The 51,700-nt window shown below is 69.3% G+C and carries 48 protein-coding genes, 1 pseudogene and 1 riboswitch (1 of these 50 cut by a window edge); of the genes and pseudogenes, 23 read left to right on the top strand and 26 right to left on the bottom strand.

The annotated features are described in order from the left end of the window. Positions 1 to 86: 86 nt before the first annotated feature. Both ACG04R_RS25070 and ACG04R_RS25065 read right to left on the bottom strand, forming a co-directional pair. On the bottom strand, positions 87 to 695 hold the full coding sequence (locus ACG04R_RS25070; protein WP_394416608.1) for a hypothetical protein: 609 nt from the start codon (positions 693 to 695) through the stop codon (positions 87 to 89). After that, positions 692 to 1,225, bottom strand: coding sequence for a TnsA endonuclease N-terminal domain-containing protein (locus tag ACG04R_RS25065; protein ID WP_394416606.1), 534 nt, complete (start codon positions 1,223 to 1,225; stop codon positions 692 to 694). The genes ACG04R_RS25070 and ACG04R_RS25065 overlap by 4 nt, the downstream gene beginning before the upstream one ends. 175 nt (positions 1,226 to 1,400) lie before the next feature. On the opposite strand from ACG04R_RS25065, the pseudogene ACG04R_RS25060 reads away from it, so the two are divergent. Continuing rightward, a pseudogene (locus tag ACG04R_RS25060) lies at positions 1,401 to 2,147 on the top strand (ATP-binding protein); the annotation flags it as partial. Positions 2,148 to 2,175: 28 nt separating this feature from the next. Here the strand turns inward: ACG04R_RS25060 and ACG04R_RS25055 are convergent. Both ACG04R_RS25055 and metH read right to left on the bottom strand, forming a co-directional pair. Further along, entirely contained in the window at positions 2,176 to 2,724 is a 549-nt protein-coding gene (locus tag ACG04R_RS25055; protein ID WP_394416604.1) for a glycine zipper 2TM domain-containing protein, read from the bottom strand. A 110-nt stretch (positions 2,725 to 2,834) separates the two neighbouring features. Next, positions 2,835 to 5,531: a methionine synthase gene (gene metH, locus ACG04R_RS25050; protein ID WP_394416602.1), complete on the bottom strand. Its 2,697-nt coding sequence runs from the start codon at positions 5,529 to 5,531 to the stop codon at positions 2,835 to 2,837. 20 nt (positions 5,532 to 5,551) lie between these two features. After that, a riboswitch (S-adenosyl-L-homocysteine riboswitch) is annotated at positions 5,552 to 5,623 on the bottom strand. 85 nt (positions 5,624 to 5,708) lie between these two features. Here metH and ACG04R_RS25045 point away from each other — a divergent pair. The 6 genes from ACG04R_RS25045 (at position 5,709) to ACG04R_RS25020 (ending at position 11,833) form a co-directional block, all read left to right on the top strand. Beyond that, the gene (locus ACG04R_RS25045; protein ID WP_394416600.1) at positions 5,709 to 6,911 is read left to right on the top strand and encodes an HD-GYP domain-containing protein; all 1,203 of its coding nucleotides are present in this window, start codon (positions 5,709 to 5,711) and stop codon (positions 6,909 to 6,911) included. A gap of 141 nt (positions 6,912 to 7,052) precedes the next feature. Beyond that, a complete protein-coding gene (locus ACG04R_RS25040) occupies positions 7,053 to 7,400 on the top strand; it encodes a GntR family transcriptional regulator (protein WP_394416598.1) in 348 nt (115 codons plus the stop codon). Continuing rightward, positions 7,397 to 8,278: an ABC transporter ATP-binding protein gene (locus ACG04R_RS25035; RefSeq protein ID WP_394416596.1), complete on the top strand. Its 882-nt coding sequence runs from the start codon at positions 7,397 to 7,399 to the stop codon at positions 8,276 to 8,278. The genes ACG04R_RS25040 and ACG04R_RS25035 overlap by 4 nt, the downstream gene beginning before the upstream one ends. Then, on the top strand, positions 8,275 to 8,943 hold the full coding sequence (locus tag ACG04R_RS25030) for a hypothetical protein (protein WP_394416594.1): 669 nt from the start codon (positions 8,275 to 8,277) through the stop codon (positions 8,941 to 8,943). Before ACG04R_RS25035 ends, ACG04R_RS25030 begins: the two co-directional genes overlap by 4 nt. Before the next feature lie 11 nt (positions 8,944 to 8,954). Continuing rightward, complete coding sequence (locus tag ACG04R_RS25025; protein WP_394416592.1) at positions 8,955 to 11,045, top strand: ATP-binding cassette domain-containing protein; 2,091 nt, start codon at positions 8,955 to 8,957, stop codon at positions 11,043 to 11,045. Further along, entirely contained in the window at positions 11,042 to 11,833 is a 792-nt protein-coding gene (locus ACG04R_RS25020) for an ABC transporter permease (protein ID WP_394416590.1), read from the top strand. Before ACG04R_RS25025 ends, ACG04R_RS25020 begins: the two co-directional genes overlap by 4 nt. A 29-nt stretch (positions 11,834 to 11,862) precedes the next feature. Here the strand turns inward: ACG04R_RS25020 and ACG04R_RS25015 are convergent, their stop codons facing one another. From ACG04R_RS25015 to ACG04R_RS25000, 4 genes are all read right to left on the bottom strand, one after another. Continuing rightward, a complete protein-coding gene (locus tag ACG04R_RS25015; RefSeq protein WP_394416610.1) occupies positions 11,863 to 12,291 on the bottom strand; it encodes a DUF2625 family protein in 429 nt (142 codons plus the stop codon). Next, on the bottom strand, positions 12,263 to 12,529 hold the full coding sequence (locus ACG04R_RS25010) for a DUF2625 family protein (protein ID WP_394416588.1): 267 nt from the start codon (positions 12,527 to 12,529) through the stop codon (positions 12,263 to 12,265). The genes ACG04R_RS25015 and ACG04R_RS25010 overlap by 29 nt, the downstream gene beginning before the upstream one ends. Positions 12,530 to 12,695: 166 nt before the next feature. Further along, on the bottom strand, positions 12,696 to 13,517 hold the full coding sequence (locus tag ACG04R_RS25005) for a hypothetical protein (protein WP_394416586.1): 822 nt from the start codon (positions 13,515 to 13,517) through the stop codon (positions 12,696 to 12,698). 111 nt (positions 13,518 to 13,628) lie between these two features. Further along, positions 13,629 to 14,918: a S8 family serine peptidase gene (locus ACG04R_RS25000; RefSeq protein WP_394416584.1), complete on the bottom strand. Its 1,290-nt coding sequence runs from the start codon at positions 14,916 to 14,918 to the stop codon at positions 13,629 to 13,631. A gap of 80 nt (positions 14,919 to 14,998) precedes the next feature. Between ACG04R_RS25000 and ACG04R_RS24995 the strand changes: the two genes are divergently transcribed. The 3 genes from ACG04R_RS24995 to ACG04R_RS24985 are packed head-to-tail and all read left to right on the top strand — an operon-like array spanning position 14,999 to position 17,103. Next, positions 14,999 to 15,496 carry a sigma-70 family RNA polymerase sigma factor gene (locus tag ACG04R_RS24995; RefSeq protein ID WP_394416582.1) on the top strand — a complete coding sequence of 166 codons (498 nt, stop codon included), beginning with the start codon at positions 14,999 to 15,001 and terminating at the stop codon, positions 15,494 to 15,496. Then, positions 15,493 to 16,095: a NepR family anti-sigma factor gene (locus ACG04R_RS24990; RefSeq protein WP_394416580.1), complete on the top strand. Its 603-nt coding sequence runs from the start codon at positions 15,493 to 15,495 to the stop codon at positions 16,093 to 16,095. Before ACG04R_RS24995 ends, ACG04R_RS24990 begins: the two co-directional genes overlap by 4 nt. Before the next feature lie 48 nt (positions 16,096 to 16,143). Beyond that, a complete protein-coding gene (locus ACG04R_RS24985) occupies positions 16,144 to 17,103 on the top strand; it encodes a PDC sensor domain-containing protein (RefSeq protein ID WP_394416578.1) in 960 nt (319 codons plus the stop codon). Positions 17,104 to 17,123: 20 nt separating this feature from the next. Here the strand turns inward: ACG04R_RS24985 and ACG04R_RS24980 are convergent, their stop codons facing one another. Beyond that, positions 17,124 to 17,417 carry an antibiotic biosynthesis monooxygenase family protein gene (locus ACG04R_RS24980; protein WP_394416576.1) on the bottom strand — a complete coding sequence of 98 codons (294 nt, stop codon included), beginning with the start codon at positions 17,415 to 17,417 and terminating at the stop codon, positions 17,124 to 17,126. A gap of 90 nt (positions 17,418 to 17,507) precedes the next feature. Next, positions 17,508 to 18,140, bottom strand: coding sequence for a TetR family transcriptional regulator C-terminal domain-containing protein (locus tag ACG04R_RS24975; RefSeq protein ID WP_394416574.1), 633 nt, complete (start codon positions 18,138 to 18,140; stop codon positions 17,508 to 17,510). Positions 18,141 to 18,247: 107 nt separating this feature from the next. On the opposite strand from ACG04R_RS24975, the gene ACG04R_RS24970 reads away from it, so the two are divergent. The 7 genes from ACG04R_RS24970 (at position 18,248) to ACG04R_RS24940 (ending at position 27,189) form a co-directional block, all read left to right on the top strand. Next, complete coding sequence (locus ACG04R_RS24970) at positions 18,248 to 19,621, top strand: NAD(P)-dependent oxidoreductase (RefSeq protein WP_394416572.1); 1,374 nt, start codon at positions 18,248 to 18,250, stop codon at positions 19,619 to 19,621. After that, on the top strand, positions 19,614 to 20,921 hold the full coding sequence (preA, locus tag ACG04R_RS24965; RefSeq protein ID WP_394416570.1) for an NAD-dependent dihydropyrimidine dehydrogenase subunit PreA: 1,308 nt from the start codon (positions 19,614 to 19,616) through the stop codon (positions 20,919 to 20,921). Before ACG04R_RS24970 ends, preA begins: the two co-directional genes overlap by 8 nt. Before the next feature lie 10 nt (positions 20,922 to 20,931). Next, a complete protein-coding gene (locus ACG04R_RS24960; RefSeq protein WP_394416568.1) occupies positions 20,932 to 22,431 on the top strand; it encodes a CoA-acylating methylmalonate-semialdehyde dehydrogenase in 1,500 nt (499 codons plus the stop codon). A gap of 174 nt (positions 22,432 to 22,605) precedes the next feature. Further along, positions 22,606 to 24,075 (top strand): NCS1 family nucleobase:cation symporter-1, encoded by a 1,470-nt coding sequence (locus ACG04R_RS24955; protein ID WP_394416566.1) that lies wholly within the window; start codon positions 22,606 to 22,608, stop codon positions 24,073 to 24,075. After that, on the top strand, positions 24,072 to 25,517 hold the full coding sequence (gene hydA / locus ACG04R_RS24950) for a dihydropyrimidinase (protein ID WP_394416564.1): 1,446 nt from the start codon (positions 24,072 to 24,074) through the stop codon (positions 25,515 to 25,517). Before ACG04R_RS24955 ends, hydA begins: the two co-directional genes overlap by 4 nt. A gap of 11 nt (positions 25,518 to 25,528) precedes the next feature. Further along, on the top strand, positions 25,529 to 26,785 hold the full coding sequence (locus tag ACG04R_RS24945) for a Zn-dependent hydrolase (protein ID WP_394416562.1): 1,257 nt from the start codon (positions 25,529 to 25,531) through the stop codon (positions 26,783 to 26,785). A gap of 65 nt (positions 26,786 to 26,850) precedes the next feature. Further along, positions 26,851 to 27,189: a hypothetical protein gene (locus tag ACG04R_RS24940; protein WP_394416560.1), complete on the top strand. Its 339-nt coding sequence runs from the start codon at positions 26,851 to 26,853 to the stop codon at positions 27,187 to 27,189. Positions 27,190 to 27,316: 127 nt separating this feature from the next. Here ACG04R_RS24940 and ilvD read toward each other — a convergent pair whose 3' ends face one another. Together ilvD and ACG04R_RS24930 are read right to left on the bottom strand one after the other, a co-directional pair. Continuing rightward, a complete protein-coding gene (gene ilvD / locus ACG04R_RS24935) occupies positions 27,317 to 29,176 on the bottom strand; it encodes a dihydroxy-acid dehydratase (protein WP_394416558.1) in 1,860 nt (619 codons plus the stop codon). Between the two features lie 111 nt (positions 29,177 to 29,287). After that, on the bottom strand, positions 29,288 to 29,692 hold the full coding sequence (locus ACG04R_RS24930; RefSeq protein ID WP_394416556.1) for a hypothetical protein: 405 nt from the start codon (positions 29,690 to 29,692) through the stop codon (positions 29,288 to 29,290). 87 nt (positions 29,693 to 29,779) lie between these two features. On the opposite strand from ACG04R_RS24930, the gene ACG04R_RS24925 reads away from it, so the two are divergent. Both ACG04R_RS24925 and ACG04R_RS24920 read left to right on the top strand, forming a co-directional pair. Beyond that, the gene (locus ACG04R_RS24925; RefSeq protein WP_394416554.1) at positions 29,780 to 30,151 is read left to right on the top strand and encodes a MerR family transcriptional regulator; all 372 of its coding nucleotides are present in this window, start codon (positions 29,780 to 29,782) and stop codon (positions 30,149 to 30,151) included. Continuing rightward, positions 30,148 to 30,651: a hypothetical protein gene (locus tag ACG04R_RS24920; RefSeq protein WP_394416552.1), complete on the top strand. Its 504-nt coding sequence runs from the start codon at positions 30,148 to 30,150 to the stop codon at positions 30,649 to 30,651. Before ACG04R_RS24925 ends, ACG04R_RS24920 begins: the two co-directional genes overlap by 4 nt. A 3-nt stretch (positions 30,652 to 30,654) precedes the next feature. On the opposite strand, the gene ACG04R_RS24915 is transcribed toward ACG04R_RS24920, so the two are convergent. The 9 genes from ACG04R_RS24915 to ACG04R_RS24875 all read right to left on the bottom strand — a co-directional run bounded on the left by ACG04R_RS24915 (position 30,655) and on the right by ACG04R_RS24875 (position 38,667). Then, positions 30,655 to 31,362: a type IV pili methyl-accepting chemotaxis transducer N-terminal domain-containing protein gene (locus ACG04R_RS24915; protein WP_394416550.1), complete on the bottom strand. Its 708-nt coding sequence runs from the start codon at positions 31,360 to 31,362 to the stop codon at positions 30,655 to 30,657. 72 nt (positions 31,363 to 31,434) lie between these two features. Continuing rightward, the gene (locus ACG04R_RS24910) at positions 31,435 to 32,328 is read right to left on the bottom strand and encodes a tetratricopeptide repeat protein (protein WP_394416548.1); all 894 of its coding nucleotides are present in this window, start codon (positions 32,326 to 32,328) and stop codon (positions 31,435 to 31,437) included. Beyond that, the gene (locus ACG04R_RS24905; protein ID WP_394416546.1) at positions 32,325 to 33,482 is read right to left on the bottom strand and encodes a methionine aminotransferase; all 1,158 of its coding nucleotides are present in this window, start codon (positions 33,480 to 33,482) and stop codon (positions 32,325 to 32,327) included. The genes ACG04R_RS24910 and ACG04R_RS24905 overlap by 4 nt, the downstream gene beginning before the upstream one ends. A 16-nt stretch (positions 33,483 to 33,498) precedes the next feature. Then, positions 33,499 to 34,101 carry a hypothetical protein gene (locus ACG04R_RS24900; RefSeq protein ID WP_394416544.1) on the bottom strand — a complete coding sequence of 201 codons (603 nt, stop codon included), beginning with the start codon at positions 34,099 to 34,101 and terminating at the stop codon, positions 33,499 to 33,501. A gap of 132 nt (positions 34,102 to 34,233) precedes the next feature. After that, a complete protein-coding gene (locus ACG04R_RS24895; protein WP_394416542.1) occupies positions 34,234 to 34,710 on the bottom strand; it encodes a hypothetical protein in 477 nt (158 codons plus the stop codon). Next, positions 34,707 to 35,120 (bottom strand): VOC family protein, encoded by a 414-nt coding sequence (locus ACG04R_RS24890; RefSeq protein WP_394416540.1) that lies wholly within the window; start codon positions 35,118 to 35,120, stop codon positions 34,707 to 34,709. Before ACG04R_RS24890 ends, ACG04R_RS24895 begins: the two co-directional genes overlap by 4 nt. Before the next feature lie 5 nt (positions 35,121 to 35,125). After that, complete coding sequence (locus ACG04R_RS24885; RefSeq protein ID WP_394416538.1) at positions 35,126 to 35,920, bottom strand: MliC family protein; 795 nt, start codon at positions 35,918 to 35,920, stop codon at positions 35,126 to 35,128. A 27-nt stretch (positions 35,921 to 35,947) separates the two neighbouring features. After that, positions 35,948 to 36,421 (bottom strand): cyanophycin metabolism-associated DUF1854 family protein, encoded by a 474-nt coding sequence (locus ACG04R_RS24880; RefSeq protein ID WP_394416536.1) that lies wholly within the window; start codon positions 36,419 to 36,421, stop codon positions 35,948 to 35,950. Beyond that, a complete protein-coding gene (locus ACG04R_RS24875) occupies positions 36,418 to 38,667 on the bottom strand; it encodes a cyanophycin metabolism-associated ABC transporter (RefSeq protein ID WP_394416534.1) in 2,250 nt (749 codons plus the stop codon). The genes ACG04R_RS24880 and ACG04R_RS24875 overlap by 4 nt, the downstream gene beginning before the upstream one ends. An 89-nt stretch (positions 38,668 to 38,756) precedes the next feature. Between ACG04R_RS24875 and ACG04R_RS24870 the strand changes: the two genes are divergently transcribed. The 3 genes from ACG04R_RS24870 (at position 38,757) to ACG04R_RS24860 (ending at position 44,816) form a co-directional block, all read left to right on the top strand. Further along, entirely contained in the window at positions 38,757 to 40,943 is a 2,187-nt protein-coding gene (locus ACG04R_RS24870; protein ID WP_394416532.1) for a cyanophycin synthetase, read from the top strand. Between the two features lie 54 nt (positions 40,944 to 40,997). Next, positions 40,998 to 43,559 (top strand): cyanophycin synthetase, encoded by a 2,562-nt coding sequence (gene cphA, locus ACG04R_RS24865; RefSeq protein ID WP_394416530.1) that lies wholly within the window; start codon positions 40,998 to 41,000, stop codon positions 43,557 to 43,559. Positions 43,560 to 43,700: 141 nt separating this feature from the next. Next, complete coding sequence (locus ACG04R_RS24860) at positions 43,701 to 44,816, top strand: glycoside hydrolase family 43 protein (RefSeq protein WP_394416528.1); 1,116 nt, start codon at positions 43,701 to 43,703, stop codon at positions 44,814 to 44,816. Between the two features lie 5 nt (positions 44,817 to 44,821). On the opposite strand, the gene ACG04R_RS24855 is transcribed toward ACG04R_RS24860, so the two are convergent. Then, the gene (locus ACG04R_RS24855; protein WP_394416526.1) at positions 44,822 to 45,571 is read right to left on the bottom strand and encodes a substrate-binding periplasmic protein; all 750 of its coding nucleotides are present in this window, start codon (positions 45,569 to 45,571) and stop codon (positions 44,822 to 44,824) included. Between the two features lie 135 nt (positions 45,572 to 45,706). On the opposite strand from ACG04R_RS24855, the gene ACG04R_RS24850 reads away from it, so the two are divergent. Then, complete coding sequence (locus ACG04R_RS24850) at positions 45,707 to 46,159, top strand: group I truncated hemoglobin (RefSeq protein WP_394416524.1); 453 nt, start codon at positions 45,707 to 45,709, stop codon at positions 46,157 to 46,159. A 16-nt stretch (positions 46,160 to 46,175) separates the two neighbouring features. On the opposite strand, the gene ACG04R_RS24845 is transcribed toward ACG04R_RS24850, so the two are convergent. From ACG04R_RS24845 to ACG04R_RS24830, 4 genes are all read right to left on the bottom strand, one after another. Next, entirely contained in the window at positions 46,176 to 47,063 is an 888-nt protein-coding gene (locus tag ACG04R_RS24845; RefSeq protein ID WP_394416523.1) for a hypothetical protein, read from the bottom strand. 56 nt (positions 47,064 to 47,119) lie between these two features. Then, positions 47,120 to 48,022 (bottom strand): S1/P1 nuclease, encoded by a 903-nt coding sequence (locus ACG04R_RS24840; protein ID WP_394416521.1) that lies wholly within the window; start codon positions 48,020 to 48,022, stop codon positions 47,120 to 47,122. Between the two features lie 98 nt (positions 48,023 to 48,120). Then, a complete protein-coding gene (locus tag ACG04R_RS24835) occupies positions 48,121 to 49,638 on the bottom strand; it encodes a lamin tail domain-containing protein (RefSeq protein ID WP_394416519.1) in 1,518 nt (505 codons plus the stop codon). Positions 49,639 to 49,731: 93 nt separating this feature from the next. Continuing rightward, positions 49,732 to 51,700, bottom strand: the 3' portion of a protein-coding gene (locus tag ACG04R_RS24830) for a TonB-dependent receptor (protein ID WP_394416517.1). 587 nt of this gene lie beyond the right edge of the window; only the last 1,969 of its 2,556 coding nucleotides appear in the window; its start codon lies off the right edge, out of view — the gene reads right to left on this strand; its stop codon occupies positions 49,732 to 49,734.

Raw genomic sequence — 51,700 nt, 5'->3', positions numbered from 1 at the left:
GCGACGAGGCGGGCTGACCGAGCTCAGCGCTACAGTTGTCCACAGCCGGCGTCAGCCGATGCCGGCCCCAAGCCCTGGGTCAAAGTTCAATCGGCAGGGTGGGTCAAATTTAGATCGGCGCCAACAAGCTTGGCGAGCCGGCACATGGACTGGACTTCCTCGATCGTGTCGGCAGGCGTGTAACGCTGCTTGCTCAGATAGAACCGTTCGACCACGGCATCGATGATCTTCTCAAGTTCGCCCGAGAGCATCCTGGTGCCAGGTTTGCGGCCCCGCCTCGCCGGAACGAGCGCTGACACGTTGCCCACCCTGAGATAGTCGTTCAGCCAACGGTACAGAGTCGCCACGTGGACGCCGGCCGCCGCGGCTGCTTTCTCGGCCTCCTCGCGAGTACGGCAGGGCGATGCCAGCAAGCCCTTGATGTGTTCGAGCCGACGTTGGGCTTCCTTCCATTCCTCGTCGGAATAGAGGCTCAGATCCCTTGGCCGGTCACGCGGATCAATCTCCGCCGGCTCCGCGGACAACCGCAGTTGTTCAATGGGCAGTCGACAGGATTCAGCAGATTCAAGGTCGACCGCCAGCACCATGTCCATCGAGATCAGGTGGGTGACCTTGTAGCGGCGCGATTCCTGGCCGACCGTCACCACGGTGCCAGGCTCGACCTTGAAGAACTGCGGAGCGATGACCGACCTCATCCGCGCGCGTCCCAGATCGAGCTGTTCATGGTCAGAGGAATGCAAAGGTCGACCATGATTTCTCCCACCGCCACAAGGCGCCAGAGCTCGCACAACGCCGCCATCTGCTTTTCCTTGTCGAACCAGGTTGCGGCCAAAAGGGTCTTTGGCGTCGTCGGCCCGGTGATGGACAGGCTCTGTCGCAATGCCGCCCGGTGCAGTTCCTGCGGCTGCAGGTGCTGGTAGCGGCGAAGAAACCGGATGTTCTCGATCTCTGGGCCACGAATCTGATGCTCGGTCATCAGCTTGAATCGCCAGCCGTTGGCCCGGCAATGCGCTGTCGCCGCCTTGAAGCGCGGCCGATAGAGCAACCAGTTCTCCTGCAGGTCTTCACGGTACTTGACCTCGTAGACCACAGACCACTCCTTGCCGTCTTCAAGGAAATCAGCCTGAACGTCAGGGGTGTAGCGGTGCTCCTTGCCTTGAAGGTCGTAGTACAGCCGGAATGGTTGCTCCAACACCCGCTGCACGCGCCGGTCGAAGGCCAGCATCAAAAGCAGATCCCGCTCGAGCGTGGACTCATGTGCCGCCGATCTGCCGGACGGCATCACGACCCTCCCGGTGATCCCCCGCCTCGTCGGTCTAAGGCGCCGAACGGGTCCAGATGAATCCAGTATTGACATTAGCTGTAATAGCGAAACTAGTCGCGTTATATCGAGTTTTTGAGTCGCATTTTTGTGTGGTGAAGCATCGCCGCCCTATGAGAAAAGGTCAACACCAATGGTCGCGCATTCAAATGGAATTGACAGCGGCTCACCGCCACGGCCAGGCGAGATCTCGCTGGCCCAGCACGGGGTCCTGTTCCTGGACGAACTCCCCGAGTACCCAAGAGCTGCCCTTGAGGCCTTGCGCGAACCGCTGGAGACCGGACGCATCCTCATCTCCAGAGCCGCGCGTCAGGCCGAGTTCCCCGCGCGCTTCCAGCTGATCGCGGCGATGAACCCCTGCCCCTGCGGCCACCTGGGCAATCCGCTCAAGGCCTGCCGCTGTTCGCCCGACCAGATCGCCCGCTACCAGGGCCGGCTCAGCGGGCCCTTCCTGGACCGGCTGGACCTGCTCATCGAAGTGCCCGTCATCCCGCCGCGCGAGCTGCAGGACCTGGCCCCGGGCGAGCCCAGCGCCGTCGTCGCCGAGCGCGTCGCCTTGGCGCGTGAGCGGGCCATACGGCGCCAAGGCGTCGCGAACGCCCAGTTGCAGGCGCAGGACCTGACCGGCCACGCCACGCTGGAGCCCGCCGCCAAGGCGCTGCTGGAACGCTCGGCAGAGAAGCTGGGCTGGTCGGCCCGCAGCTTCCACCGCGTGCTGCGCGTGGCCCGGACGGTGGCGGACTTGGCCGCGGCAGACATCATCGCTGCGGCCCACGTGGCCGAGGCCATCCAGCTACGGCGAGGGCTGCCAGGCAGCACGGCCTGACCCCGGCAACCTGTGTGCCGCGAGGCCGTCAGGTGCGCGTGAAGCCGTTCTCGCTCAGGCGCACTTCGTCGCCGACGCGCAGGCCCGGGTCGCTGCTGCGCTCGAAGCGGCGCGTGCGGCCGTCGCGCTCTTCCACCTTGACGACCCAGACGGTATAGCTCTTCTGGTTCTTCTCGATCTCGTTGCCGGCATAGCCGCCGCCGACGGCACCGGCCACGGTGGCCAGCTTCTTGCCGGTGCCACCGCCGACCATGTTGCCCAGCAGGCCGCCGACGACGGCGCCACCCACCGCGCCCACGCCGCTGGCCTTGCCGTGGCGGGTCTCGGTGTGCACGTCGGTCACGCGACCGCAGCTCTCGCACAGCGCCGGCTGGGCTTCCACGGCGGCGGGCTCGGGCCGGGCCTCGTGCCGCGTGTCGGCGCTGGCCAGACGTTGCGGCTCGGCCTTCGCGGCTTCAGCGGGCGGCGTGGTGTCGGCGCTCTGCGAGCGGCCCACAGCGTAGGCACCGCCGAGCAGAGCCATCACGACGGCAACGCCGGCAACGATCTGGGTGGACTTGACGGACGGGGTGGACATGGCGCTCTCCAGAGGCTTATTGGAATGACTCAAGGATGCCGCCCCGGCCGGGCCGCCCTTGTAGGACAAAACCGCGGCACCGGGTCGGCGAAGTAAGCAGATGTTCGGCGTCAGCCCAGCAGCGGGGCCAGTGCGCGACGCGCCTCGGCGTCGCTGAGGCCGCAACGCACGGCCCAGTCGGCGAGCTGGTCGTCGCCGATGCGGCCGACGTTGAAATAGGCCGCGTCGGGGTGGGCCAGGTAGAAGCCGCTGACGCTGGCGGCCGGCGTCATGGCCATGCTGTCGGTCAGGCCCATGCCAATCTCTTCCGGCGCCAGCACCTTGAAAAGGTCGCGCTTGGCAAGGTGGTCCGGGCAGGCCGGGTAGCCGGGCGCGGGGCGGATGCCACTGTACTTCTCGGCGATCAGCTCGTCGTTGCTCAGCGCCTCGTCGGCTGCGTAGCCCCAGAACTCACGGCGCACGCGCTCGTGCAGCCACTCGGCGGCGGCCTCGGCGAGGCGGTCGGCCAGTGCCTTCAGCATGATGGCGGAGTAGTCGTCGTGCTCGACGAGGAACTGCGCCTCCTTCTTGTCCACGCCCAGGCCGGCCGTCACGGCGAACAGGCCGATGTGGTCGCCACTCTCGGCGACGAAGTCGGACAGGCAGCGGTTGGGCCGCTTCACGCCGTCGACGACCGGCCGCTCGCTCTGCATGCGCAGGCCGTGCCACGTCATCGGCGGCTCGCTGCGGATGGCGATGTCGTCATCGTTGACGCGCGCGGCCGGGTAGAGGCCGAACACCGCATGCGCCTGCAGCCAGCGGCCGTCGATGATCTTCTTCAGCATCGCCTGCGCGTCGGCGAAGACCTTGCGCGCTTCCACGCCGACGACGGAGTCATCAAGGATCGCCGGGTAGGGACCGGCCAGGTCCCAGGTCTGGAAGTAAGGGCCCCAGTCGATGTACTTCGCCAGCTCGGCGAGGTCGAGGTTCTTCAGCACGCGGCGGCCGGTGAACTTCGGCGCGGGCGGCACGCGGCTCAGGTCCAGCCGCGCCGCGTTGGCGCGTGCGGCAGCCAGCGTGACCAGCGGCGTCTGCTTCTTGTTGGCGTGCAGCTGGCGCGTCTTCTCGATGTCGGCCCGCAGCTCGGCGATGTAGGCGGCGGCACGTTCATCCGACAGCAGCTCGGAGCACACGCCCACGGCGCGCGACGCGTCGGGCACGTAGACGACCGGGCCTTCGTAGTGCGGCGAGATCTTGACGGCCGTGTGCACGCGGCTGGTCGTCGCGCCGCCGATCAGCAGCGGCATGTGGCGCGAGGAGAAATACTCGTCGCGCTGCATCTCGGCGGCGACGTGCTGCATCTCCTCGAGGCTGGGCGTGATGAGGCCCGACAGGCCGATGATGTCCGCGCCCTCGTCCTTGGCCTTCTGCAGGATGTCCCGCGCCGGCACCATGACGCCCATGTTGACGACTTCGTAGTTGTTGCACTGCAGGACCACCGTGACGATGTTCTTGCCGATGTCGTGCACGTCGCCCTTGACGGTGGCCATGACGATCTTGCCCTTGGCCTTGACGTCGCCGCCGGCCGCTTCGAGCTGGCGCTTTTCTTCCTCGATGTAGGGCACCAGGTGGGCCACGGCACTCTTCATGACGCGGGCGCTCTTGACCACCTGCGGCAGGAACATCTTGCCCTGGCCGAACAGGTCACCGACGACGTTCATGCCAGCCATCAGCGGCCCCTCGATGACGTGCAGCGGTCGGCCGCCCGTCGCCTGGATGGCCTGCCAGGCCTCCTCGGTGTCCTCGACGATGAAGTCGGTGATGCCATGCACCAGCGCATGCGAGAGCCGCTGGTTCACGTCGCCCGCGCGCCAGGCCAGGCGCGCCGAGTCGTCCTTGCCGGCGCTCTTGGCGCGGTCGGCGATCTCGATGAGGCGTTCGCCGGCGTCGGCGCGGCGGTTCAGCACCACGTCTTCCACACGCTCGCGCAGCTCGGCGTCGAGGTCGTCGTAGACGCCCACCATGCCGGCGTTGACGATGCCCATGTCCATGCCTGCCTGGATGGCGTGGTACAGGAACACCGTGTGGATGGCCTCGCGCACCGGCTCGTTGCCGCGGAAGCTGAAGCTCACGTTGGACACGCCGCCCGACACCTTGGCACCGGGCAGGTTCTGCTTGATCCAGCGCGTGGCCTCGATGAAGTCCACCGCGTAGTTGTCGTGCTCCTCGATGCCCGTCGCGATCGCGAAGATGTTGGGGTCGAAGATGATGTCCTCGGGCGGGAAATCCACCTCGTCGACGAGGATACGGTAGGCCCGCGCGCAGATCTCGGTCTTGCGCGCGAAGGTGTCGGCCTGGCCCTTCTCGTCGAACGCCATGACGACGGCCGCGGCGCCGTAGCGCTTGACGAGCTTGGCCTGGCGCTTGAACTCGGCCTCGCCTTCCTTCAGCGAGATGGAGTTGACGATGCCCTTGCCCTGGATGCACTTCAGGCCGGCCTCGATGACAGCCCACTTGGACGAGTCCACCATGATCGGCACGCGCGCGATCTCAGGCTCGCCGGCGATCAGGTTCAGGAAGCGCACCATGGCCGCCTGGCTGTCCAGCATGGCCTCGTCCATGTTGATGTCGATGACCTGGGCGCCGTTCTCGACCTGCTGGCGGGCCACGGCCAGCGCGTCCTCGAACTGGCCCGCGAGGATCATGCGGGCGAAGGCCTTGGAGCCGGTGACGTTGGTGCGCTCGCCGACGTTGACGAACAGGCTGCCGGCGTCGATGGCGACCGGTTCGAGACCGGAGAGTTTGAGAGGGGGCGGCGAAAGAGTCATCGATGACGGTCCACGGGGGAGATCGATGAGCGCCGTTGGAGAAAAATCCGAGCCTGGCAGGTGCAGACCCTGTCGCAGCGCTCCTCGGATGAAGGCGGGAATTCTACGCAGCCACCCCTTCGCCGTCCCTCAAGTTCGCCTTGCTGCTGCCGAAGCCGACACAGAATCCGCGCTCTGATGGCTACCGACCTCATCCAGCTCCCCGCGCAATCGCTGCGCCTGGGCATGACCCTGCCCTGCGACGTCTACGACGCGGCTGGCAAGCTCCTCTTCGCCCGCGGCCAGGTGCTGCACGACTCTTCCGGCGCGCGCAGCCTGCTGGCCGGCGGCGCCTGGGTGAGGTGCGAAGACACGCTGGAGTACCAGCGCGCCCGGGCCCACCGGCTCGACACGCTGGTGCTGCAGGACAAACCGCTGGCCGACATCGCCAAGGCCGACACCAGCTTCCGGCTGGACACGCCGCCTCCCACCAAGGTCGAACAAGGCCCGCGCGAGGCCTGGTCGGACCTGCTGCTGCACACGCACACCCTGCTGCGCGACAGCGAGCCGGCGGACTTCCCCGCCCGCGTGGCCCAGATCCGCGACACCGCGCTGAAGCGGCTGCACGCCCACCCCGATGCGACGCTGATGCTGCTGGTCTTCGAGAGCAGCCATGCCTTCGAGGACTACAGCGCCCGCCACGCGCTGCTGACGCTGCTGCTGTGCGACCTCGTCGCCCAGCAAATGCAGCTCGCCGCCCCGCTGCGCGAAGCGCTGCAGGGCGCCGCGCTGACGATGAACTTCGGCGCCGGTGCCGCGCACGACCGCCTCGCCAGCCAGGTCGACCCCGCCACGCCGGCACAGCGGCAGGCGATGGCCGCGCACGGCGACCGCGCCGCGCAGCGCCTGGCCGCGGCGGGCGTGACCGACGAGGTCTGGCTGGCCGCCGTGCGCCTGCACCACGACGCCGGCCCCGGCCCGCTGGCGACCCGCGGCGACGGCGAGAAGCTGGCGCGGCTGCTGCGCCGCATCGACATCTTCGGCGCCCGCCTGTCGCCGCGCCGCAGCCGCGCCGCGATGAGTGGCGCCGCGGCGGCCCGCGCCGTCTTCCTCGACGAACTGGGGCAGCCCGACGAAGCCGGCGCCGCCCTCATCAAGACCGTGGGCCTGTACCCGCCCGGCAGCATCGTGCGGCTGGCGAACGGCGAGATCGGCATCGTCTTCAAGCGCGGCTTCAGCGCCAACGAGCCGCTGGTCGCCGCGCTGATCGGCAAGAGCGGCAGCCCGCTGAGCAACCCCGTGCCGCGCGACACACGACTGGCCGCGCAGGCCATCGCGGCCAGCCTCGCGCCGGCCGAGATGAAGCTGCGCGTGAACCTGGATGCGCTGCTGAAGCTCTGACCGGCCGGCGCGGCCAAGCCAAGGGCGGCCCGCGGGCCGCCCTTGTTCATTCGGCACTTGCGCTGGCCTGACTGTGCATATATTCTGTGTATACACATTATGCACAGCAGTCTTTTCATCTCCCAGACGGACGCGCGGCCGATGTATCTGCAGATCGTCGAGCAGATCCGTCAGCGCGTCGCCGCCGGGGACTGGCCGGCGGGGCAGGAGCTGCCGTCCATCCGCGCGCTGGCGGCCGACCTGCGCGTCAGCGTCATCACGGTGAAGCGCGCCTACCAGGATCTCGAATCGGAGGGTGTCATCGTGACCCGCCACGGCAAAGGCTCCTTCATCGCCGACGCGCAGGACGCCGCCCAGGCCGTGCACCGCGCGGAACTGGACACCCACCTCGCCGCGGCCGGCCGCATCGCCCGCACGCTGGGCATGCAGGAAGCCGATCTGGTCGAACGCCTGCGCAACGCGCTGAACAACCAGGAGGCCACCGAATGAAGGCCATCGAAATGACCGGCGTGCGCAAGGCGTTCCGCTTCTTCACGCTGGAAGACGTGTCGCTGGCGCTGGAGCCCGGCCAGATCATGGGCCTCGTCGGCCCCAACGGTGCCGGCAAGAGCACGACGATCCGGCTGCTGATGGGCCTGCTGAGCCCCGACGCCGGCAGCATCCGCCTGCTGGGCCACGACATGCCGCGCGACCAGGCCGCGGCCAAGGCCGACGTCGGCTTCGTCAGCGACGACATGAAGCTGCTGCCGCAGGCCACGCTGGCCTGGCACATGGACTTCGTCGCGTCCGTCTACCCCGGCTGGGACGCGGCCTACGCCGCCACGCTGCTGAAGCGCTTCGGCCTGCATGCGGGGCAGGCGGCCAAAAGCCTGTCCAGTGGCGAGCAGGCCAAGGCGCTGCTGCTGCTGGCGCTGGCCCGCCGGCCGCGCCTGCTGGTGCTGGACGAACCCACGGCCGGCATGGACCCGGTCGCCCGCCAGGAGCTGATGACCGAGTTCATGGACGTGCTGCGCGACGACGAGCGCGCCATCCTGTTCTCGTCGCACAACACGCTGGACGTGGAGCGCATCTCCGACCGCCTCAGCTTCATCGACCGCGGTCGCGTCGTCGCGTCCGACGACAAGGAGGACTTCCTCGAACGCTGGCGCACGCTACGGCTGAGGCTGCCCGACGGCGTCCCGGCGTGGACGCTGCCCGAGATCGTCCAGCGCGACATCGACGGCCCCAACGTCACGCTGACCGTCGACGGCTTCAACGACGACTTCCTCGCCCGCCTCGGCGCGCCGGTGCAGGAAGTGCATCGCATGAGCCTGGAGGAAGTCTTCGTCGCCACCGTCATGCACAGCCGGGAGGTTCACGCGTCATGAACCGGCTCACGCGCAAGCTCATCGCCAAGGAGCTCTACCTCTACCGCTGGCTGCTCGTCGGTGGCACCGCGGCCGGCTTCGTGGGGCTGCTGATCGCGGCCACCGGCGAGGTGGGCTTCAACGTCGGCTTCATCGTCTGGCTGACGGCCGTCATCGCGCTGGGCGTCATGGTGGCGCTGTTCGGCGTGCAGCAGGAGCGCAAGGAGAAGTCGCTGCTCTTCATCCTCAGCCTGCCGCTGTCGCCGGGCGGCTACGTGCGCGCCAAGCTGCTGGGGCTGCTCGCGTGCTTCCTGCTGCCCTGGGCCTTGCTGAGCGCCGGCGCGCTGGGTTTCATCGCCGCACTGCCCGGCGTGCCCGACGGCCTGCTGCCGTACGCGGTGCTGCTGTGCTGCTTCCTGCTGCTGAACTTCTCGGTGGTGCTGTGCGGCGCGCTGCACATCCACTCCGACGCCGGCGTGGGCGGGCTGATCATCCTCACGAACATGTCGATCTCGCTCTTCATGATGGGCGTCGGCCGCGTGCCGGAGATCGGCCGCCACATGAGCCAGGCCGAGCCGGTCTGGAACGCGACTTTCTGGCTGCTGCTGGCAGCCGAACTGGCCACCACGCTGGTGGCGCTCACCCTGCCCCTGCTCTTCGCCGCGCGACGACGCGACGCTCTCTAGAAGGGAATTTCATGACCACCCAACCCAACGGCGAGAGGCTGCACGCCCTCGACGCAGTGCGGAGCTTTGCCCTTTTGCTGGGCGTCGCCTTCCACGCCGCGATGTCCTTCATTCCCGGCATGCCGCCGGGCCTGTGGGCGATGACCGACAACTCGCCCAGCGCCTTCCTCGGCGACGCGAGCTTCGTTGCGCACAGCTTGCGCATGACGCTGTTCTTCTTCATCGCCGGCTTCTTTGCGTGGCTGCTGCACCAGCGGCTGGGCACGCGGGGCTTCTGGGCCAACCGCGCCCGGCGCATCGCCGTGCCGCTGGTGGTGGGCTGGCTGCTGCTGTTCCCGGCCATCGCCTTCGTGTGGATGCTGGGCATGCAGAAGGTCTTCCACGGCGCACCGCCGGCCATGCCCGAGACGCCCAAGGCTACCGGCGCCTTCCCGCTGACGCATCTATGGTTCCTCTACCAGCTGCTGTGGCTGTATGCCGGCGCGCTGCTCGCACGCGGCGTCATCGTGCGGCTGGACCGGCGCGAAGCCTTGCGCGGCCTCGTCGACCGCGTCGTCGCCGCGGCCATCCGCTGGCCGGCCGGCGCGCTGATGCTGGGCTGGCCGCTGGCCGCCTGCCTGCTGGCCACGCCCACGTGGTTCCCGTGGGCCGGCATTCCCACGCCCGACCAGTCGCTGATCCCGCAGCTGCCCGCCACCGTCGGCTTCGGCACGGCCTTCGCGTTCGGTTGGCTGGCGCACCGCGCGCCCGGTGCACTGCCGGCGCTGCGCGCCCGCTGGCTGCCGCACCTGCTGCTGTCCATCGCATCGTCGGCCGTCTGCCTGGTCGTGCTGAAGACACAACCGCCGTTCGGCATGCCCGACAGCCCCAGGCTGGTCTTCGCGCTGGCCTTCGTCGCCTCCGCGTGGAGCTGGACCTTCGCCATCACCGGCGCCGCGCTGCGCTTCCTGTCCGGTCACAGCGCCGTGCGCCGCTACATCGCGGATGCGTCGTACTGGATCTACCTCGTCCACCTGCCCGTCGTCATGGCCCTGCAGGTGTGGGTGGGCGACTCGCCGCTGCACTGGAGCGTCAAGTACCCGTTCGTCGTGGCCGCGAGCCTCGCCCTGCTGTTCCTCAGCTATCACGTCCTCGTACGCTCCACCGTCATCGGCAAGGTGTTGAACGGCAAGGTTTATCCGCGCCGCGCGGTCGCGGCGCCCGTCGCCGAACCCGATGGCGACGTGGTCGCATCGCTGCGCGGTGTGTCCAGGCGCTACGGCGCGCTCGAAGCGCTGAGCTGCGTGGACCTGGACCTCAGGCGCGGCGAACTGCTCGCGCTGCTGGGCCCCAACGGCGCCGGCAAGTCGACCGCCATCTCGCTGTGGCTCGGTCTGCACGAGGCCGACGCCGGCATCGTGCAGTTGCTGGGCGGCGCGCCGCAGGACATCGCGCGGCGCCAGGGGCTGGGCGTCATGATGCAGAACGTCGAGCTGCCGAAAGACCTGAAGGTGCACGAGCTGGTCGCACTGTCGGCCAGCTACTACGCGCAGCCGATGACGGTGAAGCAGGCGCTGGAGCGCGCCGGCATCGTCGAGCTGGCGAACCGCGCCTACGGCAAGCTTTCCGGCGGCCAGAAGCGCCAGGTGCAGTTCGCGCTGGCCATCTGCGGCCGGCCGCGGGTGCTGTTCCTCGACGAGCCCACCGTGGGTCTCGACATCCAGGCCCGCGAGGCCATGTGGGCCAACATCCGCGCGCTGCTGCGCGAGGGCTGCTCGGTGCTGCTGACCACGCACTACCTGGAGGAAGCCGAGGCGCTGGCCACGCGGGTGGCGGTGCTGGCCAAGGGCCGGCTCATCGCGCAGGGCAGCGTGGCCGACATGCGTGCGCTGGTATCGCGCCGCCATATCCGCTGCGAGACGACGCTGCCCGGCGTCGAGGTGCGCCGCTGGCCGGGGGTCGTCGACGTCAGCTGCGATCACGACAAGCTCGCCATCGTCGCGACGGACGCCGAAGCCGTCGTGCGCCGCCTGCTCGCGGCCGACCCGCGGCTGTCGCGGCTGGAGGTGAAGCAGGCCGGGCTCAACGACGCATTCCATGAACTCACGCGGGAGGCTGCATGAACACGACATTGACCCAATCCGCCCCATCACTCGCGCCGGCACGTCGCGCCCCATCGCCCTACGTCGTCGAGATCCGGCTGGAGCTGCTGCGCCTGCTGCGCTCACCCGCCTTCGCGCTGCCGATGTTCGTGCTGCCGGTCGCGCTCTACCTGCTGTTCGCGTTCGCGGTGGCCGGCGAGCAGACGGCGAAGGACCCCGACGCCGCGCGCTTCATGTTCGCCGGCTTCTCGCTGATGGCCGTGACGATGGCCGCCGTGTTCGCGACCTGCCCGTCCATCGCGATGGAGCGCGAGCTGGGCCTGCTGACGCTCAAGCGCGCCCAGCCTGCGCCGCCCGGCGCGTGGCTCGCGGCCAAGATCGTTGCGGGCGTCGTGTGCGGCGCGCTGGCCTATCTGCCGCTGCTCGTCGTCACCGCCGCCAGCGGGCAGACGCTGCTGACGCCCGGGCAGCTCGCCGCGATGAGCGCCGTGCTGGTGGCCGGCGCCATCCCGTTCTGCGCGATGGGCGTCATGGTGGGGTCGCTGGCCAGCGGCTCGGCGGCACCGGCCTACGCACACCTGCTCTACCTGCCAGGGCTGTACCTGTCGGGCGTGTTCTTCCCGCTGCCCCAGTCCATGTGGTTCCAGACCGTGGTCTGGCCGCAGTTCCACCTCAACCAGCTCGTCTTCGCGGCGGGTGGTGTGGCCAAGTTCCGCTACGTCCCGCCGGAAATGGCACTGGCCGCGCTGCTGGGCTTCACGGTGCTGTGCAGCGGCGTGGCGATGTGGCGCCTGAGCCGCAAGGGTTGATCAGTGTGCGGGCGGCCAGGGCGGCGGATTCAGCGAGCGAGTTGCTGCCGCATGTCCATCGTCAGGCGGTACAACTCCTCGGCAGGCACCGCCCTGCGCGAGCGCTCCTCGATTGACGGCCCTTCGGCCCAGAGGAATGGATCCACGGACAGCGCACGGTCCCCCGCAATCTTGGCCACCTCGTCCTGCCAGCCCGGCCACCGCAAGTGCTGATAGAACTCGCTCAGGCCCCGGGACAAGGCCCACGCCAGGAACTCCGAGTAGCCAAGCGCAAGGTTCTCCCAATCCAACGTGTCAGGAGCCAGGTAGAACACCATGCCCAGCTCGTTACCCAGCGCGCCGCCGTTGATGGCGAACAGGCCACCCAGCACGTCATCGGCAATCAGCAGGAACGTTGGGCGGCGTGTCGCGTCGAGCGGTGCCTTGCCGTCATTCCAAGCCGGCAGTGATCTGGGCAGGCGGCGGCTGCCGCAACCCAGAACGCGCAGCCAGCCATGCTCGACAAGCAGCCCCCCCGGTGTGATGCACCACCGCGCCCATGGGCGAGCGGAGCGTCGCCTGCAGTTGCAAGAGGGCGGCGTCCGCCTCGTCCTCGTCAGCAGCAAGCACTTCCACATGCGGCGCCTCGGCAATCCACGCTTGGACCAGCGGCCACGCCGGATCGTTGGTGTTCGTCAATTCGGTCAGAGGGCGCATGGCAAGGTGAGGTTGTGCCAACACTTTGCCACGAGCCGGGGGCGCGGCAATTGTTGCGCGCACCGAGAACGTCGCGGCCGCGTTTGCACCCATATCGGGCTGAAGCATCTGCCTGAATGGCAAAGGGCGCCCCGCAGGCCGCCCTCTTCTTCATGCCGACTGACGATCAGCGCTTGCCCGACGCGTCGGCCGAGGCACTCACCGACACCGAGCGGTCGGCGCGCGATGCGTTGGTGGCGGCGCTGCCCGAAGCCTGGGCGTTGCGGCCGGTGGCCTGCGTGCTGGTGCTGCCCGCGGCGGCGTTCTTGCTGGCGTTGCCGGTGGCCGCGGTGGACAGGGCCGGCGACGTGGAGGCCGTCGTCGTGGCGGGCGTGCTCGCCGTGCTGGGCGTGGCGGCCGTCGTGGTGGTCGCGGCCGGTGTGGTCGTGGCGGTCGGGGTGGTTGCCGCGCCGCTGCCGTTCGCCGCGCCCGCCAGGTTGCCGCTGATGCCGTTGGCCGTGCCGCTGACAGCACCGCCCAGCGACCCGTTCGCGCCGCCCGACGTGTTGGCGGCGGTGGACGACAGTTGGTCTTTCAGGCCCAGGCCGGCCGTCTTCACGCCGCCGACCTTATCGGGCACCGTCGTCTTGGCGCTGTCCGCGCCACCCTTCACGGCGGTCTTGGCATCGGCGGCCTTGTCGGTGACGGTCTGCTTAATGTCGCCCACCTTGTCGGTCACGCCCTGTTTGACATCGCCGACCTGGGTCTTGGTCTGGTCGACCGTGTTCTTGATCAGCGAGCCGTCGGGCGAGGCGGTGGCATTGCCCGCGGCGTTGCCGCCGATGTTGAGCGAGCGTGGCGACAGCGCGCCGGTCAGGCCGCCGGTGAGGCCGCCACCGGCACCGCCGCCGAGCAGGCCGGCGTGGGCATTGGAGGCCAGCAGGCCGGCGGACAGCGCGGCGATGCTCAGCGTGGCGCGGATGACGTGGGTGCGACGGGTTGCAAACATGATGGATCTCCGAGGGTGGTTGTCCTGGAAGGGCCAGCCATTCCGGCCCTTTCACTGAGTACAACGACCGCCGCCCGAAGATCCTTCCCGGCGCGAGTGAAACGAGTTGTGTCAGCGCGACTGCCGCGCCTGCAACTGCTCGGGCACGACACGCAAATCCTCGGCAATCAGCCCGCGGCCGTAGACCGGATCGCGGCCCGGTGCGCCGAGGTCCACGGCCCCCGCTGCAAGCTTCTCGACGGCGGCCGCCGCTGCGGCGACATCGGGCTCGCGCAGCTCGGCAGCCAGCAGGCCCGCCACCAGCGGCGCCGCGAACGAGGTGCCGCGCGCGACGCCGTAGCCGCCGCCGCTGCGCGCCACGGCCATGTCCGCGCCAGGCGCCGCCCACATCACCTGCGGTCCCTGCGCCGCCTCGGGCAGCACGCGGCGATTGAGGTTCACGCCCGTCACGCCGACGACGCCGGCATACGACGCCGGGAACAGCGGCGGCGCGGCCGGGCCGTCGTTGCCGACCGCGGCGACGACCAGGTGGCCGCGCTTCACGAGCGCCGCCACCCCCTGCTCCAGCAGGCGGTTCTGCGGCCCGACGAGGCTGACGTTGACGACGGCCACGCGCTCGCGCGCCATCCAGGCCAGCGCACGCACGACCTCCTCGGCCGAGCCGCCATCGGGCTTGTCGCAGTACACGTCGGCGGCAAACAGCTCGGCCTTGACCGCCGCGCCTTCAAAGCCGCGGTCGCGCCCCACCAGCAGCGACGCGACTGCCGTGCCATGCTCGCTGGGCACCACCGTGCCACCGCAGCCGAAGCTGCCGCCGCCCGCGTGGCGCAGCGCCGCATGCTTGCGGTCCACGCCGCCGTCGATGAGGCCCACGCGGATGGGGCCGGTCTGCTTGACCGCCACACCGGGTGCCCCAGGCGCAACGTCGCCGCTGCGCGAGTAGAGATGGTTGAAGTCGGCCTGCAGATCCGGCTGCGCCGCGCGCAGCTGCGCCAGCGTGCCCGCCGTGTCCAGGCCTGCCGGCACACGCAGCACGACCTCGCGCAGCTCCAGCTCGGGCCAGCTCTCGTCGCGCAGCTTCACGAGGCCCAGCGCCGCCGCCGCGGCCAGCGCCGCGTCGCTGGGCGACACCAGCACCAGCTCCGCACGGCGGATGGGCTCGCCGGCGGGGTCGGCCTCGATGAGGTCCGGGTGGCGGCGCAGCAGGTCGCGCGTGGCCGTCACGCGCTGGTCCACGAGCTTGACGGTGGACGACAGCAGCTCCGGCAACGGCTGCACGACGCGGTCCACCACGCCGCCCAGACGCGACACGCCCGGCAGTTGCAGCGGTGGCAGGCGCAGCTGGGCCTGGGCCGGCAGGCTGATGGCGGCGGCGATGGACAGGGCGAGGACAGGCTTCATGGCGTTCGCGGACGGTTTGATGAGGATAACGAGCGAGGCCCGGAAGAAAATCCATGCCTCGTCCGTTGTCCCTCGTGTAGATGCCCGATTCGCTTTCTGAGCTTCGCCAGGAGATCGCCGCCCTGCTGCCACGGCTGCGCCGTTTCGGCCGCACGCTGGCGCGCTCCCCCGAAGACGCCGACGATCTCGTGCAGGTCGCCATCGAGAAGGCGTTGACGCGCACCGACCAGTGGGCGCCTGGAACGCGCCTGGACAGCTGGATGTTTCGCATCATGCAGAACGCGTGGATCGACGAGTTGAGGGCGCGCGAGCGGCGCGGCCAGACCTTCCTGCCCGAGGAGGAAGGCGAGAACGTGGGCGACGGCACGGCGACGGGTTCGCAGCTCGACGCCATCCTCGTGCGCAAGGCCGTGGCCAAGCTGAGCGAGGAGCATCGCGTCGTGGTGGGCCTGGTGCTCGTGGAAGGCCTGAGCTACCAGGAAGCCGCCGAGACGCTGGGCGTGCCGGTCGGCACCGTCACCAGCCGCGTGGCGCGTGCACGCGAGGCGCTGCAGGAGTTGCTGGGGGAGTGGCCATGAATTTGAACGACGAACAATTGAAGACCGAGCGGCAACGACTGTCCGCCGCGTTCGACGGGGTGCTGAACGAGCCGGTGCCGGACCGCCTCAAGGCGCTGCTGGCCGAACCGGCGCCCACACCGCAGGTGGTGGACCTGGGCGCCGTGCGCGCGCAGCGCAGGGCGATGTCGAACTGGGCCGCCTGGGGCGGCATGGCGGCCACGCTGGTGCTGGGCACGCTGATCGGCACACGCCTGGCGGCGCCCGGCACCGACGACTCGGGCCGGCTGTTGGCCAGCGGTGCCGTCGCCAAGGCGCTGGATCAGCAGCTTGCCAGCGCGCCGGCCGGAAAGGTCGCCGTGCAGATCAGCTTCCGGGCCGTGGATGGCCGGTTCTGCCGCAGCTTCTCGACAGCGACCACGGCCGGCCTGGCCTGCCGCGAGCCCGACGGCGCGTGGGCACTGCAGCAGCTGGCCGCGGCCAACGAGCTCAAGGGCGACATGCGCCAGGCCGCCAGCAGCCTGCCGCCCTCGGTGCTGGCCGCCATCGACGCCACCATGGACGGCGAGGCCTTGAACGCCGAGCAGGAGAAGGCCGCGCGCGACAAGGGCTGGCACTGAGCGGCCAGGCCTGGGCTAGCATCGCCTCGGGTCATCTCTGAGGCTCGCATGCTCTCGCGCTCTTCAACCCGGCTGCCGCGCCTCAGGCGTCGCCTGATTCTCGGCAACCTTGCCGTCCTGGCGGCGTTCGTGCTGATCGGGGCGCTGGTGTTCGACCGCAGCCACCGGACCCGCGAAGCGAGCGCCCGCCAGACGGCGCTGAACCTGGCGCACGCGCTGGGCCAGAACATGGGGGCGGGCTTCAGGCAGGTCGACGACGGCCTGCAGGCGCTGCTGAAGCGGCTGGACGATCTTCAGGCCAAGGGCACGCCGCCGCCCAACGAGGTGGCGCGTGCGGCCGAGAACGAGCGGGCCCGCCTGCCCGCGGTCGAGGCGCTGCGCGTGACCGATGCGAGCGGCCTGGTGCTCAACCCCGGCGACCGGCCCGCCATCTCGATGGCCGACCGCGACTATTTCCAGGCAGCCAGGGCAGCGCCCGCGCAGATGGTGGTCTCCGAGCCGCAGCGGGGGCGCATCGTCGGCGGCTGGGGCCTGGTGCTGGCACGCGCCCGCACCGGTGCTGACGGGAAGTTCGCCGGCATCGTCTACGCCAGCATCAAGACGGAGCGCCTGCGGGAGGAACTCAAGCATGCCGACGTCGGCCCCCAGGGCGCGGCGACGCTGCGCTCACGCTCGCTGCAACTGATCACGCGGTATGCGCCGCGCGATCCCGATCCCGAGGCCGGCATCGGCACGAGCAAGGTGTCCAGGCCGTTGCTGGCCTCGCTGGCCCAGGATGCAGCGCGGGGCAGCTTCGTCTCGCGCACGGCGCTGGACGGTGTCGAGCGCGTCACCGCCTATGAGGCCGTACCCGGTTACCCGATGCTGCTGCTGGTGGGCCTGGCCACGGAAGACTCCCGCACCGCCTGGCACCGCGAGACCGGCCTCGTGGCCGCGGGGCTGCTGCTGGTGCAGGCGCTGCTGGCGTGGGGTTCGGTCGTCATCTACCGCCGCGCGCGACCCGACTGAGCCGAGGCCGGGCCAGGGCTTCAGCCGACGGCCTGGAAGTGCTCCACCGCCGGCGGGCCCGCGAAGAAGCTGCCGATGTGGCCGCGCCAGACCGCGAACAGCGGGCCGTTGCGGAAGCCTTCGGTGTGGTCCTCCAGCGTCTGCCACTCGATGAGCAGCACGTAGCGCTCGGGCGACTCGACGCCGTGCTGCACGTTGATGCGGATGAAGCCCTTGGACTTCGACAGCGCGTTGGCAATGCCCTCGCGCAGCGCGGCTTCGAAGGCGGCCTGCTGGCCGGGCTGGATGCGGATGTCGGCAATTTCGAGAATCATGGACGCGACTCTGCCACGCCTCGGCGGCAAATGATTTCAGCCAGGCTGAGCGCCGGCCTCGGTGGACCGGCGCGCGACTGGGCGAGGGGCTCAAACTTTCAAGCTGTGCCAGATCAGGTGGGTGATGAGCACGCGGGCGCGCTCGAAGTCGGCCTCGTCCAGCGCCGGCTTGCCCATGTAGAGCGAGAACTGCGGGCCCAGGTCGGCGTAGGCCTGCGTGGACGACCAGATCAGGAACATCAGGTGCGTGAAGTCGAGCTGGCGGATGCGGCCCTCGTTGGCCCAGCGCTCGAAGCGGGCCACGTCGGCGTGCAGCAGCGGCATGACCTGCGCCTTCAGCACGTCCTGGTAACGCGGCGCGCCGGCCATGATCTCGCGCGTGAAGACAGCGTTGCCACTGGGGCGCTCACGACTGAAGCGCAGCTTGACCGCGACGTAGTTCTGGATGGCCGTCTCGGGCTCGTCGGCCTCGGTGATGGCCGTCATGCTGGCCATCCACTCGCCCATGACGCTGTCCAGCACGGCGCGGTAGAGGTCTTCCTTGCTGGGCCAGTGGTAGAGCAGGTTCTGGCGTGACAGGTCCAGCGCAGCGGCGATGCTGTCGAGGCTGACGCCTTCGAAACCGAATCGGGCGAATTGACGTTCGGCTTCGGTGAGGATGGCCTCCTGCTTGCGCAGGGTGGCGGCGCGCGGCGTGCGCACGGCAGGAGCGGTCACGGTCATGCACCGGATTCTGCCGTTACGCACCAAGTGCTTGCTGCGGGTTTTTACGCTTCGGTCAAGTTTTACTGAGTAGTAATGTTTGCCCGTTTTTCCCCTGGGAGACCCCTGTGGACCTAGCCGACCTGAAGTCCGGCCGCCTCACGCCCGACGACTACGCGCGCAACTTCGCCGACGCGCATCCGCCGCTGAACCGCACGCAAGCGCTGATCGAGGCCGAGCGCTGCTACTACTGCTACGACGCCCCGTGCCAGACGGCCTGCCCCACGGGAATCGACATCCCGACGTTCATCCAGCGGGTGGCGCAGGACAACGTGCGCGGCGCCGCCGAAGCCATCCTGACGGCCAACCCTTTGGGCGGCATGTGCGCCCGCGTCTGCCCGACGGAGGTGTTATGCGAACAGGCCTGCGTGCGCAACACCAACGAGAGCAAGCCGGTCGAGATCGGCCTGCTGCAGCGCTTCGCCGTGGAGGGTCACTTCGCGAACCCCGGAGCCCGACAGCTTTTTGAAAGAGCCCAACCGACCGGCAAACGCGTGGCCGTCGTCGGTGCCGGCCCGGCCGGCCTGGCCGCCGCGCACGGCCTGGCGTGGCGCGGACACGACGTTGCGCTGTTCGACGCCGCACCAAAGCTGGGCGGCCTCAACGAATACGGCCTCGCCACCTACAAGGTGGCCGGCGGCTTTGCGCAGAAGGAGATCGACTGGCTGCTGTCCATTGGCGGCATCACGCCGAAGCTGAACTGCCGGCTGGGCCGCGACATCACGCTCGACGGCCTGCTGGCCGAGTACGACGCCGTGTTCCTGGGCCTGGGACTGGCAGGCGTCAACGCGCTGGGCATTGCCGAGCCCGAGCTGCCGGGGTTGCGCAATGCCGTCGACTTCATCGCCGAGCTGCGCCAGAACGCGCCGGAAATCGTACCGGTGGGCCGCAAAGTCGTCGTCATCGGCGGCGGCATGACGGCGGTGGACGCCGCCGTGCAGAGCAGGCTGCTGGGTGCCGAACAGGTGACCATGGTCTACCGCCGCGGGCCGGACGGCCTGTCGGCCTCCACGCACGAGCAGCACTGGGCGCAGACCAACGGCGTGACCATCCGCTGCTGGGCGCGACCTCTGGGCGTGGAAGCACAAGGCGGCGTGCTGCGCGGCATGCGCTTCGCCGCCACCAGGCTCGACGGCGGCAAGCTCGTCGACACCGGCGAGCAGTTCTTCATCGAGGCCGACCTCGTGTTGCGCGCCATCGGCCAGAGCTTCGTGGCCGAGCCCATCGGCACCGCAATCGCGCTGGAAGGCGGCCGCATCAAGACCGATGAAGACGGCCAGACCAGCCTGGCCCGCGTCTGGGCCGGCGGCGACTGCCGCCACGGCGGCCGCGACCTGACCGTGGAGGCCGTGGAGCACGGCAAGCGCGCCGCCGTCAGCATCGACCGCGCCCTGGGCCTCGCCACCGCCCGCCATCTCGACAAGGAGGCCACCCATGGCTGACCTGAGCACCAACTTCCTGGGCATCAAGAGCCCCAACCCGTTCTGGCTCGCGTCGGCACCGCCGACCGACAAGGAGGTCAACGTGCGCCGCGCCTTCGAGGCCGGCTGGGGCGGCGTGGTGTGGAAGACGCTGGGCGAGGACCCGCCGGTCGTCAACGTCAACGGCCCGCGCTACGCCACGCTGTTCAGCCAGGACCGCCGCGTCATCGGCTTCAACAACATCGAGCTGATCTCCGACCGGCCGCTGCAGACCAATCTCGACGAGATCAAGCGCGTGAAGCGCGACTTCCCGGACCGGGCCATGATCGTGTCGCTGATGGTGCCGGTGAACGAGGCGAGCTGGAAGTCCATCCTCGAACGCGTGGCCGATACCGGCGCCGACGGCGTGGAGCTGAACTTCGGCTGCCCGCACGGCATGAGCGAGCGCGGCATGGGTTCGGCCGTGGGCCAGGTGCCCGAGTACATCCAGCAGGTCACCGAGTGGTGCAAGAAGCACACGCGCATGCCGGTCATCGTGAAGCTCACGCCCAACATCACCGACGTGCGCTTCCCGGCGCGCGCCGCGCATGCCGGCGGTGCCGATGCGGTCAGCCTGATCAACACCGTCAACTCGGTGATGGGCGTGGACCTGGACCGCATGATCATGAGCCCGCACACCGACGGCCTGGGCTCGCACGGCGGTTACTGCGGCCCGGCCGTGAAGCCCATCGCGCTGAACATGGTGGCCGAGATCGCGCGCGACCCGACCACGGCGGACCTGCCCATCAGCGGCATCGGCGGCATCACGACGTGGCGCGACGCGGCCGAGTTCATCGCCATGGGCTGCGGCACCGTGCAGGTCTGCACCGCCGCCATGGTCTACGGCTTCAAGATCGTGCAGGACCTGTGCTCGGGCCTGTCCAACTTCATGGACGACAAGGGCTATAGGACGCTGGCCGACTTCCAGGGCCGCGCGGTGCCCACGGTGAAGAACTGGAACCAGCTCAACCTGAACCACGTCGAGAAGGCGGTGATCGACCAGGACTCGTGCATCCAGTGCGGGCGCTGCCACGTCGTCTGCGAAGACACCTCGCACCAGGCGATCTTCGCCACCAAGGACGGCAAGCGGCACTTCCACGTGAACAACGCCGAATGCGTGGGTTGCAACTTGTGCGTGTCGATCTGCCCCGTCCCTGGCACCATCTCGATGCGTGCGCTCCAGCCCGGCGAAACCGATGTGCGCACCGGCCGCGTCATCGACGGCAGCTACGCGAACTGGACCACGCATCCGAACAACCCGATGCGCACGAGCTGCGCCTGAAGGACGAAAGATGAGTCAGTATGAAGTCGGCCACTGGATCGCCGGCGAGATCAGCCGCGGCAGCGGCACACGCCAGCAGGACATCCACAACCCCGCCACCGGCCAGGTGCAAGGCCAGCTGCTGCTGGGCAGCGTGGCCGACCTCGACGCCGCGGTCGCGTCCGCCATGCAGGCCGCGAAGAGCTGGAGCCAGACGCCACCGCTGGCCCGCGCCCGCGTGCTGTTCAAGTTCCTCACGCTGCTGCAGGAGCGCAAGGAGCAGCTCGCCGAAGCCATCGTGCGCGAGCACGGCAAGACGCTGCCCGACGCGCTCGGCGAGGTGGCCCGCGGCATCGAGGTCGTCGAGTTCGCGACGGCGATGCCGCAGCTGCTGAAGGGCGAGTACACCGAGCAGATTGCCCGCGGCATGGACGCATGGAGCATGCGCCAGCCGCTGGGCGTCGTGGCCGGCATCACGCCGTTCAACTTCCCGGCCATGGTGCCGATGTGGATGTACCCCATCGCCATCGGCTGCGGCAACGCCTTCATCCTCAAGCCCAGCGAGCGCGACCCGTCGGCCTCGCTACTGATGGCGCAGTGGCTGAAGGAAGCCGGTCTGCCCGACGGCATCTTCAGCGTCATCCAGGGCGACAAGGACATCGTCGACGCCATCCTGGCGCACCCCGGCATCGCCGCGGTCAGCTTCGTCGGCTCCACGCCGGTGGCCGAGCACATCTACAAGGTCGGTTCGTCCTTCGGCAAACGAGTGCAGGCGCTGGGCGGCGCGAAGAACCACATGGTCGTCATGCCCGACGCCGACCTCGACGGCGCGGTGGACGCGCTGATGGGCGCGGCCTACGGCTCGGCCGGCGAGCGCTGCATGGCGATCTCGGTGGCCGTGGCGGTGGGCGATGTGGGCGACAAGCTCGTTGCGGCCCTCGCACCCAAGGTGAAGGCGCTGAAGATCGGCGAAGGCCATCAGCCAGGCGCCGAGATGGGGCCTCTGATCACGCGTGCCTCGCAGCAGCGCGTGGAGCGGCTCATCGGCGAAGGCGTCGAGGCCGGCGCGAAGGCGGTCGTCGACGGCCGCGGCCTGCGCGTGCCGGGGCACGAGGACGGCTTCTTCGTCGGCGGCACCATCCTCGACGGCGTCAGCGCCGACATGAGCTGCTACACGGAAGAAATCTTCGGCCCCGTGCTGTGCGTCGTGCGCGTACCCGACCTGGCCGCGGCCATCGCGCTCATCGAGGCCAACGAGTACGCCAACGGCGTGGCCATCTTCACGCGCGACGGCCACGTGGCGCGCGAGTTCGTGCACCACATCCAGGTCGGCATGGTGGGCGTGAACGTGCCGCTGCCGGTGCCCATGGCCTTCAACAGCTTCGGGGGCTGGAAGCGCAGCCTGTTCGGCGACCACCACGCCTACGGCCCCGAGGCGGTGCGCTTCTACACCAAGCACAAGGCCGTCATGCAGCGCTGGCCCGACTCGACCCCGAAGGGCCCGCAATTTGCTTTCCCGCAGAACACGTGAGCCCCTCGCCCAATCTCGCCCCGCTGAACGCGGGCGAGCCTGGTCGGTCCCCCGCGGGGACGGCGATGCTCGTGGCATCGAGCCACGAGCACATCGCCTAGGGCGGGCCGGCTTGGGAGCGGCCCGGCGCTCGCCCCGCAATGCGACATGCACCACTGAGCACAAGGAAGCACCATGACCGACCCCACGCTGAGCAATCCTGATCTGGTCCCGACCACGTCCGCTCAGCGAACGTGGCGCTGGTACCACTTCGCCGCGCTGTGGGTCGGCATGGTGATGTGCATCCCGGCGTACACGCTGGCGTCCAGCCTCATCGAGTCCGGCATGAGCTGGAGCCAGGCCGTGGGCACGGTGTTCCTCGGCAACCTCATCGTGCTGGTGCCCATGCTGCTGATCGGCCATGCCGGCGCCAAGTACGGCATCCCCTATGCCGTGCTGGCGCGCGCCTCGTTCGGCACGCAGGGCGCGCGGCTGCCGGCCCTGCTGCGCGCACTCGTGGCCTGCGGCTGGTACGGCATCCAGACCTGGTTTGGCGGGCAGATGATCTACACGCTGATGGGCGTGCTGGTCGGCCATCCGCTCAGCGTCGAGCCGCTGCCCGTGCTGGGCATCAGCGCGGCGCAGTTCGGCTGCTTCCTGCTGTTCTGGGCGCTGCAGTTCTACTTCGTTGTGCACGGCATCGAGGCCATCCGCAAGCTGGAGACCTACACGGCGCCGATCAAGATCGTCATCTGCTTCGTGCTGCTGTGGTGGGCGTGGGACAAGGCCGGTGGCTTCGGCCCCATCCTCGACCAGCCCTCGGCCTTCGTCGAAGGCGGCAAGAAGGCCGGCCAGTTCTCGTCGGCGTTCTGGCCGTCGCTCACCGCGATGGTGGGCTTCTGGGCCACGCTGGCGCTGAACATCCCCGACTTCACGCGCTTCGCCAAGAGCCAGCGCGACCAGCTCGTCGGCCAGGCCATCGGCCTGCCGGTGCCGATGGGGCTGCTGGCGGCGCTCGCCGTGTTCGTCACCTCGGCCACCGTCGTCATCTACGGCAAGGCGCTGTGGGACCCGGTGGACGTGGCCAGCCGCATGACCGGCGCGGCCGTGCTGATCGGCCTCATCGTGCTGCTGATCGACACCGTCAGCGTCAACCTCGCGGCCAACCTCGTCGGCCCGGCCTACGACTTCTCGGCGCTGGCGCCGGGCAAGGTCAGCTACAAGCTGGGCGGCATCATCACCGCCGGCATCGCCATCGCGATGATGCCGTGGAAGATCCTGGCCTCCACGCAGGGCTACATTTTCACGTGGCTGATCGGCTACTCGGCGCTGTTGGGGCCGGTGGCGGGCATCCTCATCGTCGACTACTACGTGCTGCGCAAGACGGAGCTGGTCGTCGATGACCTCTACCGCGAAGGCGGCCGCTACAGCTACCGCGGCGGCTGGAACACCGCCGCACTGATCGCCTTCGTCATCGGCGTGGCACCCAACATCCCCGGCTTCCTGAACGCCGCCTTCCCAGCCGCCTTCCCCGAGGTCGGCGCGGCGTTCAAGGCCATCTACACCTACGCCTGGTTCGCCGGCCTGGCGCTCGCCGCTATCGTCTACGGCGCGCTGATGGCGGGCAAGACCCAACCCCAACCGCTCACGAGGAGCGCGACATGAGCCTGTTGATCCGCGGTGCCGTCGTCGTCAATGCCGACGCCGAATCCCGCACCGATGTGTTGTGTGTCGACGGCCGCATCGCCGCCCTCGGCGAGCGCGCTGTGCGAGAGGCCCCGGCCGGAACGACGACGCTGGACGGCACCGGCCAGTACCTGATCCCCGGCGGCATCGACCCGCACACGCACATGCAGCTGCCCTTCATGGGCACGGTCACGCAGGATGACTTCTTCACCGGCACGGCGGCGGCGCTGGCCGGCGGCACGACCAGCATCATCGACTTCGTCATCCCCAACCCGCAGCAGCCGCTGATGGACGCCTACCGCACTTGGCGCGGCTGGGCCGAGAAGAGCGCGGCGGACTACGCCTTCCACGTCGCCGTGACGTGGTGGGACAAGACCGTCAGCGACGACATGGGCATCCTCGTGCGCGAGGAAGGCGTGAACAGCTTCAAGCACTTCATGGCCTACAAGAACGCCATCATGTGCGACGACGAGACGCTGGTGAACAGCTTCAAGCGTGCGCTCGAACTGGGCGCCATGCCGACCGTGCACGCCGAGAACGGCGAGCTGGTCTACCTGCTGCAGGCCGAGGTCGCCAAGATGGGCATCACCGGGCCCGAGGGCCACCCGATGTCGCGCCCGCCCATGGTCGAGGGCGAGGCCGCCAACCGCGCCATCGCCATTGCCGATGTTTTGGGCGTGCCGATCTACATCGTGCATGTGTCGTGCATCGAAAGCGCCGAGGCCATCGCCCGTGCGCGCGCCCGTGGCCAGCGCGTCTACGGCGAAGTGCTGGCGGGCCACTTGCTCATCGACGACAGCGTCTACCGCGATCCGGACTTCGCCAAGGCCGCCGCCTATGTGATGAGCCCGCCCTTCCGTCCCAAGATCCACCAGGAGTTCCTGTGGCGCGGCCTGCAGAGCGGCCAGCTGCACACGACCGCGACCGACCACTGCACCTTCTGCGCGAGCCAGAAGGCCGCTGGCATCGACAACTTCGCCAAGATCCCCAACGGCTGCGGCGGCGTCGAGGAGCGCATGGCCGTGCTGTGGGACGCCGGCGTCAACTCCGGCCGGCTGACACCCAGCGAGTTCGTCGCCATCACGTCCGCCAACGCGGCCAAGCTGTTCAACTTGTACCCGCGCAAGGGCGTCATCGCCGAAGGTGCGGACGCCGACCTCGTGCTGTGGGACCCGGCCGGCATCAAGACGCTGAGCGCCAGGACGCAGTTCTCCAAGAACGACTTCAACATCTTCGAGGGTCGCACCGTGCGCGGCATCCCGAGCCACACGATCGCGCAAGGCCGCGTCGTGTTCGCCCGCGGCGAGTTGCGTGCCGAGCAAGGCACCGGCCGCTACCTGAAGCGCCCGCCGTTCGGCCCGCAGTTCGACGCCGCCATCAAGCGCTCGCACGACCTCGCTCCCACCGCCGTCGCGCGCTAAAAGGATTCACGATGGACATGCCCAGCACCAAGCCCGACATCACCAAGCTCCGCGTCAACGGCCAGCGCCTGTGGGCCTCGCTGATGGAGCTGGCGCAGATCGGTGCGACAGAGAAAGGCGGTGTCTGCCGCCTGACGCTGACCGACCTCGACAAGCAGGGCCGCGACCTCGTCACGCGCTGGGCACGAGAGGCCGGCATGACGGTCACCATCGACCAGATCGGCAACGGCTTCATGCGCCGCGCGGGCCGCAACAGCAGCCTGCCGCCCATCATGACCGGCAGCCACATCGACACCCAGCCCACCGGTGGCAAGTTTGATGGCAACTACGGCGTGCTGGCCGGCATCGAGGTCGTGCGCACTCTCAACGACCACGGCATCGAGACCGAGGCGCCCATCGAGGTCGCGTTCTGGACGAACGAGGAAGGCTCGCGCTTCGTGCCCGTCATGATGGGCTCGGGCGTGTTCGCCAAGGCCTTCACGCTGGAGCACGCCTACGCGGCCACCGACACCGAAGGCAAGACGGTCAAGGGCGAGCTGGCGCGCATCGGCTACATCGGCGATCAGGTGCCCGGCGACCACCCCATCGGCGCCTACTTCGAGACCCACATCGAGCAGGGCCCGGTGCTGGAGGACCACGACAAGACCATCGGCGTCGTCACCGGCGTGCTGGGCATCCGCTGGTACGACTGCGTCGTCACCGGCATGGAGGCCCACGCCGGCCCCACGCCGATGGCATTACGCCGCGACGCGCTGCAGGTCGCGACAAAGCTGATGCAGGAGGTCGTCGCCTGCGCCCACCGCCACCCGCCGCACGGCCGCGGCACCGTGGGCATGGTGCAGGTGCACCCCAACAGCCGCAACGTCATCCCTGGCCGCGTGAAGTTCAGCATCGACCTGCGCAACGCGACCGACGCGCTGTGCGAGGCGATGGATGCCGACATCCGCGCAGTGGCGGCGAAGCTGAGCGCCGAGAGCGGCCTGCCCATCGAGATCACGCCCGTCAGCAACTACCCCGCGCAGCCCTTCCACGCCGACTGCATCGCCGCCGTGCAGAAAGCCGCCGACGCGCTGGGCTACAGCAACATGCCGGCGGTGTCAGGCGCCGGCCACGACGCCGTCTACATGGCCCGCCTGGCCCCCGCCGGCATGATCTTCATCCCCTGCAAGGACGGCATCAGCCACAACGAGATCGAGGACGCCAAGCCCGAGCACATCGAGGCGGGGTGCAACGTGCTGTTGCAGGCAATGTTGGAGCGGGCTGGTTGATTTCAGCCCGCCAGGCCGACGGGTGACATCACCGTCGCGACGCCTGCTCGCCGAACTGAAACGTCATGGTCGATCTGCCCTTCGAAGCGCTGCTCTTCGCATTGACGTTCATCGGTCTGACGGGGTTCTCGACTGCCCCTTATCGCGCCTACGAAGCTGCCCGCTTCGTGTATCGCTCCAGGGCGAGCATAGAGTCCCTGTCGGCGATGCTTGCCGCTGGCCTACTGTTGTACGCATGGGGCTCCATCTACCAGCGCATCATCTTCGGCTGCCTCGTCAATATGGTCTGCGGTCCAAACCGTTCACAAGGCATCCTCCTGCTCGCCGGATTTGGAATCGTCGTTGCTGGCTATGAGCTGCTTCGGCTCATAGCCATGCGTCTCTATCGCCGACAGCGCACCTGAAAGAAAATGCTCTCACCTGATCCGCCGTCGGTCTTCACGGGTCTCGTTGGTCGGGACCCAAGGTATTCACCGCGTGAAAACAGACACCGGGCGGCTACACGGTGTGCCGCCGCGACTGCCGCGCGCCTCAGCCCTCCAGCTGACTCAAATCCCGCACCGCGCCCTTGTCCGCCGACGTCGCCAGCAGCGCATAGGCCTTCAGCGCGGCTGACACCTTGCGCGGACGCGCCTCGGCCGGCTTCCAGCCCTTGGCGTCCTGCTCGGCGCGGCGCTTGGCGAGTTCCTCATCGCTGACCAGCACGTCGATCGTGCGGTTGGGGATGTCGATGCGGATGCGGTCGCCGTTGCGCACCAGGCCGATGGCGCCTCCGGCTGCCGCCTCAGGCGAGCAGTGACCAATGGACAGGCCCGACGTGCCGCCGGAGAAGCGGCCGTCAGTCAGCAGCGCACAGGCCTTGCCCAGGCCCTTGGACTTGATGTAGCTGGTCGGGTAGAGCATTTCCTGCATGCCGGGGCCGCCCTTGGGACCTTCGTAGCGCACCACCACGACGTCGCCGGCCTTGACCTTGTCGTCGAGGATGTTGGCCACGGCCTCGTCCTGGCTTTCGACGACGTGGGCCGGGCCCTCGAACACCAGCAGGCTGTCGTCCACGCCGGCCGTCTTCACGACACAGCCGTCCAGCGCGATGTTGCCGCGCAGCACGGCCAGGCCGCCTTCCTTGCTGAAGGCATGCTCGACCGAGCGGATGCAGCCCTCGGCGCGGTCCAGGTCCAGGCTGGGCCAGCGGGTGTTCTGGCTGAAGGCCGTCTGCGTCGGGATGCCGGCCGGGCCGGCCATGTAGAAGGTCTTGACGGCGTCGCTGGGGTTGCGGGCGATGTCCCACTGGTCCAGCGCGTCCTTCATCGTCTTGGCGTGCACGGTGGGGGCATCGGTGTGCAGCTTGCCGGCGCGGTCCAGCTCGCCCAGGATAGCCATGATGCCGCCGGCGCGGTGCACGTCCTCGATGTGGTACTTGTTGGTGTTGGGCGCCACCTTGCACAGCTGCGGCACGTCGCGCGACAGGCGGTCGATGTCCGTCATGTCGAAGGCGATGCCGGCTTCCTGTGCCGCGGCCAGGATGTGCAGGATGGTGTTGGTGGAGCCGCCCATCGCGATGTCCAGCGTCATCGCGTTCTCGAAGGCCTTCTTGCCGATGGCGCGCGGCAGCACGCTCTCGTCATTGCCTTCGTAGTAGCGCTTGCACAGCTCGACGGCCGTGCGGCCGGCCTGCTTGAACAGCTCCTCGCGGTCCGCGTGCGTGGCCACCACCGTGCCGTTGCCCGGCAACGAGAGGCCCAGCGCCTCGGTCAGGCAGTTCATCGAGTTGGCCGTGAACATGCCCGAGCAGCTGCCGCAGGTGGGGCAGGCCGAGCGCTCGACTTCGGCGAGGTCGGCGTCGCTGACCTTGCTGTCGGCGGCCATGACCATCGCGTCGATGAGGTCCAGCTTCTTGATCTCGATCTTGGCCGTGCCGGGCACCGCCAGGCGCACCTTGCCGGCCTCCATCGGGCCGCCGGAGACGAACACGACGGGGATGTTGAGCCGCATCGCGGCCATCAGCATGCCGGGGGTGATCTTGTCGCAGTTGGAGATGCACACCAGCGCGTCGGCGCAGTGGGCATTGACCATGTACTCGACCGAGTCGGCAATGATGTCGCGGCTGGGCAGCGAATACAGCATGCCGTCGTGGCCCATCGCGATGCCGTCGTCCACGGCGATGGTGTTGAACTCCTTGGCCACGCCGCCCACGCGCTCGATCTCGCGGGCCACCAGCTGGCCCAGGTCCTTCAGGTGCACGTGGCCGGGCACGAACTGGGTGAAGGAGTTGGCGATGGCGATGATGGGCTTGGAGAAGTCGTCGTCCTTCATGCCGGTGGCGCGCCACAGCGAGCGGGCACCTGCCATGTTGCGGCCGGCGGTGGAGGTCTTGGAGCGGTAGGTAGGCATGGCGGTGCGGGCGGGTCGATGCGGAATCGGGAACTCGCGATTGTCCGGCCCCGCCGGCCGCCGGTGAAATCCGCGGGCCCGCCGAAAGCTCGGTTGCCCCTTGCCGAATGCTCAGCCCTCGCGCCTCACCCGCCACGCCTGCACCACGGCCCAGGCCAGCTCCGGCAACAGGAACAGCAGCAGCACGGGCTGGCCCGTCTGCGCCCAGGCCCAGGCCATCCACAGGCTGAACAGCCCGCGCGCCGCGGCGTCGTAGCGGCCGAACTGCTGCGTCGGCGCGCGCAGCCGCAGCACGGACCACACCAGCACGACGCTGCCCATCAGCAGCGCGAACAGCATCTGCAGCGGCGCGAACGCCGGCAGCGGCTGGCCGCCCAGCGCGTGGTTGACGGCGCCGAGCTGACCAAAGGCGATGGCGAAGCTCCACGGCGTGGCGAACGGTGCCGTGACGACGAGGTCATAGGCCGCGCTCGCACGCACGACGCATCGGAACTGGGAAGGATTGAAAGAGAACATGAACACTGAGGACGTGATGACGGCGCGCATGCTCGACCCTGGACTACGCTCCAGGGTCAAGCACTTTCGCCCACCGCCCCGACGTCCATGCAGATCGGCACCCTGTCCGCCCGCACCGGCCTGAGCCGCGACAGCCTGCGCTTCTACGAGAAGCGCGGCCTGCTGCAAGCCCGCCGCGCCGCCAACGGCTACCGCGACTACCCCGAGGAAGCCGTGCAGTGGCTGGGCTATGTGCGCACGGCCCAGCAGCTGGGCTTCACGCTGGCCGAGATCGCGGCCGACCTGCCACGGCTGGCCGCGGGCGACGCCGCCGCCCCGGCGCTGCGGGCCACGCTCGCGCGCAAGCTGGCGGACATCGACGGCCGCATCGCGGCGCTGCAAGGCCTGCGGACCGAGCTGGCGAGCCGGCTGGCCGACACCCCGGAGAACGGCATGGACTGCCCGTTGCGACCCGCATGAACTGGCCCGCACTGCTGGCCCGCCGCCCCTGGACCGCCGCCTTCGGGCTGGGCCTGGGTCTGTCGCTGTGCACTGCGCCGGCCAGCCTCGGCACGGCGCTGCTGGCCAACGCGCTGCTGCCGGACGGCTGGTTCGGCGAGTCCGCAGCGGGCAACATGGGCGAACTCAGTTCGCTGGGCTTCCTGCTGCTGGGCGTGTTCCTGTTTCCGGCCTGGGAGACGCTGCTGGGCCAGTGCCTGCCCATCGAGCCGCTGCGCCGGCTGCGGGCCCCGGCGCTGGCCTGCGTGATGGCGAGCGCCACGCTGTTCGGCGGCGCGCACTGGGTGAACGGCGGGCTGGGCCACGGGCTGACCACCTTCGTCGCCGGCAGCCTGTTCGCGCTGGCCTACTGGCTGTGCCGGCCCGCCGGCTTCCGGTTCGCGGCCGTGGCGGCCTACAGCACCCACGCCGCGCACAACTTCCTCGTCTGGTTCGTCCTCGGCCCGCTGCTGGGCGGCTGACCGTCAGGCCACGGCGCTGCGCACCGCCTCGCGGACGAGGCCGTCGAGCTTGCCGGTGATCTGCGTCAGCTCGCCCGACACGACGGCGAACTCGCGACCCGAGTGACCCGCGCGCGCCGCGACGACCTGGGCGTTGAACGACACGATGCGCGCATGCTTGGCGATCAGCTCGATGTCGCCCATGACGGCCGTCAGCTGCTTCTTGGCCGACGCGGCCTGCTGGCGGGCGAGGTCCTCGTAGAGCTGGGTCAGGCGGTTCAGCGTGGCCAGCAGCGGCGTGGCGGCGTCCACCAATTCCTCCAGCAGCGATGCGGCGCTGTGCATGTGCGCGGCCAACGCATCCAGCGTGCGCTGCGCCAGCTCGACGAAGGCGACGATTCGCTCGTTGGCCTTGTCTGCACCGAAATAGGCCTCCTTCAGCTCGCCGCCCATCAACTTGGGCGACAGCTCGCCATCCAGCAGCGCGGCGTGCGCGTCGCGGAAGATCGCCAGCGCATCGTGGGCCGTGGCGAGCGCGCCCTCGCGCCCCTGCGAGGCCAGCAGCGCGTAGAGCACCAGTCGCTGCGACGTGAAGCGGCGCCGGCCCGACAAGTTGATGGACTTGCTGAATAGCTCGCCTGCCGTCTGCTTGGGTGCAGCGGCTGCCCGCTTTGGTGCATCGGTGGGGGCATGCGAGAGGTGCAGCATCTTGGACTCCGTGATCTGGTTCACGACCGGCATCGCCACTGCTGGCAGGCCTGCCGGCCTTGCCTCAGGGTTAGCACGGGGCATGCCAACGGAGCCCTAGTTGGAGGTCGACGGTGACAGCGCCAGTGCCAGCCCGATCACACGGCGCCCGGGCGCATCCCAAAGCGCGAGCGTCGCGCGAAGGGTCGCTTCGTCCTCCGCCGCAGCACCCAGCGTGCGTCGCTCGGCCCAGCTGTCGTCCCGGCCACCGTCTTCATCGTGATGCTCGTGAGGGGTGCCTTCGCTACAGGCCTTGCAGAGCATGCGGACGGTGGACGTCCAGTCCTCGACGTAGACGTGCGCGCCGGACGCCATCTCGTCAAGCGCCTCGATGGCGTCGGGCGACCCGACCTCGACGTCCAGCTCGAAGGTCGCCATGCGCGAAGGAGCATGCAGCTCCAGTACGTTGAAGACGTCGTACTCGCGCCCTCCGGAGGTCCGCGTCCCGGTGGGTGCCCCATCGTGAAGGACGATGTCGCCGAGCCTGAAACCCGAGGCCGGGAACGGGATGTTCATGATGAGCACCCGCACGGGATCGATGCGCTTGCCCCAGACCACCTCGCCATGGGTGTCGGGGTTGAGGCGCACCGGCGCCGTGCCGAAATCGTCGTCGATGGGTCCGTCACCTTCGGCCACCTTGATGCCCAGACGCTGCCATGCGGCCCGCGCCGTGGCCCAGTCGCACAGCGCCGTCGCGGCGATGGCGAGATTCCAGTTCGCCGCCTCGCCATCCGGCTGCAGCTCGACGGAACGGCGATTGAACTCGCGCGACTCGACCCATTCGCCACGGTACTTGTGGATGAGGCCGAGGTTGTAGAGCGTCGACGGACGCGCCGGATCGAGTTGGAGCGCCTCGTGGTACAGGCGCAGCGCCTCGTCGTCGTCGGCACCATCGAGCGCATGCGCCTGCTCGTGCAGGTCCTGGGCCTGCTGCTTCGCATCGCTGCTCATGCCAGCCTCGCCAGCCGCCTCGTTGCTTCGGCCAGCGTCTCGTCCCGCTTCGCGAAGCAGAACCGCACATGCCGCCGCTCCTGCGGCTGCTGGTAGAAGACCGACAGCGGGATCGCGGCGACGCCGATCTCGGTCGTCAGCCACTTGGCGAAGTCCAGCTCGGAGCGGTCAGACAGGGCGCGGTAGTCCACCGTCTGGAAGTAGGTGCCTTCGCAGGGCAGCAGCTTCAACCCTGTCTCGGCGAGCGCGGCGCGGAAGGCGTCGCGCTTGGCCTGGTAGAAGCCGCTCAGGCCCTGCCATGGCGCCGGGTCGGCGAGGTAGGCGGCGAGTGCGTGCTGCGTCGGCGTGTGGACCGTGAACACCGTGTACTGGTGCAGCCGCCGGAACGCCGCACTCAGGGCCGGCGGCGCGGCGACGAAGCCGACCTTCCAGCCCGTCACGTGGAAGGTCTTGCCGAAGCTGCTGACGAGGAAGCTGCGTTCGCGCAGCCCAGGAAAGCGCGCCACGCTCTCGTGCGGCGCACCATCGAAGACCATGTGCTCGTAGACCTCGTCGCTGACGACGAACAGGTCATGCGCTTCGGCGATGCGCTCCAGCTCGCGCAGGTCGTCGCTGGTGGCGACGCGGCCGCTGGGGTTGTGCGGCGTGTTGATGACCAGCGCCCGCGTACGCGGCGTGATGGCGGCGCGCACGGCCGCCCAGTCGATGCGGTAGTCCCCCGTCATCGGCACGCCCACCGGCACGGCGCCGGCGAGGCGGATGGCGGGGTCGTAGCTGTCGTAGGCCGGCTCCAGGATGATGACCTCGTCGCCCGCACCGACGCAGGCATGCAGCGCCGTGATGAGGCCCTGCGTGCCGCCGGCCGTGACGGTGATGTCGCGGTCCGCGTCGTAGGCCGAGCCGTAGAGTCCGTTGAGCTTGGCCGCGATGGCCTGTCGCAGCGCCGGCACGCCTGTCATCGGCGGGTACTGGTTGTGGCCCGCGGCCATCGCGTCGGTGACAGCCTGCAGCAGCACCGGGTCGGCGCCGAAGTCCGGGAAGCCCTGGCCGAGATTGACGGCGCCGTGCTCGGCGGCCAGCGCCGACATGACGGTGAAGATGGTGGTGCCCGTGTTGGGCAGCTTGGCAGGCAAGGCGGGCATGGTGCCCGCCATTGTGCAAGCGCCGCTGTCAGTGGCCGTGCTCGATGGGGTCGTAGCGCTGGCCGCGCAGCAGTGCCAGCGGCGAGCGCCAGTAGATGTCGACGTTGTGCAGCGGGTCGGTCAGGATCTTGACGACCCAGGCCAGCCCCCAGCTCGGGCTGCGCAGCACGGCCAGCTGCAGGCCGCGCAGCACGAGGCCGGAGGCGCCCAGCATCAGCCAGGCCCACCCGACGTCGTGCAGATAGCCCGAGGTGCCGACTGCCGGCTCGATGAGCCCGAACAGGCCGCGGCTGAGCGCCAGCAGCGCCGGCACGGCCAGCCAGACGCCGATCAGCACGGCCTTGCGGCGCATGTTGAAGCCGGCCTTGATGGCCTCCTTGTGCGCGTCGCTGGCGCCGTTGACGTGGTCATAGCCACGCGGTTCGAAGAAGATGTGGCCGCTCTGCCGCGTGACCATGCCGACGCACCAGCCCAGCCAGGCCGCCGCGGCGGGGTCGAAGAACAGCAGCCCGTAGGCGACCAGGAAGCTGATCGCGCTGACGAGGTGCAGCGCCTGGTTGAAGCGGCACTGGTGGTAGTAGCGGTGGTCGTCCCAGCGCAGGGTACGGACCTGGTCCCAGAACATGGACATGATGGAGAAGCCTCCTCGGACACGCGCAACGCGTGTCCGCAGCCTGACCGGCGCGCATGAAAGTCCGGTTACGCGCAGCAGGCGTCGCGCTGCCGAATGGCCGAGTCTTGACCCAGCGCAAACCAGCAGCGCTCAGTCAGGCGTCGCGCCCTCGCCGTGCGGCGGGCCGCCCATCAGCACGCGGCGTGCGGCCAGGCCGATCGGGAAGCCGAACAGCAGGCAGTGCGCCGCGATGGCCGCGCCGTCGATGCGCAGCGGCAGGAAGGGCAGATGCAGCGCCGACAGCGGCAGCACGACGTGGTTCATGCCGAAGTAGACGACGAGGCCGTAGGCCAGCCCGGCCGCCGCGGCGTTGCGCAGCAAAGCCGGCAGGCGCCGACCCGCGACACAGAAGATCGCCGCCCAGACCAGCGCGATGGCGTAGTGAAGCACCACGCCCAGCGCAAACGTCGCCGGCCCGCCACCGAAGGCCGCTTCGCGGCCGATGAGGCCGGCGGCGACGCCCTGGAACACGCTCAACTTCATGCCGTAGTAGCTCAGCGCGAAGACGAGGTCGCCGGAACCGGCCAGCAGGCCGCCCCAGACGATGGCACGGGTCAGAGGTTTCATGCGACGCTCCCGGGCGGCCCCTTGAACTCGACGACGTTACCCTCGGGGTCGCTGAAGTAGATCGACGGGCCTTCGCCCTCCGCGCCGTAGCGGCTTTCGGTCGCGCCGGCCTGCACGCCATGCGCCGCGAGGTGGGCGCGAAGGGCGTCGCCGTCGAAGGGCTCGACGCGCAGGCAGAAGTGGTCGAGGTTGCGCCCTTCCACGCCCGGTGCCGCGCCGCCCATGCGGCCCAGCTTGGCGTCCACCGTCACGAGGTCGATCAGCGACCGGCCGGCGCGCAGCTGCACGAGGCCGATCTCGTCCTGCCGGCGCTCGATGCTGCAACCCAGCACGCCGACGTAGAAGGCCAGCATCGCGTCGAGGTCGACGATGCGCAGCACGAGGTGGTCGAGGCCGAGCAGGCGGAACATGGCGGTCACTCCTTCATGCAGCGCAGCTCGGGCGCTTGCCAGCCCCAGACGACGCGGGCCTCGCCCTGGTGCTCCCAGTAGCTTTCGTTGCGCCCGGCGTAGCGGCTGCCGCTGGCGGCGGGCTGTTGCGTCATCAGCGATTGCTGGTCACCCCGCTCGGCGATGAGGCTGGGCGGCTCCGTCGCGTTGAAGAACCGGACGGCAACCTCGCTGCCGTCCTCGCAACGCCAGCGTGCCGTGGCCGACACCGCCACGAGCCGGTAGCGCGCCTGCAGCTCCAGCAGGCGCCGCATCGACGACTCGCGCACGCAGGCAGCGCGGGCCTCGATGGCGCCGGGCGCGGCCGGGTCGGCCCCGGCCTTCCAGCAGTCGTGCCGCTCGCGGCGCCAGCCTTGCTGCTCGGCGGCCAGCACCGGCGGGTGCTTGTTCACCGCGCGGCGCTGCGCGCCCGCAAACGCCTGGGCGACACGGGTATCCAGCAGTGCCAGCCCGGCGCGCTGACAGACCAGCTCCTCCACGCTGCCGCGGGCTTGGCGAGTGCGGCAGGTGGGCGCACGGCGGGACTCGTCCAGCGCCTGCTGCACGCGCCGGCACCAGGCCGGGCTGCCTCGCTCGGGCGCGTCGCGCAGGCCCAACTCGTGTTCGACGGCGCCCTGCCATTCGGCCGAGCCGAGGTCGGGACCATGGCCGTCGCCACCCAGGCGGGCCTGCACCTCGTGCTGCCAGCGCGCGTCGCAGCCGGGTGCGGCGTGCGCCAGCGCCGTGAAGCAGATCAGTGCGGCACCGAGCAGGGTCTTCATGACAGCTCCAGCGGCGCCGGGCCGCGGTTAGAGGAAGCGCTCCAGCAGCCGCTTCGATGCCCTGTCCAGCGCCCAGCGGTCCGGCACCTGCAGCTGCACGCCATGCGTGGACGTGATGAGCAGCCGGCCTTCCTCGAGACGGCGGATGTCCTCCTCGCTCTTCAGCACGAAGTCGATCTCGCCGCGGTCGGTCTCAATGCGCCAGGTGCTGGGAGTCGCGAAGGTGTTCACCGAGATCAGCCGCTTGAGCACGGGGTGGAACTCGCGCGCGGCCAGCTCGGCCTCCAGCAGGCGGCGCGGGCCGTCGGGCAGCGCGGAGATGCGTTCGACCCAGGCCAGCTCATGGCCATGCACGCCGACCAGCGACACGCCCTCGTCGGGCGCAGAGATCGGATGGGCGCGCACAGGCGTCACGCCGACGTGGGTGGCACCGTCCAGGTCGGTCAGCACCAGGCGGCCATTGGCGTCGAGCGCCAGGTCGCGAAAAGGCAGGTTGCTCATGCGTTCACCGTATGCGCGTTGGGGTTGGGCGCGACGACCATCAGGCCGCTGTCTTCGTCGCCTTCAGCATCGACGCGGCGGGCCTGCGCCTCCCACAGCCGCCAGTAGTGCCCCTGCAGCGCGATCAGCTCGTCGTGCGGGCCCAGCTCGACGATCTCGCCGCGATCCATGACGACGAGCCGGTCGGCCTTGCGCAGCGTGGACAGGCGGTGGGCGATGGCGATGGTGGTGCGGCCCTTCACGAGGTTGTCGAGAGCCCGCTGGATTTCCTTCTCGGTCTCGGTGTCGACCGCGGACGTGGCCTCGTCGAGGATGAGGATGGCAGGGTCGATCAACAGCGCGCGGGCGATGGAGATGCGCTGGCGCTCGCCTCCCGACAGGCCCTGGCCGCGCTCGCCGACGAGGCTGTCGTAGCCGTGCGGCAGGCGCAGGATGAACTCGTGCGCATGGGCCGCGCGGGCGGCGGCGACGATCTCGTCGCGCGTCGCGTCGGGCTTGCCGTAGGCGATGTTCTCGGCGATGGTGCCGAAGAACAGGAAGGGCTCCTGCAGCACCAGGCCGATGTGGCGGCGGTAGTCGGCCACCTTGACGCGGCGCAGGTCCACGCCGTCGACCTTGATGCCGCCCTCGGTCACGTCGTAGAAGCGGCAGATCAGGTTGACCAGCGTGCTCTTGCCCGAGCCGCTGTGGCCCACCAGGCCCACCATCTCGCCGGGGCGGATGTCCAGGTTCAGCGAGCGGATGATGGAACGCGAGCCGTAGCGGAAGTTGACGCCCTGCATCGAGATCGCGCCGGTGACGTTCTCGAACGGCTGCGGGTTCACCGGGTCGGGCACGTTCGAGACGTGGTCCAGGATGTCGAAGATGCGCTTGGCGCCGGCCGCGGCCTTCTGCGTGACGGACACGATGCGGCTCATCGAGTCGAGACGGCCGTAGAAGCGGCCGATGTAGGCCAGGAAGGCGGTCAGCGTGCCCACCGTGATGCTCTGGTGCGCGATCAGCCAGATGCCCACGCCCCACACCACCAGCAGGCCCATCTCGGTCAGCAGCGCGACCGTGGGCGTGAACAGGCTCCAGGTCTTGTTGAGCCGGTCGTTGACGTGCAGGTTGTTGATGTTGGCCTCCTTGAAGCGTCGCGCCTCGCGCGACTCCTGAGCGAAGGCCTTGACGACGCGGATGCCGGGGATGGTGTCGGCCAGCACATTGGTGATCTCGCCCCAGACGCGGTCGATCTTCTCGAAGCCGGTGCGCAGCCGGTCGCGCACGAGGTGGATCAGCCAGGCAATGAACGGCAGCGGCACCAGCGTCGCCAGCGCGAGGCCGGGGTGGATGCTGAACAGGATGATGGACGTCATCGCCAGCATCAGCACGTCGGTGATGAAGTCCAGCGCGTGCAGCGACAGGAACACGCTGATGCGGTCGGTCTCCGACCCGATGCGCGACATCAGGTCGCCGGTGCGCTTGTTGCCGAAGTACTCCAGCGACAGGCCCAGCAGGTGTTCGAACGTCGTGGTGCGCAGGTCGGCCGCGATACGCTCGGACACCAGCGACAGCAGGTAGGTCTTGGCCCAGCCCATGGCCCAGGACACCAGCGCCGCACCCAGCAGGCCGCCCAGCAGCAGCGTGACGAGGCCGGGGTCGATGGCCTGGCCGTTCTGGAACGGGATCAGCACCCTGTCCATCAGCGGCATGGTCAGGTAGGGCGACACCAGCGTCGCGCCGGTCGCGCCGAGCATCAGCGCAAAGCCCAGCAGCAGCTGGCCCTGGTAGGGCCGCGCGAAGCGCCACAGCCGCAGCAGCACCCAGGTGCTGGGCGGCTTGCTGGATTCGCCGAAGTCGAAGTCCTCACCCTCCTCCTCGTCGACACGCACGGGCTCGCCGGCACGGCGCTGCTGCTCGCGCTCGAAGGCGTCCACCAGCTTGACGGCGGCCGGGTTGCCGGCCAGCGTGAAGCGCCAGCGCGCCAGCCTCTTTTCGGTGTCAAAAAGTTCCAGGAAGGCCAGGCCGCCATGGTCGCTGAGCTTGAGAGCCAGCCCCGGCGCGAGCGGGAAATCGCTCCACGAGCCGCTGGCGGGCTCGAACGCCAGCAGGTGTGCATTCGTCAACGCGATCAGGCCCTGGCCGAAGTGCCCGTGGGCGTCCAGGTCAACCTCCAGCGTGGCCACCACGTTTTCCCCAGCCAGGAGTCGCCCATGGAGGGCGGCCGTTTGAGGATGAGTCGATGGGGCGGGAAGTTGATCTGGCATGTTCTTGTGGGCTCCAAGGGGCTGACGCGATTCTCCCCGATGACTTCGGCGCACAATTCCACGCGCTAGCCGCGCCTACCTCCTACCCCATGAGCCAAAAAGAAGTCATCCGCCAGGACATCCAACTGTTGCGCGTCAATTACCTGCGCGGGCCCAACATGTGGACCTACCGCCCGGTGCTGGAAGTCTGGCTGGACCTCGGTGAGCTGGAGGATTTCCCCAGCCACCAGCTGCCCGGCTTCAACGACCGCCTGACCGCCGCCCTGCCCAACCTCATCGAGCACCACTGCGGCGTCGGCGAGCGCGGCGGTTTCCTGGAGCGGCTGCACGAAGGCACCTGGTGCGGCCATGTGCTGGAGCACATCGTCATCGAGCTGCTGAACCTGGCCGGCATGCCCACCGGCTTCGGCCAGACGCGCTCCACGTCCAAGCGCGGCGTCTACCGCATGGTGTTCCGCGCGCGTGACGAGCAGGTCGCCCGGGCCGCCCTGGCCGAGGGCCACGCGCTGATCATGGCCATGATCAACGACCGGCCCTTCGACGTGCCCGCCGCCGTCGCCCGCGTGCGCGACAAGCTGGACGACTGCTACCTCGGCCCGTCCACGGCGGCCATCGTCGCGGCCGCGACGGACCGCCGCATCCCGCACATCCGCCTGAACGACGGCAACCTCGTGCAGCTGGGCCACGGCGCGCGCCAGCGCCGCATCTGGACGGCCGAGACCGACATGACCAGCGCCATCGCCGAAGGCATCGCCGGCGACAAGGACCTGACCAAGACGCTGCTCAAGGCCGTGGGCGTGCCCGTGCCCAGCGGCCAGGAGGTCAAGACCGCCGCCGAGGCCTGGGGCGTCGCGCAGGACATCGGACTGCCGGTCGTCATCAAGCCCAGCGACGGCAACCACGGCCGCGGCGTCACGCTGGACATCTCGACCCAGGCCGACTGCGAAGCCGCCTTCAAGCTGGCCGATGCCGAGGGCTCGTCGGTGCTGGTGGAGAGTTACATCCCCGGCAACGAGCACCGCGTGCTGGTCGTCGGCGGCCAGGTCGTCGCCGCCGCGCGCGGCGAGGCCGCCTGGGTGCACGGCGACGGCGCACACACCATCGCGCAGCTGGTCGACCTGCAGATCAACACCGACCCGCGCCGCGGCCTGACCGAGGACTTCCCGCTCAACCGCATCCAGCTCGGCGAGGACCCCGTCGTGCTGCTGGACCTGCAGCGCCAGGGCTTCACGCCCGAAGCTGTGCCGCCGCAGGGCAAGGCCGTGCTGATCCAGCGCAACGGCAACGTCGCCATCGACTGCACGCCCGACGTGCACCCCGAGGTCGCGCACGCGGTGTCGCTGGCCGCGCGCACCGTGGGGCTGGACATCGCCGGCGTGGACCTCGTCACCGAGGACATCTCCAAGCCGCTCGCCGAGACCGGCGGCGCCATCGTCGAGGTCAACGCCGGCCCCGGCCTGCTGATGCATCTGAAGCCCGCCGGCGGCGCGCCGCAGCCCGTGGGTCAGGCCATCATCGACCACCTGTTCGCCGAGGACGAGACCGGCCGCATCCCCATCGTCGGCGTGGCCGGCTCGACGGGCGGGCGCCAGATCACGCGCCTCGTCGCCTGGCTGCTGCACCTGAACGGCCGCCACGTCGGCCTGGCCTGCAAGGACGGCCTGTTCCTCGGCACGCGCCGCGTCGAGAAGCGCGACAGCGCCCGCTGGGACGCCGCCCACCGCCTGCTGATGAACCGCGGCGTCAACGCCGTCGTCGTCGAGAACAGCCCTGCCTCCATCCTGCGCGACGGCCTGGCGTATGACCGCGCCGCCGTCGGCGTTGTCACCGACCTGGGCGGCATCGATGCGCTGGCCGAGTTCGACGTGCAGAACGAGGACCAGCTCTACAAGGTGCTGCGCACGCAGGTCGACGTCGTGCTGAGCGACGGCGCCGCCGTGCTGAATGCGGCCCACCCCCGACTCGTCGACATGGCCGAGCTGAGCGACGGCGAGGTCGTCTTCTACGCCGAGGACGCCGGCCTGCCCGCCATGCAGCAGCACCGCGAGCGCGGCGGCCGCGCCGTCTTCCTGCGCGGCGGCGCCGCCGTGCTGGCGCAAGGCCCGGCCGAGACGCCGGGCGCCAACATCGACGCGCTGCTGCGCCGCTTCGGCGCCGGCGCGACGGACGCCTCCACGCTGCTGGCCGCCGTCGCCGCGGCCTGGGCGCTGGGCATCTCGCCCGAGCTCATCGCCGCCGGCCTCGACACCTTCGTCCCCGAACTCCACCTGGCCTGAAGCCTCCACGGCTTCAGCAGAGCTGAACTCCAAAACAAAGCACCGCCAAACAACATGGACGTTTCCCGCACCCGCGCGCTGCGCGGCCCCAACATGTGGAGTCGCCACACGGCCATCGAGGCCGTCGTGCATTGCGCCGAGGCCGAGCGCTCGCTCGAACGGTTGCCCGGCTTCGAGGCCCGCCTGCGCAAGCTCTTCCCCACCATCGGCGCGCTGCGTGCTGACACCTCGCTGGCCCAGGTGCTGGAGCAGGCCACGCTGGCACTGCAGGCCCAGGCCGGCTGCCCTGTCACGTTCAGCCAGACGCATGTGACGCCCGAGGCCGGCACCTACCAGATCGTCATCGAGTACAGCGAGGAAGACGTCGGCCGCCTGGCCTTCGAGCAGGCCGTCAAGCTCGTCAACGCCGCGCTCGACGGCGGCGAGTTCGACGACGACGCCGTGCTCGCCGCGCTGCGCGAGCTGGACGAAGACATCCGCCTGGGCCCCTCGACCGGCTCCATCGTCAACGCGGCGCAGGCGCGCGGCATCCCGTTCCGCCGCCTGACGCAGGGCAGCCTGGTGCAGTTCGGCTGGGGCGCCAAGCAGCGCCGCATCTGGGCCGCCGAGGTGGACGCGACCAGCGCCGTCAGCGAGTCCATCGCGCAGGACAAGGACCTCTGCAAGCGGCTGCTGCAATCGGCCGGCGTGCCCGTGCCCATCGGCCGTCCGGTCGAATCGCCGGACGACGGCTGGGCCGTCGCGCTCGAGATCGGCCTGCCGGTCGTCGTGAAGCCGCAGGACGGCAACCAGGGCAAGGGCGTGACCGTGAACGTCGTGGACCGCGCGCACTTCGACATCGCCTACAAGGCCGCCGACGAGATCGGCCAGGTCATGGTCGAAAAGTTCCTGCCCGGCGGCGACTACCGGCTGCTGGTCATCGGCGACAAGCTCATCGCCGCGGCCCGCCGCGACCCGCCGCACGTCATCGGCGACGGCCAGCTGACCGTCAAGCAGCTGGTCGACAAGGTCAACGCCGACCCGCGCCGTGGTGACGGCCATGCCACGTCGCTGACCAAGATCCGCTTCGACGACATCGCCGTCGCGCGCCTCACGCAGCAGAACCTGACCCCCGAATCCGTGCCGGAGAAGGGGCAGCGCGTCATCCTGCGCAACAACGCCAACCTGAGCACCGGCGGCACTGCCACCGACGTGACGGATGACGTGCACCCCGAGGTGGCCGCCCGCGCCATCGCGGCGGCGCAGGTCGTGGGCCTGCATGTCTGCGGCGTGGACGTGGTCGCCGAGAGCGTGCTGCGGCCGCTGGAGGAGATCAACGGCGGCATCGTCGAGGTCAACGCCGCGCCGGGCCTGCGCATGCACCTGAGCCCCAGCTTCGGCAAGGGCCGCAACGTCGGCGAGGCCATCATCGGCCACCTGTTCGGCACGGGCCCCAAGGCCGAGGACGGTCGCATCCCCGTCGTGGCCGTCACCGGCACGAACGGCAAGACCACGGTCACGCGCCTGATCGCCCACCTGTTCGCCAGCTGCGGCCTGAAGGTCGGCATGACCAACACCGACGGCGTCTACGTGGACGGCCGCCAGATCGACAGCGGCGACTGCTCCGGCCCCAAGAGCGCACGCAACGTGCTGATGCACCCGGACGTGGAAGCCGCCGTGCTGGAGACCGCCCGCGGCGGCATCCTGCGCGAAGGCCTGGGCTTCGATCGCTGCCAGGTCGCCGTTGTCACCAACGTCGGCGCGGGCGACCACCTGGGCATGAACTTCCTGCACACGGCGGAAGACCTGGTGCTGGTCAAGCGCGTCATCGTGCAGAACGTGGCCCCCTCCGGCTACGCGGTGCTGAACGCGACCGATCCGCTGACCGCGCAGATGGCCGCCATCTGCCCGGGTCAGGTCATCTACTTCGCGGCCGACCGCCACCACCCGGTCATGGCCACGCACCGCGCCCAGGGCAAGCGCTGCGTCTACGTGGACGGCGACCAGCTCGTCGCCGCGCAGGGCGTGTGGCGCGAGAGCATCCCGCTGCGCGACATCCCGCTGACGCGCGGCGGCGTCATCGGCTTCCAGGTCGAGAACGCGATGGCCGCCGTCGCCGCCGCCTGGGGTGTGGGACTGGACTGGGACACCATCCGCCGCGGCGTGGCCAGCTTCGCCAACGACGCCGACAACGCGCCGGGCCGCTTCAACGTGATGGACTACAAGGGCGCCACCATCATTGCCGACTACGGCCACAACGGCGACGCGATGAGGGCACTGGTCGGCGCCGTCGCCGCGATGCCGGCCAAGAAGCGCAGCGTCGTCATCAGCGGCGCTGGCGACCGCCGTGACGAGGACATCCGCGTGCAGACCGAGATCCTCGGCGCCGCGTTCGACGACGTCATCCTCTATGAAGACGCCTGCCAGCGCGGCCGCCAGGCCGGCGAGGTCGTCGCGCTGCTGCGCGCCGGGCTGGAAGGCGCGTCGCGCACGACGCACATCGAGGAAATCGTCGGCGAGTTCATCGCCATCGACCGCGCGCTGGCCCGCCTGCAGCCGGGCGACCTGTGCCTGGTGCTGGTGGACCAGGTGGAGGAAGCGCTGGCGCATCTCGCCAAGCGGATCAGCGAGGGCTGAGGCCGGGCAGAGAACAGCGCCTGCGCGCTGTTCGACGCCGGCCGAAGGACAAGCGCCATGCGGGGCGCTTGCCATGATCAACCTGCTGAGCACTTGCCCGCGCGCCTCCTCGCGGGCGGGTCTCGAGGGCATGCTCCGCGCATGAAGCTGCCCTCCCTGCTCGCCCTGTCGCTGCTCGCCGCGGCGACTGCCTTCGCCCAGGTCCCGAAACTCGAAGTCGCCCGGCCGGACAAGCTGCTGAGCATCGTCGACAAGCTGCCCGCGGCATCGACAGTGCGGCCGGCGGAACAGGACCTGACGGCCTATCTGCTCGTCTACTTCAAGGACGAGACGCACGACCTCTACTTCGCCACGTCGCCCGACGGCTACACGTTCACCGACGTCAACGGCGGCCAGCCCATTTTCCTGGGCCGCGTGCTGGCCGAGCAGAAGGGCGTGCGCGACCCGCACCTGATGCGCGGGCCCGACGGCGCGTTCTACCTGTCGATGACCGACCTGCACATCTTCGCCAAGCAGGCCGGGCTGCGCGAGACGGACTGGGAGCGCCCTGGCGAGGAATACGGCTGGGGCAACAACCGCAACCTCATCTTCATGAAGTCGCTGGACCTCATCCACTGGACGCACAGCCGCGTGCCGGTGGCCAGCCTGTTTCCCCAGCAGGGCGACCTCGGCGTGGCCTGGGCGCCGGAGACGATCTGGGACGAAGCCTCGCAACGGCTGATGGTGTACTTCACGACGCGCGTGAAGAAAGGCCAGGACCACCTCGTCTACAGCTACGCCGACGCCGATTTCACGACGCTGACGACGCCGCCCGAGCCGCTGTTCACCTACCCGGTGAAGGGCAAGAGCGCCATCGACGGCGACATCACGAAGATCGGCGACCGCTACCACCTGTTCTACGTTGCCCACGACACGCCGGGCCACCTGCGCCAGGCGATCTCCGAACGCGTCAACGGCGGCTGGGTCTTCAACCCGCAGAAGATCGACTCCGAGACCGTCGCCACCGAAGCACCCAACCTGTGGCGCCGCCACGGCACCGACACCTGGGTGCTGATGTACGACGTGTTCGGCGCCAAGCCGCGCAACAACATGGGTTTCTCGGAGACGACCGACTTCGTCCACTTCAAGAACCTGGGCCGCTTCAACGAACCCGATTCGCCGATGAAGGCCACCAACTTCGTCGGCCCCAAGCACGGCGCGGTCATCGCGATCTCGCCCGAAGAGGCGGCGCGGCTGCAGGGCTACTTCAAGCCCTAGAGGCGCTACCGGTACTTGGCCAGCAGGCGGCCCAGTTCGCCGTCGGCGATGAGGCCCTGGATGGCCTTGTTCAGCGCCGTCAGGCTCACCGGGCTGGCGGGCGACAGGGCGCACTGGGCCAGCACCTCCGACACGACCAGCGGCGGGTGCAGCGCCAACGTGAACTGACCCGTGCGACGCTGGTAGTCCAGCACGCGCCGGCCCGTCAGCGCGTGCTGCACACGGCCCAGCTCCAGCTTGCGCAGGTTGGCCACCGCATCGGGCGCGTCGTCGCGCACGAAACCGTCACGCAGCAGGTTGGCCATTTCCGGGTAGACGTAGCCGCGCACCGCACCGATGGGCTGGCCGGCCAATGCCGTCAACCCGGCCGGCGCGGGCGCCGAGGCCGCGGTGACGAGCAGTGCCTGGTCGGGGATGAAGGGCCGGCTCCACGCGAAGTTGCCGGGCAGCCAGTCGCTCTGGTAGTCGCACAGCAGGTCGCCTTCTCCGCGCTGCAAGGCTTCGGCGAGCCGCTTGCGCGGCACGGGTCGGGCCACCACGTCGCGGCCCAGGCGTTGGCCCAGCGCGCGACCAAGGTCCAGATGCAGGCCTTCGACGACGCGGTCGCCGTCCAGCCGCGCCTGCGGCATCAGCGCGCTGGTCTCCACCAGCAGCACCAGCGGCCGCAGCGGCTGCGCGGGGACGAGCGCACACGCCAGCAGGCCGGCAAGACCGGCCAGCGTCCATCGTGTCCAGCGTCCCCATGCCCTCGCCATGCCCGGCATCATGCCGCGATCGCGAGCCTGACCGCGCCCGCAAGGCCATTGCCTGCCCCGACCGGCGTGATCAGCGCACGAAAACCCGCCCACCCTGCGCGGCAAAAGCCACGCCGCCGCCGCTAGACTGCCCCGATGAACTCCCTGCCCGCCGTCGCCCTGGCCCTCGCGCTGGCGCAAGCCCAGACGCCACCCGGCAGCGTCGTCCCCGGCGCGGCCCCCATCCCGGCGGACGACAAGCTCTACCAGGCGCTGGGCGGGCTGGACAACATCCGGGCCTTCACGGACGACTTCTACGACAGCATGCTGAAGGACCCGCGCATCGCGCCGTTCTTCGACGGCATCAACCAGAAATTCCTCAAGCACTCGCTGGCCGACTACTTCTGCGTCGTGGCCGGCGGGCCCTGTGTCTACGAAGGTGTCAGCATGAAGGACGCCCACGCCCACCTCGGCATCGCCAAGGGCGACTTCAACACGCTGGTGGAACACCTGCAGCGCGCCATGGACCGGGCTCACGTGCCCTTCGCCACGCAGAACCAGTTGCTGGCCCGCCTGGCCTTCTTCCACCGCGACATCGTCACCCGCTGACCCGGCTCACGCACGGCTAACGGCCTGTCGGCGTCGGCGCGGGCACGGCCTTGGGTTCGCTCGCGGTCACGCTGCTGGTGACCGGCCGGATGGCACGGTAGGCCGAGCGCTCCACAGACTCGACAAGCTTGCCGATCAACACCGTGCCGCTCATCTGGCTGCCGACGTCCAGCGCCGTGGAGTCAGGGTCGGCGTACTTCGTGTGGTCCTCGTGGCGCTCGCGCTTGAGCAGCGTCATCGTCCTGGCGTCGAAGCTCAGGCGCTCGAAGACCATGTAGGGCGCCACGAAGGTGGAGGCATGCGCCGTTTCTCCGGTGCGAGGGTTGACGGTGCGATAGTCGCCGTCGGCCTCGCTCGTGACCATGCCGGCCGCCTCGCCGTTCGCCATGCCGTCCATGTCGAAGTCCTGGCGCGCGAGGGGCTGCACGAAGACGCCGACGCCGCCGAGCCCGGTGCCCAGACCCTGCGCGTCCAGGTCGCCGTAGGCCGGCACGATGACCTCGATACGGTCCCAGCCCTGCCGCTCCGGCAGGCCGGAGAGGTGCTGGAGCAGCGCCGCGAGCACGAGGCCCTGGCGCTCGCCGGCACGGGCCTTGGCGAGCCGGCCCGCCAGCTCGGCGGGCGCATCCCATTGCAGCAGCACATGCCGGGCGTCGGGCTCGTCCTCCGTCAGCGCCTTGTCCAGGCCGCGCAGCACCGCGTAGTTCAGCGCCTGGCCGGATAGCTGCAGCGTCTTGCGCGTGTAGGGCTCAGCACGGCCGCTCGACAGCTTGAGCTGGCGCACCACGTCCACACGGTCGCCGATGGCGGCGACCAGGGCGATGGTCTTCGGCGGCGACGGTGCGTCTGTCGCCGCGGCTGCGGCCAGCGGCAGGACCAGGGCGAGCAGGATGGCGGATCTCACGGGTGTCATCGGCGGGTCTCGGAGGGCGGCAGACCGGGGCGGTCAGCGGGTGCGGGTCACTTCAAAGCCTGGTTGAGCACGGCGGCCAGGCGCGCGGCGGCCAGGCGGACACGTGCTTCGGCATACGGGCGCTTGGCATCGAGGTAGGCGCCCCCGAGCTTGTGCTGCCATTCGCCGTCCTCGCCGCGTGGATACAGGCCCTGAGCACCGATACCCTTGCAGGATTCGACGGCCCAATCGGCCGGGCTGCCCAGTGCCTCCGGCGCGACGGGCGGCATGCCGCCCTGCCGCAGCTGGGTGGCGTACTTCTCGGGCGAGAGGATGGCCGATTCGAGCTCGTAGTAGTCCCAGACGGTGTGCAGGTTGGTGGGGATGGGCCCGCCCGCCACCTGCCGCCGGGCACCTCGCCCCTCCGGCGCAACGGCGGTGCGCAGGCTGACCTGGTACTTGTTGCCACCGGCGTCGTCGCCACCCTCGGACATCTGGCGCGCGCCGGCATGCAGCGGCTGGTGCACGTCGCCGATGAAGTGGACGAGGAACTTCAGCGCGTCGCGGCGCGCCTCGGGCGGCTGCGCGGTGTCGGCGAGGATCTGGCGCTGCGCGTCGATGGCCGCGATCACGCAGTTGCCGCCCGGGCAGTCACGCGGCGGCTGGTAGTCGCAGCGTTCGGGGTCGAGGTCCACGTAGTGCCACTTGGAGGTCTTGCGGGCGAGGTCCGAGTCGCTGCCACGCAGCTCGTCGGCCCAGGAAGCCACGCCGGCGAGCGTCGGGACGGGCTCCCCCTGCAGCAGCTGGGCGACCTGCTGCTGCGCGGCGGGCGTCAGCAGCGGTTGCGCCAGGTCACCGACCAGCCAGTGGCCGAGGTGGCTCCAGGCGAAGGCCGTGGGCGTGGCGACGAGGGCCCCCACGGCGGAAAAGGCGATCAGGGTGCGGCGGAGCCGCTGGCGAGAAAAGTTCATGTTCATGCAGTCCAAATAGAACAGCCCTGTCGCGAAGGCAGGGCTGCATGTTCAGAGCGAAAGGGCCGGCAGACGCCCGACCCCGAGGCAGTGGCCCGTTAGCGGCTGCCGAGTCCGGTCAGGTTGTCCGAGTCGAGAACGTCGTACTCCACGGTGGGGTCCCACCAGGGATCAGCCGATGCTGCCGTCGGCACGCTGCCCTTGCCGATGCCGGCCTTGCGATGCAGCGTGTGCTTGATGGCCGGCGTGGCCGTGCCGCCCCAGCTCAGACCGACCGTGGGACGCTTGCCCAGCACGCCGAAGCTGTCGATCACCGCGCAGGTCGTCACGCCCGACGTGTCGCGAGCGCAGGCCCGCGGAGCCGTGCCCGTGTCGGCCGTTGCAGACTTCAGCAGCAGCACCACGTCGTCGCCGTTGAAGGCGGTCACGTCGGAGGTGCCGGTCGGGTTGTCGTTGCGACCGGGGATCAAGCCGGCCACCGAGGTGAGTCCCGTCAGGGCGGCCTGGTAGTTCACGATCAGCTGCGTGGCACCGGGAGCCAGCGTGCCGCTCAGGTGCAGCGCTGCCGTCGGCGTCGCGCCCGTCGCAACGGGGGTGGTGTAGGCCGGGCCACGACCGTTCGACCACAGTTCCACCACGTAGTAGCTCAGATTGACGGCATGTCCGGTCGGGTTGTAGATCTCCAGCGCCTTGTTGTTGCTGGAGCCCGAGATGTATCGGTTGATGAACAGCTCAGGCGTGTCGATCGTGATGCTGCCGCTCTTGGCAACCGGCTTGCTGCCGGCCGGGCCGGTCAGCGTCATGGCGATCGTGTAGTTGCCGGTGGCCGCGTAGGCGTGCGTCAGGGTCGTCGAGGTCACGTCGGCGGTGTCTTTCGTGAGGTCGCCCCAGTCCACACTCAGCCCCGTGCCATTGGTGGCCGTGATGCCGGTGATGGTGACCGCCGTTCCCGTCACGCCACTGGTAGGCAGCGTGGCGGTCAGTGCCAGCACGGCCGGGTCGACGATCGTGATGCTGCCCTTCTGCTCGGCCGAGCTGCCGTTGTTGCCGGCCAGCACCATGTCGATGGTGTAGCCGCCTGACGTGGCGTAGGTGTGTGTCAGGCTCGTCGAGCTGGTCGCCGGTGTCTCTTTCACGCCGTCGCCCCAGTCCACCGACAGCGCCGTGCCGTTGGCGGCGGCGATGCCCGTGACGGTGTACGGCACGCCTGCCGTGCCGGTGGCCGGCAGCGTGGCGGCCAGCGTCGGCGCCGGGCTGACCACGACGGCGCCCGTCTTTTCGACGGCAGGGCCCCAGCCGAGGACCGCCATGTCGATGGTGCACGACCCGGCCTTCACGCAGGTCGCGGTCGAGGCATAGGTGTGGGTCAGGCTGGTCGGGATGGCAGCCGGGGCGTCCTGCGTGCCGTCGCCCCAGTCCACCGTCAGCGACGTGGTGTTGGCGGCCATGATGCCGGTGATGGTGATCGGCACGCCCGCCGTGGCCGTCGTCGGCAGCGTGGCGGACAGCGTGGGTGGCAGGTGGGTGTCGCCACCGTCGCCGCCACCGCCGCACCCGGCCATCGCAGCCAGCACCATCGCTGCCGCACCGGCCATCCAGAGATTGATCTTCTTCATGAAGGGATTCCTTACCTCACCGGCGACGTCGCCGGCACATGTTGGGTCTGCCCCCGGCGCACGCAGGCCGGGAGCGCTGTCTGACGGAGGGCCTCAGTTGAACGACGCGCTGAGCGTGAGCATCACGGCGCGCGGGGCCAGCAGGTTGTAGGTCGAGGCGCTGGCGTACAAGGCCTTGCCCGTGTTCGAGTCGATCAGCTGACCCGCACCCGACGGGTTGTTGGACAGGAAGTTGGTGGCGCTGGCGAAGGTGACGGCCTTCTTGTTCGTCAGGTTGGTGACGTTGAGCTTGAGCTTGACCTTGTGCGCCCAGGACGCCACGTCGCCGAAGTTCCAGCCGGTGTTGAGGTTCACCGTGGCGTAGCCGGGGGCCTTCTCGGTGTTCACCCAGTCGGCCCAGAACTCGCTGCGGTACTTGGCGTTGACGCTCATGAAGAACGGGCCGTTGCGGTAGTTCACGCCCAGCGCGAAGGTGTTCTTCGGGATGTCCACGAAGGCCTTGCCGGCGGTGGGATAGGTGCCGTCACCCAGCGCGAAGGTGTCGTCCATGATGGTGGACTTGGTGTACGCGTAGGACGCGTACAGGTTCAGGTTGCGGTTCAGCTTGTAGGCGCCCTCGGCGTTGACGCCGCGCTGGTGCAGCGTCGGCACGGCCAGGTAGACGGTCTGGCCACTGGCGCTGTCGTAGCCGTTCACCTGCTTGTTCTTCAGGTTGGCGCCGTAGACGTTGACGCTGCCGGAGAAGGCCCCCTTGTAGAAGCGCCAGCCCAGGTCCACCGTGTCGGCCGTCTCCGGCTGGTTGACGGCCAGCTTGTCCAGCGCGGCCTGCAATTGCGCTGGCGTGTAGCCGCTGAACGCCACTTCGTTCGGGTTCTGCTCGTAGAAGGTCCGGACCGCGTCGCTCTGCGTGATCACGCCGTTGACGGGCGCGCGGAAGCTGCGGCCATAGCCGATGTAGACCTGGTTGGCACTGTCGAACTGGTATTTCACGCCCGCCGACGGGGTGAACTTGTTCCAGGTGTGGGCGCTGTCACCGCCGTACTGGTTCAGATAGGCCAGGCTCGCGGACGCGGCGTGTGCGCCGTAGTGCTGGTAGCCGTAGCCCTTGCGCTCCACGCTGGTGTAGGCGCCCGCCACGGTGACGGTCCACTTGTCGCTGGGCGTCCACTCGTTGCTGACGAAGGCGCGCTTGAGCGTGGTGGTCGTGTAGTCGAGGTAGTTGTACTGCGGCCCGCCGTCCTTGACGTAGCTGATGAGGTTGTTCTCGCCCCAGATGTCGAGCGGGTTGCCGGCGGCATCCACCGGGGAATAGGTCTGGCTCTGTTCCTGGCGCGGCCGGTCGAACCAGACGCCGTAGGTCAGCGTGTCGTTGTCCCCGAAGTCCTGGATCAGCTTGGCGATCACGCCCGGGCGCCAGGTCTGCGAGCCGGCATAGGCGTACGTCATGACCTTCTTGCCGTTGGTGACGGTGCCGTCGCCGTCCAGGTCGTAGTTGACGTAGCTGAAGCGGCCCACGTTGCCGGCGGTGGTGTTCTCGGTGAAGGTGTAGCCGGAGCCGCCGCCACCGGAGCCGTACTGGAAGTACGGAATCACCGTCAGGTGCAGGGACGGCGTCAGCGTGAACTCGCCGTCCAGGCTCAGCATGTAGTCCTTGAACGGATTGACGTGCAGCTTGTAGTAGCCGGTGTTCGACCCGGTGTAGGTGGTGTCGTAGTTGGCGAAGTAGTTCGATGCGGCCGTGGCCTGCGTCTCGAACTGGTAGCCGCCCGTGCGGATCAGGTGGTTGTACTGCAGCGACGCGGTGATCGAGTTGCTGCTGTTGATGGTCAGGACGGACTTGCCGTCCACCTTCCAGACCTCGGCATTGCCCTGGCCGCGCCAGAGGTCCGTGCTGTTGTGGGAGTAGGACAGCCACGAGCGCAACGGGCCGGTGTCACCGGTCTGCACGCGCACGAATTCGCGCCGGTAGCTGCGGCTGCCGCCGGAGAGCGTCGTGTCGAAGCTGAATTTGTGCGAAGGGTCGATGGTCGACCAGGCGATCGAGCCGCCCGCTGCGCCTGCC

Source organism: Pelomonas candidula (assembly GCF_043555985.1).
Lineage (GTDB): Bacteria > Pseudomonadota > Gammaproteobacteria > Burkholderiales > Burkholderiaceae_C > Pelomonas > Pelomonas candidula.
Note: the sequence above shows the minus strand (reverse complement) of the source record. Positions and strands in the feature narration are given on the sequence as shown.

Coding starts and splice junctions, on each gene's coding strand:
- ACG04R_RS25070 (WP_394416608.1), bottom strand. CDS start 695: ATGAGGTCGGTCATCGCTCCGCAGTTCTTCAAGGTCGAGCCTGGCACC.
- ACG04R_RS25065 (WP_394416606.1), bottom strand. CDS start 1,225: ATGCTGGCCTTCGACCGGCGCGTGCAGCGGGTGTTGGAGCAACCATTC.
- ACG04R_RS25055 (WP_394416604.1), bottom strand. CDS start 2,724: ATGTCCACCCCGTCCGTCAAGTCCACCCAGATCGTTGCCGGCGTTGCC.
- metH (WP_394416602.1), bottom strand. CDS start 5,531: ATGACTCTTTCGCCGCCCCCTCTCAAACTCTCCGGTCTCGAACCGGTC.
- ACG04R_RS25045 (WP_394416600.1), top strand. CDS start 5,709: ATGGCTACCGACCTCATCCAGCTCCCCGCGCAATCGCTGCGCCTGGGC.
- ACG04R_RS25040 (WP_394416598.1), top strand. CDS start 7,053: ATGTATCTGCAGATCGTCGAGCAGATCCGTCAGCGCGTCGCCGCCGGG.
- ACG04R_RS25035 (WP_394416596.1), top strand. CDS start 7,397: ATGAAGGCCATCGAAATGACCGGCGTGCGCAAGGCGTTCCGCTTCTTC.
- ACG04R_RS25030 (WP_394416594.1), top strand. CDS start 8,275: ATGAACCGGCTCACGCGCAAGCTCATCGCCAAGGAGCTCTACCTCTAC.
- ACG04R_RS25025 (WP_394416592.1), top strand. CDS start 8,955: ATGACCACCCAACCCAACGGCGAGAGGCTGCACGCCCTCGACGCAGTG.
- ACG04R_RS25020 (WP_394416590.1), top strand. CDS start 11,042: ATGAACACGACATTGACCCAATCCGCCCCATCACTCGCGCCGGCACGT.
- ACG04R_RS25010 (WP_394416588.1), bottom strand. CDS start 12,529: ATGCGCCCTCTGACCGAATTGACGAACACCAACGATCCGGCGTGGCCG.
- ACG04R_RS25005 (WP_394416586.1), bottom strand. CDS start 13,517: ATGTTTGCAACCCGTCGCACCCACGTCATCCGCGCCACGCTGAGCATC.
- ACG04R_RS25000 (WP_394416584.1), bottom strand. CDS start 14,918: ATGAAGCCTGTCCTCGCCCTGTCCATCGCCGCCGCCATCAGCCTGCCG.
- ACG04R_RS24995 (WP_394416582.1), top strand. CDS start 14,999: ATGCCCGATTCGCTTTCTGAGCTTCGCCAGGAGATCGCCGCCCTGCTG.
- ACG04R_RS24990 (WP_394416580.1), top strand. CDS start 15,493: ATGAATTTGAACGACGAACAATTGAAGACCGAGCGGCAACGACTGTCC.
- ACG04R_RS24985 (WP_394416578.1), top strand. CDS start 16,144: ATGCTCTCGCGCTCTTCAACCCGGCTGCCGCGCCTCAGGCGTCGCCTG.
- ACG04R_RS24980 (WP_394416576.1), bottom strand. CDS start 17,417: ATGATTCTCGAAATTGCCGACATCCGCATCCAGCCCGGCCAGCAGGCC.
- ACG04R_RS24975 (WP_394416574.1), bottom strand. CDS start 18,140: ATGACCGTGACCGCTCCTGCCGTGCGCACGCCGCGCGCCGCCACCCTG.
- preA (WP_394416570.1), top strand. CDS start 19,614: ATGGCTGACCTGAGCACCAACTTCCTGGGCATCAAGAGCCCCAACCCG.
- ACG04R_RS24960 (WP_394416568.1), top strand. CDS start 20,932: ATGAGTCAGTATGAAGTCGGCCACTGGATCGCCGGCGAGATCAGCCGC.
- ACG04R_RS24955 (WP_394416566.1), top strand. CDS start 22,606: ATGACCGACCCCACGCTGAGCAATCCTGATCTGGTCCCGACCACGTCC.
- hydA (WP_394416564.1), top strand. CDS start 24,072: ATGAGCCTGTTGATCCGCGGTGCCGTCGTCGTCAATGCCGACGCCGAA.
- ACG04R_RS24945 (WP_394416562.1), top strand. CDS start 25,529: ATGGACATGCCCAGCACCAAGCCCGACATCACCAAGCTCCGCGTCAAC.
- ACG04R_RS24940 (WP_394416560.1), top strand. CDS start 26,851: ATGGTCGATCTGCCCTTCGAAGCGCTGCTCTTCGCATTGACGTTCATC.
- ilvD (WP_394416558.1), bottom strand. CDS start 29,176: ATGCCTACCTACCGCTCCAAGACCTCCACCGCCGGCCGCAACATGGCA.
- ACG04R_RS24930 (WP_394416556.1), bottom strand. CDS start 29,692: ATGTTCTCTTTCAATCCTTCCCAGTTCCGATGCGTCGTGCGTGCGAGC.
- ACG04R_RS24925 (WP_394416554.1), top strand. CDS start 29,780: ATGCAGATCGGCACCCTGTCCGCCCGCACCGGCCTGAGCCGCGACAGC.
- ACG04R_RS24920 (WP_394416552.1), top strand. CDS start 30,148: ATGAACTGGCCCGCACTGCTGGCCCGCCGCCCCTGGACCGCCGCCTTC.
- ACG04R_RS24910 (WP_394416548.1), bottom strand. CDS start 32,328: ATGAGCAGCGATGCGAAGCAGCAGGCCCAGGACCTGCACGAGCAGGCG.
- ACG04R_RS24905 (WP_394416546.1), bottom strand. CDS start 33,482: ATGGCGGGCACCATGCCCGCCTTGCCTGCCAAGCTGCCCAACACGGGC.
- ACG04R_RS24900 (WP_394416544.1), bottom strand. CDS start 34,101: ATGTCCATGTTCTGGGACCAGGTCCGTACCCTGCGCTGGGACGACCAC.
- ACG04R_RS24895 (WP_394416542.1), bottom strand. CDS start 34,710: ATGAAACCTCTGACCCGTGCCATCGTCTGGGGCGGCCTGCTGGCCGGT.
- ACG04R_RS24890 (WP_394416540.1), bottom strand. CDS start 35,120: ATGTTCCGCCTGCTCGGCCTCGACCACCTCGTGCTGCGCATCGTCGAC.
- ACG04R_RS24885 (WP_394416538.1), bottom strand. CDS start 35,920: ATGAAGACCCTGCTCGGTGCCGCACTGATCTGCTTCACGGCGCTGGCG.
- ACG04R_RS24880 (WP_394416536.1), bottom strand. CDS start 36,421: ATGAGCAACCTGCCTTTTCGCGACCTGGCGCTCGACGCCAATGGCCGC.
- ACG04R_RS24875 (WP_394416534.1), bottom strand. CDS start 38,667: ATGCCAGATCAACTTCCCGCCCCATCGACTCATCCTCAAACGGCCGCC.
- ACG04R_RS24870 (WP_394416532.1), top strand. CDS start 38,757: ATGAGCCAAAAAGAAGTCATCCGCCAGGACATCCAACTGTTGCGCGTC.
- cphA (WP_394416530.1), top strand. CDS start 40,998: ATGGACGTTTCCCGCACCCGCGCGCTGCGCGGCCCCAACATGTGGAGT.
- ACG04R_RS24860 (WP_394416528.1), top strand. CDS start 43,701: ATGAAGCTGCCCTCCCTGCTCGCCCTGTCGCTGCTCGCCGCGGCGACT.
- ACG04R_RS24855 (WP_394416526.1), bottom strand. CDS start 45,571: ATGGCGAGGGCATGGGGACGCTGGACACGATGGACGCTGGCCGGTCTT.
- ACG04R_RS24850 (WP_394416524.1), top strand. CDS start 45,707: ATGAACTCCCTGCCCGCCGTCGCCCTGGCCCTCGCGCTGGCGCAAGCC.
- ACG04R_RS24840 (WP_394416521.1), bottom strand. CDS start 48,022: ATGAACTTTTCTCGCCAGCGGCTCCGCCGCACCCTGATCGCCTTTTCC.
- ACG04R_RS24835 (WP_394416519.1), bottom strand. CDS start 49,638: ATGAAGAAGATCAATCTCTGGATGGCCGGTGCGGCAGCGATGGTGCTG.